General features: G+C 40.9%; 51 protein-coding genes and 8 tRNA genes (1 of these 59 running past the window's edge). 11 read left to right on the plus strand and 48 right to left on the minus strand.

What is annotated here, in order from left to right; translation table 11 throughout:
* Positions 1 to 1,067: 1,067 nt before the first annotated feature.
* Entirely contained in the window at positions 1,068 to 2,633 is a 1,566-nt protein-coding gene (hcp, locus tag EO113_RS06285) for a hydroxylamine reductase (protein WP_009352798.1), read from the minus strand.
* A 254-nt stretch (positions 2,634 to 2,887) separates the two neighbouring features.
* On the opposite strand from hcp, the gene EO113_RS06290 reads away from it, so the two are divergent.
* Positions 2,888 to 3,598 carry a Crp/Fnr family transcriptional regulator gene (locus EO113_RS06290; RefSeq protein WP_009352800.1) on the plus strand — a complete coding sequence of 237 codons (711 nt, stop codon included), beginning with the start codon at positions 2,888 to 2,890 and terminating at the stop codon, positions 3,596 to 3,598.
* Between the two features lie 150 nt (positions 3,599 to 3,748).
* Here EO113_RS06290 and EO113_RS06295 read toward each other — a convergent pair whose 3' ends face one another.
* The 17 genes from EO113_RS06295 to fusA form a co-directional block, all read right to left on the minus strand.
* Positions 3,749 to 5,122: an LPO_1073/Vpar_1526 family protein gene (locus EO113_RS06295; protein WP_127135831.1), complete on the minus strand. Its 1,374-nt coding sequence runs from the start codon at positions 5,120 to 5,122 to the stop codon at positions 3,749 to 3,751.
* A 134-nt stretch (positions 5,123 to 5,256) separates the two neighbouring features.
* A tRNA-Val gene (locus EO113_RS06300) sits at positions 5,257 to 5,332 on the minus strand.
* 3 nt (positions 5,333 to 5,335) lie between these two features.
* Positions 5,336 to 5,410, minus strand: a tRNA-Glu gene (locus EO113_RS06305).
* 10 nt (positions 5,411 to 5,420) lie between these two features.
* A tRNA-Lys gene (locus tag EO113_RS06310) sits at positions 5,421 to 5,496 on the minus strand.
* Between the two features lie 27 nt (positions 5,497 to 5,523).
* Positions 5,524 to 5,599: transfer RNA gene (locus tag EO113_RS06315), tRNA-Asn, on the minus strand.
* A gap of 10 nt (positions 5,600 to 5,609) precedes the next feature.
* Positions 5,610 to 5,684 (minus strand) — tRNA-Gly (locus tag EO113_RS06320).
* A gap of 238 nt (positions 5,685 to 5,922) precedes the next feature.
* Positions 5,923 to 6,228 carry a DUF86 domain-containing protein gene (locus tag EO113_RS06325; protein ID WP_009352799.1) on the minus strand — a complete coding sequence of 102 codons (306 nt, stop codon included), beginning with the start codon at positions 6,226 to 6,228 and terminating at the stop codon, positions 5,923 to 5,925.
* Entirely contained in the window at positions 6,203 to 6,526 is a 324-nt protein-coding gene (locus EO113_RS06330; RefSeq protein ID WP_127135832.1) for a nucleotidyltransferase family protein, read from the minus strand. The genes EO113_RS06325 and EO113_RS06330 overlap by 26 nt, the downstream gene beginning before the upstream one ends.
* Before the next feature lie 44 nt (positions 6,527 to 6,570).
* On the minus strand, positions 6,571 to 7,635 hold the full coding sequence (locus EO113_RS06335; RefSeq protein WP_127061796.1) for a nicotinate-nucleotide--dimethylbenzimidazole phosphoribosyltransferase: 1,065 nt from the start codon (positions 7,633 to 7,635) through the stop codon (positions 6,571 to 6,573).
* Complete coding sequence (gene cobT, locus EO113_RS06340) at positions 7,628 to 8,674, minus strand: nicotinate-nucleotide--dimethylbenzimidazole phosphoribosyltransferase (RefSeq protein WP_127135833.1); 1,047 nt, start codon at positions 8,672 to 8,674, stop codon at positions 7,628 to 7,630. The genes EO113_RS06335 and cobT overlap by 8 nt, the downstream gene beginning before the upstream one ends.
* A 265-nt stretch (positions 8,675 to 8,939) precedes the next feature.
* A complete protein-coding gene (locus EO113_RS08180) occupies positions 8,940 to 9,101 on the minus strand; it encodes a hypothetical protein (RefSeq protein WP_164726343.1) in 162 nt (53 codons plus the stop codon).
* A gap of 331 nt (positions 9,102 to 9,432) precedes the next feature.
* Positions 9,433 to 10,776 (minus strand): MATE family efflux transporter, encoded by a 1,344-nt coding sequence (locus EO113_RS06345; protein WP_127135834.1) that lies wholly within the window; start codon positions 10,774 to 10,776, stop codon positions 9,433 to 9,435.
* A complete protein-coding gene (locus tag EO113_RS06350; protein ID WP_127135835.1) occupies positions 10,773 to 11,183 on the minus strand; it encodes a hypothetical protein in 411 nt (136 codons plus the stop codon). The genes EO113_RS06345 and EO113_RS06350 overlap by 4 nt, the downstream gene beginning before the upstream one ends.
* Before the next feature lie 312 nt (positions 11,184 to 11,495).
* On the minus strand, positions 11,496 to 12,377 hold the full coding sequence (locus tag EO113_RS06355) for a prephenate dehydrogenase/arogenate dehydrogenase family protein (protein WP_127135836.1): 882 nt from the start codon (positions 12,375 to 12,377) through the stop codon (positions 11,496 to 11,498).
* A gap of 153 nt (positions 12,378 to 12,530) precedes the next feature.
* The gene (locus tag EO113_RS06360; protein ID WP_127135837.1) at positions 12,531 to 13,439 is read right to left on the minus strand and encodes a DMT family transporter; all 909 of its coding nucleotides are present in this window, start codon (positions 13,437 to 13,439) and stop codon (positions 12,531 to 12,533) included.
* Between the two features lie 128 nt (positions 13,440 to 13,567).
* Positions 13,568 to 14,041 carry a YhcH/YjgK/YiaL family protein gene (locus EO113_RS06365; protein WP_127135838.1) on the minus strand — a complete coding sequence of 158 codons (474 nt, stop codon included), beginning with the start codon at positions 14,039 to 14,041 and terminating at the stop codon, positions 13,568 to 13,570.
* 650 nt (positions 14,042 to 14,691) lie between these two features.
* Positions 14,692 to 16,761, minus strand: coding sequence for an elongation factor G (gene fusA / locus EO113_RS06370; RefSeq protein WP_127135839.1), 2,070 nt, complete (start codon positions 16,759 to 16,761; stop codon positions 14,692 to 14,694).
* A gap of 268 nt (positions 16,762 to 17,029) precedes the next feature.
* Between fusA and EO113_RS06375 the strand changes: the two genes are divergently transcribed.
* Together EO113_RS06375 and prmA are read left to right on the plus strand one after the other, a co-directional pair.
* Complete coding sequence (locus EO113_RS06375) at positions 17,030 to 18,391, plus strand: amino acid permease (RefSeq protein ID WP_127135840.1); 1,362 nt, start codon at positions 17,030 to 17,032, stop codon at positions 18,389 to 18,391.
* A 487-nt stretch (positions 18,392 to 18,878) separates the two neighbouring features.
* Positions 18,879 to 19,814 (plus strand): 50S ribosomal protein L11 methyltransferase, encoded by a 936-nt coding sequence (prmA, locus tag EO113_RS06380; RefSeq protein ID WP_164726344.1) that lies wholly within the window; start codon positions 18,879 to 18,881, stop codon positions 19,812 to 19,814.
* Positions 19,815 to 20,024: 210 nt separating this feature from the next.
* Here the strand turns inward: prmA and EO113_RS06385 are convergent, their stop codons facing one another.
* From EO113_RS06385 to EO113_RS06425, 10 genes are all read right to left on the minus strand, one after another.
* Positions 20,025 to 20,966: an RluA family pseudouridine synthase gene (locus EO113_RS06385; RefSeq protein ID WP_127135842.1), complete on the minus strand. Its 942-nt coding sequence runs from the start codon at positions 20,964 to 20,966 to the stop codon at positions 20,025 to 20,027.
* 341 nt (positions 20,967 to 21,307) lie between these two features.
* Complete coding sequence (locus EO113_RS08340) at positions 21,308 to 21,400, minus strand: putative holin-like toxin (protein ID WP_369688075.1); 93 nt, start codon at positions 21,398 to 21,400, stop codon at positions 21,308 to 21,310.
* Positions 21,401 to 22,221: 821 nt separating this feature from the next.
* Positions 22,222 to 22,297 (minus strand) — tRNA-Val (locus EO113_RS06390).
* A gap of 3 nt (positions 22,298 to 22,300) precedes the next feature.
* Positions 22,301 to 22,375: transfer RNA gene (locus EO113_RS06395), tRNA-Glu, on the minus strand.
* A gap of 5 nt (positions 22,376 to 22,380) precedes the next feature.
* Positions 22,381 to 22,456: transfer RNA gene (locus tag EO113_RS06400), tRNA-Asn, on the minus strand.
* 59 nt (positions 22,457 to 22,515) lie between these two features.
* Positions 22,516 to 23,619, minus strand: a complete 1,104-nt coding sequence (locus EO113_RS06405; protein WP_127135843.1) for a P1 family peptidase — start codon at positions 23,617 to 23,619, stop codon at positions 22,516 to 22,518.
* A gap of 166 nt (positions 23,620 to 23,785) precedes the next feature.
* On the minus strand, positions 23,786 to 24,859 hold the full coding sequence (locus EO113_RS06410; protein ID WP_127135844.1) for an iron-containing alcohol dehydrogenase family protein: 1,074 nt from the start codon (positions 24,857 to 24,859) through the stop codon (positions 23,786 to 23,788).
* A 151-nt stretch (positions 24,860 to 25,010) separates the two neighbouring features.
* Complete coding sequence (locus tag EO113_RS06415) at positions 25,011 to 25,967, minus strand: 2-hydroxyacid dehydrogenase (RefSeq protein ID WP_127135845.1); 957 nt, start codon at positions 25,965 to 25,967, stop codon at positions 25,011 to 25,013.
* A 35-nt stretch (positions 25,968 to 26,002) separates the two neighbouring features.
* Positions 26,003 to 27,361 carry a PFL family protein gene (locus EO113_RS06420; RefSeq protein WP_009353184.1) on the minus strand — a complete coding sequence of 453 codons (1,359 nt, stop codon included), beginning with the start codon at positions 27,359 to 27,361 and terminating at the stop codon, positions 26,003 to 26,005.
* A 12-nt stretch (positions 27,362 to 27,373) separates the two neighbouring features.
* Positions 27,374 to 27,643 (minus strand): ACT domain-containing protein, encoded by a 270-nt coding sequence (locus EO113_RS06425; protein ID WP_009353203.1) that lies wholly within the window; start codon positions 27,641 to 27,643, stop codon positions 27,374 to 27,376.
* Between the two features lie 143 nt (positions 27,644 to 27,786).
* Here EO113_RS06425 and pyrF point away from each other — a divergent pair, with 143 nt between their 5' ends.
* Positions 27,787 to 28,500 carry an orotidine-5'-phosphate decarboxylase gene (pyrF, locus tag EO113_RS06430; protein ID WP_127135846.1) on the plus strand — a complete coding sequence of 238 codons (714 nt, stop codon included), beginning with the start codon at positions 27,787 to 27,789 and terminating at the stop codon, positions 28,498 to 28,500.
* Between the two features lie 2 nt (positions 28,501 to 28,502).
* Positions 28,503 to 29,090 (plus strand): orotate phosphoribosyltransferase, encoded by a 588-nt coding sequence (gene pyrE / locus EO113_RS06435; RefSeq protein WP_127135847.1) that lies wholly within the window; start codon positions 28,503 to 28,505, stop codon positions 29,088 to 29,090.
* 244 nt (positions 29,091 to 29,334) lie between these two features.
* Here the strand turns inward: pyrE and EO113_RS06440 are convergent, their stop codons facing one another.
* From EO113_RS06440 to EO113_RS06455, 4 genes are all read right to left on the minus strand, one after another.
* Positions 29,335 to 30,591, minus strand: coding sequence for a Glu/Leu/Phe/Val dehydrogenase (locus tag EO113_RS06440; protein WP_127135848.1), 1,257 nt, complete (start codon positions 30,589 to 30,591; stop codon positions 29,335 to 29,337).
* A gap of 152 nt (positions 30,592 to 30,743) precedes the next feature.
* Entirely contained in the window at positions 30,744 to 31,517 is a 774-nt protein-coding gene (gene fetB, locus EO113_RS06445) for an iron export ABC transporter permease subunit FetB (RefSeq protein WP_127135849.1), read from the minus strand.
* Positions 31,504 to 32,169: an ATP-binding cassette domain-containing protein gene (locus tag EO113_RS06450; RefSeq protein ID WP_127135850.1), complete on the minus strand. Its 666-nt coding sequence runs from the start codon at positions 32,167 to 32,169 to the stop codon at positions 31,504 to 31,506. The genes fetB and EO113_RS06450 overlap by 14 nt, the downstream gene beginning before the upstream one ends.
* Positions 32,170 to 32,201: 32 nt before the next feature.
* Positions 32,202 to 32,957 carry an exodeoxyribonuclease III gene (locus EO113_RS06455; RefSeq protein ID WP_127135851.1) on the minus strand — a complete coding sequence of 252 codons (756 nt, stop codon included), beginning with the start codon at positions 32,955 to 32,957 and terminating at the stop codon, positions 32,202 to 32,204.
* Positions 32,958 to 33,286: 329 nt separating this feature from the next.
* Between EO113_RS06455 and EO113_RS06460 the strand changes: the two genes are divergently transcribed.
* Positions 33,287 to 34,345, plus strand: coding sequence for a TIGR00341 family protein (locus tag EO113_RS06460; protein WP_127135852.1), 1,059 nt, complete (start codon positions 33,287 to 33,289; stop codon positions 34,343 to 34,345).
* A gap of 156 nt (positions 34,346 to 34,501) precedes the next feature.
* Here EO113_RS06460 and argH read toward each other — a convergent pair whose 3' ends face one another.
* Together argH and EO113_RS06470 are read right to left on the minus strand one after the other, a co-directional pair.
* Positions 34,502 to 35,923: an argininosuccinate lyase gene (gene argH, locus EO113_RS06465; RefSeq protein WP_127135853.1), complete on the minus strand. Its 1,422-nt coding sequence runs from the start codon at positions 35,921 to 35,923 to the stop codon at positions 34,502 to 34,504.
* The gene (locus EO113_RS06470; protein ID WP_127135854.1) at positions 35,923 to 37,137 is read right to left on the minus strand and encodes an argininosuccinate synthase; all 1,215 of its coding nucleotides are present in this window, start codon (positions 37,135 to 37,137) and stop codon (positions 35,923 to 35,925) included. Before EO113_RS06470 ends, argH begins: the two co-directional genes overlap by 1 nt.
* A gap of 366 nt (positions 37,138 to 37,503) precedes the next feature.
* Between EO113_RS06470 and EO113_RS06475 the strand changes: the two genes are divergently transcribed.
* A complete protein-coding gene (locus EO113_RS06475; protein ID WP_009353221.1) occupies positions 37,504 to 38,316 on the plus strand; it encodes a transglycosylase domain-containing protein in 813 nt (270 codons plus the stop codon).
* Between the two features lie 156 nt (positions 38,317 to 38,472).
* On the opposite strand, the gene EO113_RS06480 is transcribed toward EO113_RS06475, so the two are convergent.
* Positions 38,473 to 39,252: a PdaC/SigV domain-containing protein gene (locus EO113_RS06480; protein ID WP_127135855.1), complete on the minus strand. Its 780-nt coding sequence runs from the start codon at positions 39,250 to 39,252 to the stop codon at positions 38,473 to 38,475.
* Between the two features lie 194 nt (positions 39,253 to 39,446).
* On the opposite strand from EO113_RS06480, the gene EO113_RS06485 reads away from it, so the two are divergent.
* Positions 39,447 to 41,531: an OPT family oligopeptide transporter gene (locus EO113_RS06485; protein WP_009353181.1), complete on the plus strand. Its 2,085-nt coding sequence runs from the start codon at positions 39,447 to 39,449 to the stop codon at positions 41,529 to 41,531.
* 195 nt (positions 41,532 to 41,726) lie between these two features.
* Here EO113_RS06485 and EO113_RS06490 read toward each other — a convergent pair whose 3' ends face one another.
* From EO113_RS06490 to EO113_RS06520, 7 genes are all read right to left on the minus strand, one after another.
* On the minus strand, positions 41,727 to 42,572 hold the full coding sequence (locus EO113_RS06490; RefSeq protein WP_126940813.1) for a metal ABC transporter permease: 846 nt from the start codon (positions 42,570 to 42,572) through the stop codon (positions 41,727 to 41,729).
* Positions 42,569 to 43,417: a metal ABC transporter permease gene (locus EO113_RS06495; RefSeq protein WP_127135856.1), complete on the minus strand. Its 849-nt coding sequence runs from the start codon at positions 43,415 to 43,417 to the stop codon at positions 42,569 to 42,571. Before EO113_RS06495 ends, EO113_RS06490 begins: the two co-directional genes overlap by 4 nt.
* 8 nt (positions 43,418 to 43,425) lie before the next feature.
* Positions 43,426 to 44,175 (minus strand): metal ABC transporter ATP-binding protein, encoded by a 750-nt coding sequence (locus EO113_RS06500; protein ID WP_127135857.1) that lies wholly within the window; start codon positions 44,173 to 44,175, stop codon positions 43,426 to 43,428.
* Positions 44,172 to 45,113: a metal ABC transporter solute-binding protein, Zn/Mn family gene (locus EO113_RS06505; protein ID WP_127135858.1), complete on the minus strand. Its 942-nt coding sequence runs from the start codon at positions 45,111 to 45,113 to the stop codon at positions 44,172 to 44,174. Before EO113_RS06505 ends, EO113_RS06500 begins: the two co-directional genes overlap by 4 nt.
* Before the next feature lie 359 nt (positions 45,114 to 45,472).
* Positions 45,473 to 46,648: a metallophosphoesterase gene (locus tag EO113_RS06510; protein ID WP_127135859.1), complete on the minus strand. Its 1,176-nt coding sequence runs from the start codon at positions 46,646 to 46,648 to the stop codon at positions 45,473 to 45,475.
* A gap of 22 nt (positions 46,649 to 46,670) precedes the next feature.
* Positions 46,671 to 47,813 carry an A/G-specific adenine glycosylase gene (gene mutY / locus EO113_RS06515; protein WP_127135860.1) on the minus strand — a complete coding sequence of 381 codons (1,143 nt, stop codon included), beginning with the start codon at positions 47,811 to 47,813 and terminating at the stop codon, positions 46,671 to 46,673.
* Positions 47,810 to 48,337 (minus strand): 8-oxo-dGTP diphosphatase, encoded by a 528-nt coding sequence (locus EO113_RS06520; protein ID WP_127135861.1) that lies wholly within the window; start codon positions 48,335 to 48,337, stop codon positions 47,810 to 47,812. Before EO113_RS06520 ends, mutY begins: the two co-directional genes overlap by 4 nt.
* Before the next feature lie 89 nt (positions 48,338 to 48,426).
* Here EO113_RS06520 and EO113_RS06525 point away from each other — a divergent pair, with 89 nt between their 5' ends.
* The 3 genes from EO113_RS06525 to EO113_RS06535 are packed head-to-tail and all read left to right on the plus strand — an operon-like array spanning position 48,427 to position 50,152.
* Positions 48,427 to 49,209 (plus strand): DUF4931 domain-containing protein, encoded by a 783-nt coding sequence (locus EO113_RS06525; protein WP_127135862.1) that lies wholly within the window; start codon positions 48,427 to 48,429, stop codon positions 49,207 to 49,209.
* Positions 49,209 to 49,925 carry a metallophosphoesterase gene (locus tag EO113_RS06530; protein WP_127135863.1) on the plus strand — a complete coding sequence of 239 codons (717 nt, stop codon included), beginning with the start codon at positions 49,209 to 49,211 and terminating at the stop codon, positions 49,923 to 49,925. Before EO113_RS06525 ends, EO113_RS06530 begins: the two co-directional genes overlap by 1 nt.
* Entirely contained in the window at positions 49,922 to 50,152 is a 231-nt protein-coding gene (locus EO113_RS06535; RefSeq protein ID WP_038144502.1) for a hypothetical protein, read from the plus strand. Before EO113_RS06530 ends, EO113_RS06535 begins: the two co-directional genes overlap by 4 nt.
* 239 nt (positions 50,153 to 50,391) lie before the next feature.
* Here EO113_RS06535 and EO113_RS08345 read toward each other — a convergent pair whose 3' ends face one another.
* The 6 genes from EO113_RS08345 to dnaB form a co-directional block, all read right to left on the minus strand.
* The gene (locus EO113_RS08345; RefSeq protein ID WP_369688074.1) at positions 50,392 to 50,496 is read right to left on the minus strand and encodes a putative holin-like toxin; all 105 of its coding nucleotides are present in this window, start codon (positions 50,494 to 50,496) and stop codon (positions 50,392 to 50,394) included.
* A 399-nt stretch (positions 50,497 to 50,895) separates the two neighbouring features.
* Positions 50,896 to 51,759, minus strand: a complete 864-nt coding sequence (locus tag EO113_RS06540; protein WP_127135864.1) for a PepSY domain-containing protein — start codon at positions 51,757 to 51,759, stop codon at positions 50,896 to 50,898.
* Positions 51,760 to 52,070: 311 nt separating this feature from the next.
* Entirely contained in the window at positions 52,071 to 53,705 is a 1,635-nt protein-coding gene (locus tag EO113_RS06545) for an L-lactate permease (protein ID WP_062403562.1), read from the minus strand.
* Between the two features lie 217 nt (positions 53,706 to 53,922).
* On the minus strand, positions 53,923 to 55,044 hold the full coding sequence (locus EO113_RS06550; RefSeq protein ID WP_127011035.1) for an Ldh family oxidoreductase: 1,122 nt from the start codon (positions 55,042 to 55,044) through the stop codon (positions 53,923 to 53,925).
* A gap of 405 nt (positions 55,045 to 55,449) precedes the next feature.
* Positions 55,450 to 56,574 carry a M48 family metalloprotease gene (locus EO113_RS06555; protein ID WP_127135865.1) on the minus strand — a complete coding sequence of 375 codons (1,125 nt, stop codon included), beginning with the start codon at positions 56,572 to 56,574 and terminating at the stop codon, positions 55,450 to 55,452.
* A gap of 18 nt (positions 56,575 to 56,592) precedes the next feature.
* On the minus strand, positions 56,593 to 57,671 hold the 3' portion of the coding sequence (gene dnaB / locus EO113_RS06560) for a replicative DNA helicase (RefSeq protein ID WP_127135866.1). Its footprint extends 274 nt past the window's final position; only the last 1,079 of its 1,353 coding nucleotides appear in the window; the start codon falls outside the window, past its right edge — the gene reads right to left on this strand; it ends in the stop codon at positions 56,593 to 56,595.

Consider the following 57,671-nt stretch of genomic DNA (forward strand, 5'->3'; position numbering starts at 1 on the left):
AATTTATATATTATCCGAATATTTATAAATGACTTTATACAGATTTGAAAATCATATTATATATTAGTTTCTGTCATTTTATCTTAAATATACCTAAAATGCATAGGATTTACTACTTCATCCTTTTATTGTATCATGTATTCATATAACATTACACAAAATGCTCATTCTATGCACAGAATTTACTTACTATACTACATTAAAATTATGCTAAGATAACTTTTTTCACTCTTTATCCTTTTTTACTGTATTCACAGACAGAAAAACGATGCATTTACAGCCCCCCTCTACTCCTAAAGAGCGTAGTTACGAGTAGCAGCCTTTGTGGCGCCTCTTACTGACCAAATTACGAAAATGCAAGAAGAGTACGACATGTTCCGGAGCAAAGCTAACCACTGTATCAGTTCGGATCGGAATATGTCGTACTCTTCCCTTCATCTTATTTAGTTAACACTCCCACAAGGTTGCATAGCGTCACAAGAAACGATTGTATTGTACCTATAACCTGTGCTATAATTAAGACAACAAAAGAAGAGCCATCAACGTGCAGCTGGCGTTAGGCTCATCTCAAGACAATAATAAAGATGAAATTAGCCTAACGTGTGAGGTAGTCAGACCTCTTTACGTTAGGCTTTTTCATTGTCTACCTAAGTAGATCAATGAGCTGAATTACTAAACCAGCAATAGAAATCATCAAAGAGATTTTCTCATACTTAGTCATAGCAACCACCTCCTCCCATAATAGGAAGAAATGAGCCTAACAACACGTTAATGACTCTTGTAATTTTATTATAACATAATCTATTCGTACTGTTTATATTGACTTAACGCCATTACTAACAGCAAACTAAGCAAAGCGCAAGTTTGCAAATGATAGAGGAACGCCATTACGAGTAGCAGCCTTTGTGGCGTTCCTTACTACCTAAATCAAACAAATACAAGAAGAGCACGGTGTGCCCCCGAACAAACATTATGAAATACCGTTTGTGAGGGGGTATGCCGTGCTCTTCCCTTCATCTTATTTAGTTAACACCACCACAAGGCTGCATAGCGTCACAAAAGACGTCTTAGCCTAAGATCGCTTTCATATCTTCTTCTGGTGTTGTAATCGGATGTAAGTTGAATTTTTCAACTAAGATGCCAAGTACTGTGCCGGACAAGAATTTTGGCAAGGATGGTCCGATGTAGATGTTGCGGATACCTAAGGACAATAATGTTAATAGGATACATACCGCTTTTTGTTCGTACCAAGACAATACTAATGTCAATGGCAATTCGTTTACGTCACATTCAAAAGCGCCTGCTAATGCTACCGCTACTTGGATCGCAGAGTATGCATCGTTACATTGACCCATATCTAGGATACGAGGCAAGCCACCGATTTCACCGATGTTAAGGTCGTTGAAACGATATTTACCACATGCAAGAGTCAATACCATAGTATCTTCTGGAGTTTGTTTTACGAACTCAGTGTAGTAGTTACGGCCTACTTTAGCACCGTCGCAACCGCCTACCAAGAAGAAATGTTTAATAGCGCCAGCTTTTACTGCATCAATTACTTTGTCAGCTACGCCAAGTACTGTACCATGACCGAAACCAGTTGTTACTTCTGTACCGCCGTTGATACCAGTGAATTGTTGTGGCTCTTTGTAACCGCCTAATTCAATAGCACGCTCGATAACTGCAGAGAAATCTTTTGTACCATCTTCGTTGTGTTCCACATGACCACAGCCATCGAAACCAACCATGTCAGTTGTGAAGATGTTTTTAATGTATGTTTGTTTTGGTGGCATAATGCAGTTTGTTGTGAACAAGAATGCACCTGGAACGCCATCAAATTCTTTTTGTTGGTTTTGCCATGCAGTACCAAAGTTACCTTTCAATTGAGGATGTTTTTTCAGTTCAGGGTACGCATGACATGGAAGCATTTCACCATGTGTATAGATGTTAACGCCTTTGCCATCAGTTTGTTCCAATAACATTTTAAGGTCATGTAAATCATGGCCTGTTACTACGATGAAAGGACCTGGTTCTACTGTTAAAGGTACAGTTGTTGGAACTGGAGTACCGTATGTAGTTGTATTTGCTTTGTCTAACAACGCCATGCAAGCAAGGTTGATGCCACCGAATTCCATCAATAGGCCTAACCATTCTTCTGCGCTGTGGTCTTTCGCCATTTCTACAAGGCCTTTTACGAACCAAGCGTCAACTTCTGGATCATTGTAGCCCAATACTGCTGCATGCCATGCGTACGCAGCCATACCACGCATACCTAATAATAATGTGGAACGTAAGGATACGATGTCTTCATGACCTTTCCACAATTCTTCCCAATCAAAGTTAGGAATATTAGCATCTAATTTGTTGTGCGCATTGTTGATCACATCGATAAACTCTTGTACACGATCTTCGGAGAAGTTTACGTTTGTTACGCACATGAATAAACCACGTTTTAACAATTGTACGTTTTCTAACGTTACTTCTGTAGCTTGCATTGCACGAGCTAAACCGATCAACGCCGCTGTTAATTCGTCTTGTAAATTTGCAACCGGTGCTGTTTTACCACATACACCTTGTACTGTACAACCATTTGGTTGCGCTGTTTGTTCACATTGGAAACAGAACATACTCATAATAACCTCCTTGGGAACTTTGCCCATAAACATGTTTCCTACAACATACTTTGTTTTAGATATCGTTTCTATACACAACCATCCTATAAAAGGAGTGCATAGCATTATCTTGTTATCTATGTTTTTAGTATAGTATACTGAAAGCAGAAAAAACGTATCCTTGGCTACATTTTATATAGTTTTCCCTATACTTTTATTCATGCTATAATGAAAGTACAGAAATAAAGTATACTCTCTAATTTAACGGAGGTCCTATGTCGACATTACATCCTACATTAGAAACATACATGAATACGATTCAACAATCCCCCTTATGTGCACATATTACACCAGAAAATTTGTCACTTTTTTTATCCCATGCAAATGTGAAAGTGCAAAGTTTCAAAAAAAACTCCTTCATCGCCATCGCCGGTGATCCTATGGAAGGCATTGGTATCTTATTAGAAGGTCGTGCTTTGTTAACGCGAGAGAACATGTTAGGACAACGAACTATCGTAACGGAGCTAGAGCCGTCCTCAATGTTCGGGGAAGCTTTACTTTTTAGTAACCATCCTCTGTGGCCTGCTACGATTGAAGCCACAAAAGATGCGATCGTTTTGTTTTTACCGATTGAAACTTTCACCAAAGCATTTCCGGACTGTCAAACTTGTCAAATCCAATTGCTCACGAATCTCATGCATGACCTATCCGAAAAGGCTATGCAACTGACCCGTAAAGTACATTATTTATCCCTCAAAGGAATGCGCGAGAAAATTTTTGCCTATTTTATGGACCTTCACCGAGTGCAAAAAAAGAACATCCTCACCTTACCACATAATCGGCAAGAAATGGCAGACGTCCTCAACGTAAGCCGCACCGCACTCAGTCGTGAACTGGGACGTTTACAAGACGAACGGATTATCCAATTCCACGGCAAAGAAGTAGAGTTAGTGGATATTGAAACCATCGAAGATTTTTCATTTTAATATAAAAGGATACTGCCTTAGCAGTGTCCTTTTTTCCTTCTAAACTGACACTTCTCCTACGTAAATTCTGCATCTATTAACATGAAATCCCCTACTGCATCCGATTCTTTCGTCCGGAAGTGTAGGGGATTATTGTATTCAATTTTATTCCTAGTGTCGTCCAGAAGTATCAAACCAAGGAGATACATCAAATTGTTCGTGAATAGTAGCACGTACCATAGCACTGCCCAAATAAATGCCTAGCAAAGTGAGATGCAAACGACTAAGCGGTGCTCGATCATAAATATGACTAAAATCCACTAATAATGGAGAGATACGTTCCAATACTTCATCAAACGATGTACTATCCCAATCAACGGCCTTACCAAAAGCAAGACGAGTTAACCCATTTTGGATACTAATATCTGTGAGTCCAGCTCGTTTGAATAAGCTAGGTAACATATATTCATCCACAGCCATCAATTTCAATAATGAAGAGTTAATACTTTCTACGACAATAGGCATCTTAACTGGCGTATCTTGTACTATAAAAGCTAACTCTTCATGACTAAATCCACGGTAATCAAATACAAGAGGATAGGAATTTCTCATAATTTGTTGAAATGATAAAGTGTCCCCAAAAGAAATACAACGCAAATATTCTAATTGTTGATACATATCTTCTTTTCGTGGCAAATCACTCATGAATGGTTCAATATACTTTTCCAAATAATGGCGGAAATTTTCTACCGAATAGTTATTAGAATTTTTAGAATACTGTACGATCAATGAGATAGCTAATGCTTGCAAATGTCCCACTTGTAAATGTACTAAACTCTTCAATGCATCAACAGCTACCAAATATAATGTGCTAGATTGAGGTTGTTCCACCACATCTTTGAAAGTTTCTAAGAGGATTTCTTTCATCCACTCAGTAGAATTCGCTACATACGCCTTTTGTACATGTAATAAACTTTCTTGTAACGCTATATTTTCAAATAAATGCGTAGTTTCTTCCTCTGATTCAGTATCTAATTGCGCCAATATGGCTTCTGTAATCTCAGTAACCTTTTCTTCAGATTCAGGATTTAAAATACCGAATGCAGATTTATATTGAGCTACCGCTTTATCTAGTAATGTTTGCTCTTTTACAGCTAGTTTAATAGACGCCTCTGGTTGAGCCTCTATCGTCTCGGTAATCATACGTTCCGTTACTTTTGGCATAATTCTAGTCGCATCTTCTGCTTCTTCCGGCGGTTGTTCTTTCACAGCACGGACTAATTCTTCTGAGACTATACCTTCTACAAAATCATCTTCCACAGGATCTACGGATAGTTCTTCGTCTCGAAGAGCATAGGGATTTTGAAATGTCCTTCTTTGGTGTTCATAAGGATCATCATATGATAGCGAATCCACTATTTTGTTGCTAGTACTTCCTTTCTTATCCCGAAATAAGAAGTAGCAACATAAAAGAAATAGACAAATCACTCCTAAAATAACCACATATGGTCCATATCGCAATGAAAGTTCTATTAATCCATCCATAGAAAATCCTCCTAGTTATACTGCAATGTTATCTGTCTTTACTATCCTTATTATACCGATTTATGTGTATCTTTAAAAGTACTATTCATACTTTTACCTATAAAAAAGGAACTACCCTTAGGTAGTTCCTAGCGTGGTGGACGATGACAGGATCGAACTGCCGACATCCTGCTTGTAAGGCAGGCGCTCTCCCAGCTGAGCTAATCGTCCATATGGTGACCCGTGGGGGAATCGAACCCCCGATACCGCCGTGAAAGGGCGGTGTCTTAACCGCTTGACCAACGGGCCATGTTGTAAGTGGTGACCCACCCGCGACTCGAACGCGGGACACCCTGATTAAAAGTCAGGTGCTCTGCCAACTGAGCTAGTGGGTCATGATAGTATACTAACCGAAAGTAAGTTGGCTCCTCGAGTAGGACTCGAACCTACGACCGATCGGTTAACAGCCGATTGCTCTACCTGCTGAGCTATCGAGGAATGAACAAACTGGAGCGGAAAACGAGATTCGAACTCGCGACCCCCGCCTTGGCAAGGCGGTGCTCTACCGCTGAGCTATTTCCGCATGTATGCAATCCTGGTTTTCTTTCTTGCGACTGCTCATTTATAATACCAAAAAATTTGGATGGTTGTCAACATATTTTTAACAAATATTTTTTTGTTAAACAGCATATGATAACTTCATCCTATCAACATATAATATTGTTATATTTTCAATATATTAGACAACCTTGATAGACAAGATACAAAAAAGATTGTAGCACACTATCAGGGATATAGCTTGCTACAATCTTTACTATTTTTTAAAACATCTCATTTTCAAAACCATATTCGTCGTCCAATATGGCCACCAATTGTTCTCTCAATTCTGGTAACTTTTCTTTATACGTGCTCCAAATAAGTCTATAGTTATTTTGTCCATAATTATGAGACAACTGATTTCGCATGCCTTTAATATTTTTCCAAGGAATTTCAGTATGGCTATCCTTAAAATCTTGAGAAACCTTTCCTAATGTCTCTGCAATTACTTGAATTTTATATAGCTTAACAGACGCATCTAACCTATCTATTAAATCCAATACATCAACTAATATATCTTTGTTCTCCATAGATATCACCATATATATGAATCATATCTCTATATAAATTTTCTTGAAATCGTTTAGTCAATTTATTTCCATCAGTAAGCAAATCTACATCCATTTGCAACACTTCTTTTAAAGTTTCTAAAAGGCCGCCCACTTCAAACAAACTAATACTATCATTATCAAAAACTACAAACAAATCTACATCACTAGTTTCTGTAGCCTCACCACGAGCATAAGAGCCAAAAAGATAGGCTGATTTCATGTGATATAGCTCTAGAACCGGAGCAATTAAGTTACGAATCTCATCAAGTGTTTTCATACTACTTCCTCCTTTTCTATATTATACCACATAATTAGTAACTATTACCGTCCATCCTGACGCTTAGATCCTGGTCCATCGACGGCTACATTTACGCTAGCTTCGCCGAATGTTTTCATATCATTTAACATATGCATACCCGCATCAAGGACGGATAGCCCCATGGTGGATCCTAAGGCTTCATCCATTTCAAAGCCATAGAACAGATGCGGCTTGATTCCCAAGTATTTCATTTGTGCTGCTTGCACTGGTTCCCCTGTATGGACAGATGGGAACACGTAATCCATGACTGCTTCGTTGATACATTTTGCAGCTAGTACGGCTGCTCCTGTTTCCGCCGTGTCGAAGACCACTGCCATACGATGGCTAGCCGCCCCCAGGATAAGTCCTGTTAAGACCACCACGTCTGGAGAGCCTACGGTGGCTAATACATGCACGCCGTCTTGGCTCGGCAAATCGTGTTCTGCCAAACTGGCGGTCAACTGTTTTGCCTTTTCTTGAATGCTCAAAGTGCAATTATTCTCTGCCAACAACTCTGCCATCGGATATCCTGTGATTCCTGCTGTGACTGCCAACGCTGAAAGTAAACTTCTTTCACCGACAGTACCGATAGCTATCGTTTGGTACCCCTTGTGGCTCAATTCATCTGCCAAGGCAAAGCCTACTTCTAAACCTTGTTCTACGATGTCAGGTGTCAACGCCGCATGCATGCGGAAAAATTTAGATCCTTTGGCTAATTTATGTTGACGCACACCTTCGATGTGACTTGTATCTAATTCTAAGCCTGCATCCACTAAGAACACAGGAGCGCCAATTTTCTTCGCTGCTCCGTGGGTAGCAGAATGTCCAGAGGCTAACCGTTCCATAGCTTTCAAGCTTTCCACGCCATGTGTTTGGTTTTGTGGTCCATCTACAGCGATATCAGCTCCTACGATAACAACAGCATGGCGAAGATTATTAGGTTTTTCCTCTTTCAGAATCCCTGCCATACGCTCTGTAATCCCCTCTAGACGTGCCAAGGAATACAATGGTTTTGTTAGGTTGTCGATGCGCAAACGGCATTCCTCCATGGACGGTTTGTGCAATGGTTCGATGACAAAATTACGCATGGTGCTCACCTCCTGCAACTTCGCGGAACATGTCCACGGCTAAGTTCAACATTTGCATTTGCATGGATCCGCCTGTGGCCTCACCCAAGCAGAATCCAAGGTCCACATAGGCCTCTAAGCCCAATGTTTTCAGCGCATCTTTATGAGCTTTTTCAGCGGACAAATGAGATGCCATCACGTAATCCATGGTGTGCGGGTTCATAGCATGCGCAATGAGGGCGCAGGCTGTGGTGTTGAATCCATCGATGACCACCAACGCATGGTTTGCCGCCGCTCCTAGGATAACACCTACTAGGCAAGCAAACTCCAAGCCCCCTACGGCAGATAAAACACCCAATCCATCTGTAGGTGGAATATCTGCATATTTTACTAGTGCATCGTAGACGACTTTTTGTTTCACTTTCAACCGTTCGTCCGAAATATTCGTACCTCGTCCCGTTGCTTCGTTCGCTGAAAGTCCGGAGAACTTCGCTGTAATGACTGCACTGGACGTAGTGTTACCAATGCCCATTTCACCCACTAGGAAAGTATTGAATCCTTCTTTCACCTTCTCTTCTACGAAAGCAATGCCCACCTCAACGGCCTCAATAGCTTTATCCATAGGCATAGCTGGTTCTTCTAACATGTTGTTCGTACCATTCGGCATTACCTTGTGATGGTGTAAGCCTGGCACAGCGGACATATCTGCCGCTACCCCTACGTCGATGACTTCAATTTGAGCACCACAATAATTCGCTAGCGCATTGGCTGCGGCCCCTTTTGGAATCAAGTAGTTCATAGTCATGTGCACTGTTACCTCTTGCGGGTAGGCACTGACACCGATTTTTGCCACACCATGGTCACCAGAGGCGATGATCATACAAGGCTTAGGAGCTGCTGGATTTACTTGATTCGTAGCTGCCGCATAATGCTCTACCATCGTCGCTAACTTACCATATGAACCGTATGGAGTCCCCTTATTCCACTGTTCCCCAATTGCTCGTTCAATCTCTTTATTCCGTGGCACAATCTGTGCCAATGTACTTTCATATAAACTCATACGTCCTCCTATGTGAAACCCATCATAAGAATACAAAAAAGCATAGCCCTAGACTATGCCAAGTTGATTCCATTATAAAGTATTTTTCGGTCAGTTTCAATTTTTATATTCATTTCGTTGTTAGAGTGGAGTCGCCCACATACATGTTGTAAAAACTGCCCTACGCGAAAGTTTTGACAACATACATGTGGGCTTCCTATACAGTAGCAAAGATGAAACTATAAAAATTGAAACAGACTGGGGGAAAATAAGCGGGAGGGAGTGGTTAGATTCCGAGTTCTTCCCAGACCACTTCATGATCGTATGTCAGCTCTCGGTGTAGTGCATGTCTAGCCTGAAGAATCCGTTCTTCATCTATCATCAACTCTTCTTCTAAATCATATAGTATTTCATTAACTATCTCACAATAATTAATATCTTTAAACATAAAAACACCTCCATATCTCTTTTTCACATCTACAGTATATCATACTTTTATACAACACTAATCCCTTTTAACAACTCACATCACCCTCTCTCGATAAATGCAAAGGAGCCCCCATGTGTTCTGTCAAAAACTTTCGCGTAGGGCAGTTTTTACGGAACACATGGGAGCGACCCTCACACTCTTCCCCCTAGGTAGCCACCCCGCTCAGAACGGTTTAAATTCCTCCTCGATAAACGCAAAGGAGCCCCCGTGTATTCTGTCAAAAACTTTCGCGTAGGGCAGTTTTTGCGGAATACATGGGGGCTTCCCCTTCGCTTTCACGATATGGAATTTAAACCGATATGAGCGAACGACCTCTCCATTTGTTTGACTGCCACCGCCACACAAATATAATCGCTCGTATAATCTCATCGATAGCCATGGCAATCCACACCCCTACAAGTCCCCAACCAAGGACGATACCAAAGTAGTAGGACAAAGTCACCGCAAAGGCCCACATGCCAAAAACACCGACAAACATAGGGATTCGAATATCTCCTGCCGCTTGTAAACATTGCACCAATACGATATTAGCACCACGTCCAATTTCTAGGAAAATTTCAATAAACAGCACAGCTTTCGCCAGATCTATAATCTCCTGATTATCTGTCACAAGTCGCATCACTGGTTCACAGGCAAAATAAAAGAAGGTACTCAATCCGACACCAATGGAAACGCCTGCTGCCGTTGTGAGCCACACACGGCGGGACACTTCTTCTTCTCGTTTAGCCCCCATAAGGAATCCTACCACGATTTGCGCTGCATTGGCCAAAGCAATTGTATACATATAGCAGAAAGTAGCGATGATATATACATACACTTTCGTTGTAATCACCACGAGCCCCATGAGGTTCACCATTTTCATGATAACTGTCTGTGACAGTTGGTATGACAAGGTTTCCCCTCCGGATGGTACGGAAATAAACAGCAATTGTCGTAGCGTTTCCCAACGGAATGGGCGAAGATACTCTACTTTCATACGGGCTGTCAACAAAGACTGATGGCACCAGATAATAATACCTAGTCCCAAAGCCTTACTAATGACCGTCGACAAGGATACCCCTAATACCCCCAGGCTTGGAATTGGTCCCCAGCCGTAGATGAGTACATAGTTCAAGATAATATGAACCACGTTCATGACAAGGGCAATCCACATAGCAATACGAGGCATGGAGTGCCCCCTAAATACAGCTACATAGGTTGTGTAGATACCTGTAATAGGAATACTAGCCGCCACGATATTCAAATAGAGTGTGGTTTCTTCCATAATCTCCGGAGGTACGCCAAGCCATTCACAGAGAGTCTGATGAAAGATAATGACTACCGCCCCTGCGATAACGCTAAACACCGTATGAAAGACAACGCTAATGGTGTATACTTCGTCGATTTTATCCGGGCGCTTAGCTCCCAAATATTGAGCAATCAAAATGGTAGTCGCCGTACTCATCACAATAAGCAAAAACAAGATGACATTAATAATCTGATTCGCATTGGCTACGGCTGCCACCGCCGTTTCTGCATACTGGCTGAGCATAAATTGGTCCACATTACCCAATAACATTTGTAAAAATAATTCTATAAAGATAGGGACACTCAGTGCCCCCACAGATAAAGATACGCTCTTTGTTACTTTCATTCTAATTCAACCTTCTCTAATGCGCCATTCTCCACTAAAGATTCCCAAGCAGCCACTAGACGATACCGTGCCTCCACTTCAGCTTCTTTCCAATGTTCTCCCTCGGGAAACCATTCACTAGGTACCTGACTGCATTTCGTAAAATTCAAGGTATATCCCATGGAGCGCACTTCTTTAGACACCCACCATGCACCTATACGGTCACGACTGTCTAAATAGACTGTATCTAAACCCGTTTCGGATACCCAAGATACAATCTCAGGCCAATACTCCTCAGGGATGACACTCGCTCCCAATGTGTCTTGCAACGCTTGATTCGCCACTTCCAAGGGATTGTCTACCCCTACACCTGGTGTATTTTGTACTTCCTCTAGCACTTGATCCACTATACTTTGTGCTGTGTCCATCTTACTATCGCTCCTTTCTATGCTTGTCTTTTATATCTATCTCTTACTATTCCACATTTATAAGACCATGCTGAAAGTTCTCCCATAGACATGCCCTGTTTCATTCAAACATCTATTGCTATTATATCACAGGCTATGCGTATAGCCTATATTGAAAGCCTTCCCTCGTATTACATTGCAATGCATGCATCGTTCACGCTATTTCACTACTAAGCAAAGATATGGATAGGTACCTGGGTTGTACTATCAAGCACATTAGCTCTTATCTATGGGCAGGCATGGATAAAGAGCGAGGTTGCACTTTCAAATATATTAGTTCTTATCGATTGTCAGACTCGGCAAACGATCTCGTATCTGTTTCGCTCGCTCTAAGTACTGCCCTAAACTATCTCCATTGTCATCCGCATGGAGCAATTGTTTTACAGCAGCTAATTCTTGCTCTACTTGTTCAATGGCTTTCAACACATTCGTACGATTTCCGTAGATAATTTCTTGCCACATACTCGGCAAACCACTGGCGGTACGAGTGCTGTCTCGTAGGCCTCCCGCCGACAAGCTCATGCGCTTATCTCCCAGTTCATCATTACCTACGGCGGTAATCATGACGGATGCCAACATATGCGGCATATGGCTCACCATAGCCAAACACCCATCGTGGCGTTTCATGTCCACGTATTCGATACGAGACCCTACGGCACGCCCCATATCGGCTAGTTCCTGTGCCACTGTGGCATCGTATGCTGGTTGTTCCTCATCTTCTAGGACAATCCAGCCCATTTTCTGAAAGAGGTCTTTATGGCCTTCTTCATAGCCACCTTTTTCAGAACCCGCCATAGGATGCACGGACACGAAGTGAACGCCCTCTGGGATATGAGCGTACACGGCATGAGCAAATTCATCTTTCGCACTGGACACATCGGTCACCACTTGCCCCGCCTGAAACAGATGGGCTACTTTCACAAAAAGTTCACTATTTGTTTGTGGCGGCAAGGCAAACACGACCATGTCTGCGCCGGTGATAACAGGTTCTACCGCTGTGAAAGCCTGTGACACACAACCATCAGCCAAGGCGAGGTCGCAAATTTCCTGACGCCGCGCGTAACCGATGACATCATATGTCGTATATGCTCGTAATGCTTTTGCTAGAGAGGCCCCTAGCAATCCTAATCCAATAATACCAACCGTTCGTGCCATCTATTCCTCCTACACGCAACCTCAAGAAACGTATCTATCTACCCTATACAGGCTTTAAGATGCCCCCACTTACTAATAAGGTACAGCTACTTTTACAAGCATCTGTACCCTTCATTCTGTATTTATTAGTTCTACCACGAATTATAGATTCGGTCAACTTTTATTTGTAGCGCGACCTTTATCCCATGCCAAGATAAATATTGTAACAATGATAAGGGTCATACCTATGATATCCCACTGTGTGAACTCATTGCCCAACAACAACCATGCCAGTACCGCTGCCGAAATAGGTTCTATGGATGAAAGTATCGATCCCGTCACAGCACCTACTCGTCGCACCCCTTCTAGGTATGCATTAAAAGAGACTACTGTGCCAAAAATGATGATACTCCAAAACCCACCATAGGTCCACCAATCCCACACAATCCCTTCAGAACTTGGTTGTGTAGCAATCCACGCAAAGGCCCCTCCGATAAGCATGCCAAAGCCCACGATAGGTGCCGTACCATACTTTTTCAATAGTGGCACTGGTTGCAGCGTATAAATACCAACTGCTACAGCAGATAGCATCCCCCAGGTTAGAAGTGTATCATCTAACGCTGATATATCCCACACACCTTGTAAAGCAATAATCGCGGTCCCCACCGTAGCTAGTACTACACTGACTACTTCTGCCACCCTTGGTAACGTTAAGCGTGTAATAGATATGTATAAAATAATCAATGCAGGACCTACATATTGTAAGACCGTCGCAATCCCTGCCCCTGCATAGGCAATCGCTTTAAAATAGGTATATTGGCACATCCACATACCAAGGACACCAAATATAACCAACCGCAATGTATCTTTCCAGTCAGAAAAAACCTTAAAAATAGAAGCTCTTCCTTGGTAAAAGGCCGCTACTACCGTAATCACACCAGCAATGACAAGGCGCATAGCTACTACCCATTCTGCCGACATCATCCGCTGTTGTTGCACAAATTGTGAGCACATTCCAGAAAAGCCCCATAGAACGGCGCCTAATGCAATTAGTAACATACCTTTCATTACATATGCGTTCATAGTCCCTCCTTTTACAACCCTTACAAATTATTAACAATTCACGGAATATCTAATTACCATCATCGCTACATCATGTCTGTGTCTGTGTAAGATTATATAGCATCATAATGTGCAGTCAACGCCTAATCTTATTCGGCTAATAGACTTTTATGAATCTTTACCACGACCTTGCGAATTTCTTGTACCTCATTCGGTGCAATCAAGGTGCGATGCAATTCTCCAGGATAAAAAATACAATAATCCCCTGGGCGTACATCAATTTTTACCATGCCACTTTCTGTAGGATCGTAAAAGTAACAATCCTTGTCATCAAAAGCCTCAACCACGTCCGGAAAAGTTTGACGAATGAGAATCTCCATTTGCTCTTCTCCAGCTACTAGAAATTGCACATCCATGTAATCCTTGTGCCCTTCAATCTTCGTCTCCTCATAGACCCTTGTGTTTACAATATCCACATTGGCATACATCAAGTCACCCTCTATGGGGTAGCGACCACCTGCAAATGTCGTGAAATCATGCGCTTTCAAAAACTCAAGAGCTCGCTCTACCGCTTTCGGATACCGAAACTGTGTATAATCAATCGCAATATTTTGATATATCATGACTTACTCCTTTATCTCCGTATATAAAAGGCACCCCACAGCGCCCTATGAATCGTATCTATCTCTATCTACTATACTAGCAACACCATATAAGGTCAAACACAAATTCTGAGAATCCTAGTAATACAAAGCCACCCTACAGCATTCCATTATTCCCTAAATTATGCCACACAAGAAACTCTACTTTTATTCTCTCACAAACTATGCTATACTAAAAACAACAAAGGAAGAGCCACCAACGTGCAGCTAGCGTTAGGCTCATCTCAAGAACTATAGAAGCAGAAATTGCCTAACGTGTTAAGGTATGATAGACCTTATACGTTAGGCTTTTTCATTGTCTATTTTACTAGATCAATGAGTTGAATTATTGAGAAACGCCGTTACGAGTAGTAGCCTTGTGGCGTCTCTTTACTAACTAAATTACACATACGCAAGAAGAGCACGGCATGTTCCGGAGCAAACCTAACCACTGTATCAGTTTGCGGAGGAATGTGTCGTGCTCTTCCCTTTGCCCTATTCAGTTAAGAACGCCATAGGCTGCATAACCTAACAAGAGACGATACATTATGAAATACCGTTTGTGAGGGGTATACCGTGCTCTTCCCTTTTGCATTAAGTTAAGAACACCACAGGCTACATAGCATCACAAGTTACGACTCTTCGTGACCCGCAAATCCTGCAATGATTGTTTCTGCTTGTTTATGTGGCACTTCTTCGTATCCATTGAACTCCATATTAAACACACCTTGTCCTTGTGTCATGGAGCGCAATACTGTTACATAATCTAGCATTTCCACCAATGGAACTTGGGCTTTCACCACAGTGATTCCTTCACGTACACCTTGGTCCATACCGAGTACGCGACCACGGCGGCTATTCAAATCACCCATGATATCGCCCATAAATTCTTCTGGTCCGATGACATTCACATTGTAGACTGGCTCTAACAAGATAGGTTTCGCATCAGGCACACCTTTTTTCAAAGCTTGAGCTGCTGCCATTTTGAATGCCAACTCCGAGGAGTCCACTGTATGATAGGAACCGTCTAATAATGTCACTTGGATACCAATCATTGGATACCCTGCCAAAAGACCTTTTTCCAACGTTTCACGAACACCTTTTTCTACAGCTGGAATGTATTGACGTGGCACAGCACCGCCAAAGATTTTGTCGATAAACTCGAACTCACCTTCATATAATGGGGCAATACCAAGTTTCACATGACCATATTGACCATGACCACCACTTTGCTTTTTATGTTTACCTTCTACTTCCACTGTGCCACGAATGGTTTCACGATATGGAATATACGGTGTTTCTAATTTAGCACGCACTCCATATTTGCGTTCCATTTTTTGTAAAATATGTTCTAAATGGACATCGCCCATACAACGCACTTGCATTTGACGACCTTCCACATCTTTCACCACTTCACAAGTTGGATCTTCTTCAGAAATACGTCCCAAAGCATTCGCTAATTTTTCCTCTTCCCCTTTTTTCTCTGGTACCATAGCGATGCGGTAAAGTGGTTGTGGGAAACGAATTGGTGCATATTGTACTTTAAATTCCGCTGTACCAAAGGTATCTCCTGTTTTCGTTTCTGCTAATTTAGGAATGACTACGATATCCCCAGCTTTTGCTACCTCTACTGGCACTTGTTGTTTACCAATTAAGGTTACCATTTTACCCCATTTTTCTTCTACATCACGGGTCACATTATAGAGTTTATCTCCTACTTTCAATTCCCCAGAGAATACACGGACAAAACTTTGTTTTCCTGCAAATGGATCAAGGATTGTTTTAAATACGAAACCAGTAAACGGTTTATCTGCCACCACGATATGTTCCTCTTGAGAGTCCACACCGATAGCGGTCATCACTTTTTTCGTTGCATCTGGCATATAGCGGATCATACGATCTAAGACTTGGTCCATACCTATACGGCTCAAGACAGTACCACACATGACAGGACATACACGGCCCGTCAACATGCCTTCACGCAAACCTTGACGAATTTCTTCTAAGGTCAATTCTTGTCCATCTAAATATTTTTCTAATAATGTATCATTACCCTCTGCAGCCGCTTCCACAGTCATTTCACGAATTTCTTCTACTTTATCAGATAGCTCTGCCGGCACTTCTACTTCGGTCATCTTACCATTTTCATAGACATAGGCAGTGCGTTTTGCTACGTCTACGACACCTTTGAAAGTAGGCCCTCCACCGATTGGAATTTGCAGTGGCATAATCGCTTTACCAAATAATTCCCGCATCTTTTCCAAGGTGCCAAAGAAGTCTGCTTTTTCAACGTCCATTTTATTGATGAAAGCCATACGAGGCATTTGTAATTCTACGCCATACTCCCAAGCACGAATGGTATCGATTTCTACGCCTGTACCAGCAGATAATACCATAAGCATGCCGTCTGCTGCACGCAAAGCAGACCGCACTTCCCCATGAAACTCAGAATAACCTGGAGTATCGATGAAGTTAATTTTATGACCTTTCCATTCACAAGGCGCCATGCCTAATTGGATAGTGACATTCCGTTTAATTTCTTCTGGCTCAAAGTCCATAATATGTTTATTATCTTGACCTTTACCAACAAAGTCTACAGCACCACAAGACAATAATAATGCCTCTACTAATGCTGTTTTACCCGCCCCGTCATGGGAGACCACCGCCACGTTTCTGATCAAATCACTAGTATATTCTTTCATGAACATCGTCCTCCTTTACAGCCGAAAACAGTCTATTGTTTAAGTAATTCTACATACTTTTATAAACTCCTTTGAATATACTGGATTTTATATATGCAAATTACGCATAGTATAGAGTCATGTATGAAAAAAACTAGTATCACTTATAGTTACCTATATATCCGTTACTTCTCTACTAAACTAAAATTTTACTAGGTTAATTCTATAGTTTATGGTATTCTATTAGATATATCATTTCAGAACATACATGGGAAGGGAGTTATATAGTATGAAAGATAATGAATCAAAGACGTCATTGCATCGTGGACTGAAAAGTCGACACATGCAAATGATCGCCTTAGGCGCCTCTGTGGGGACCGGCCTTTTCTACGGATCCGCACCAACAATCCAATTAGTAGGACCAGGTGTTATTTTCTCCTATTTATTAACTGGTATCTTTATTTTCTTTTTAATGCGTATGCTAGGAGAAATGTCAGTTCGTGAACCTGTGTCTGGCTCTTTTACTTATTTTGCAAGTAAATATTGGTCTTCCTTTGCTGGCTATTTATCTGGCTGGAATTACTGGATTGTGTACATGCTTGCCAGTATGGCGGAACTTGCTGCTATTTCAGTATACTTAGATTTCTGGTTACCTGGCATTCCCCATTGGATCACTACACTAGCTTGTATTACATTAGTGACGGCGATTAATCTCATCAATGTACGTGCCTATGGAGAAGTGGAATTTTTTGCATCACTCATTAAAGTGGTTGCTATCATTGCTATGATTGGCTTCGGTATCTTCCTCATCTTCTTCGGAGATATGGGTACATTCCCGCAAAACTTCTCTAACCTTTGGGTTCATGGCGGGTTGTTCCCGAATGGTGCGTATGGTTTTATCGCTTCTATCGCTGTGGTGATGTTCTCCTTTGGTGGGGTGGAACTCATTGGTATCACTGCTGGGGAAGCTGAAAATCCTGAAAAAACGTTACCAAAAGCGATTAACGAGTTGTTAGCTCGTATCCTGATTTTCTATGTAGGTACGATGACTATCATCATGGCACTATCTCCATGGAATGAATTAGGTACTCATGCGAGTCCATTTGTCCAAATCTTTACGAACATCGGCATTCCTGCAGCAGCACATATCTTGAACTTCGTTGTTGTAGTGGCCGCCTTATCTGTGTACAATAGCTTACTATACAGTAACTCTCGTATTTTGCACAGCATGGCATTATCTGGTGATGCGCCTAAAATCTTCAAGCACTTAACTGCTACAGGGGTGCCATTGATTGCAACCTTATTCTGTGCAGCCCTAGCCTTGATCGTTGTATTCTTAACATACATCTTCCCAAGTGCTAGTGATGTGTTCCTACAATTATTGGCTATCATCGTAGCTGGTCTCATCATTGCATGGTTCATCATTCCAGTGACGCACCTTAAATTCCGCAAACGCTTTGCTCGTGAGGGTCGCCTTGATGAATTGAAATTCAAATCCATCTTGTATCCGTTTACAAATTACTTCTGCTTTGCCTTCATCGCTATGGCAGTAGGCGTTATGTTAACAATGGATTCCATGCGCACATCCATCTACATCATTCCCGTGTGGATTGGTGCTCTGTACATTGCGTACAAACTTAAGAAAAAATAATATGTAACGCAAAAAGGATAACTGAGGTTGACTCGGCTATCCTTTTCTTTTGTCACTACTAGTATGAATTTATAAGTCTTTAGCACGACTTGAGTATACCCACATTTAATTTAAAATGCAGCACTTTTCCCACCTTGGTAACAAGACAAACTTTCAACGGAAATTTTCGTGCTTTTTGCAAATGAATTTTTCTTCAATGAAAAAAATCGCAGTTTTTGCAAATGAAAGTGCTCCCTATGTATTAGATAGTACTATATTTAGAATTTCCTACAAGAAGCGGTTTCGCTAAGTATGACAGATATGATAGTATACTAGTGATAACTAACGTCGTCATTAGTAACGGTGAACACGACTTCGAACTACAGATACGTTAGTATACATGATAATATAACCGCTTATGATTACGTTATGCTTTTGTTATGTTATACATACACTATATTTACGTTGTATTTGTGTTTTATTTGCATTTTATTTACGAGGTACCACTATGGCATGGCTAGAAATTACACTGACCACGACGCATGAAGCATCCGAACTTATGACAGATACATTGCTCGCACTAGGTGCAGAAGGGGTCTATACGGAAGATCCCTATGAATTTGATCAACTCACAGATGATGGATTTGGTATTATCAAACCAGACCGTGAGGAGCTGTATGATTCCTCTGATGTGACTGTGAAAGCTTATATCGATCCCGACCTATATGCTGTCGATGACTTAGAAGCTCTCATCAACAGTGAGATTCAGCAGTTACAAAGTACTTTCACCATGGATTTCGGCCCCCTCAATCTATCTATTACTATGGCTGATGAGTCTGGTTGGGATGATTGGAAAACACAATATCCTCCGATTTCAATGACGGAACATTTGACGATTATTCCCGATTGGGCGGAGTATAGTCCTCGCGATGATGAACGTGTGATCCGCATCGAACCAGGCATTGCCTTTGGTACTGGCGACCATCCTACTACACGATTGGCGATCCAAGCGATGTCTCAGCATTTAACCCCTAAAAGTACGGTCTTCGACGTGGGCACAGGGTCTGGCATTATCGCCTTATCCGCAGGAGCCCTTGAAGCTCAGTCTGTCACAGCCTTTGACCTAGATGAAACAGCCACAGCCAACGCTCGTAACCATGTGGCAATGAATCAATTGGAATCCGTGGTGACTGTACAAACAAATAATTTATTAGAAGGCGTGGTGGAAACAGCCTCTCTCATCGTGGCTAATATTATTACCCCTATCTTGTTACGTTTATTAGACGATGCCTACCGTTGTCTAGAACCAAAGGGAGTCTTCATCATGAGTGGCATTCAAGAGGGAGAGGAACAAACACTTATCGATGCAGCCTCAGCGGCTGGATTTATCAATTTATCTACCACCACAGAAAACAACTGGGTGTGCATTACCTGCCATAAATAGTGGAGAGTGCCATGGTCATCCCTACAACATAATAGCGATAGATTCTTATATCACACATAGAAACTAAATATGGAACAAAAAAGCACGATTCTAAGATTTTCACACACAAAAACCGCGATTTCGCGCACGATTTTAGTTTTCGTATTTTTTTGCGTTTTTTATAGCATTGGTAAGAATTAGGTTAGTAACTACAGCTATAACAATATACGGCTATTGTACTTCTATTACGATTTGCTCACCTGTTCGCATCTGATAGCACACTAAACGATAAGCCCTGAGAGCAAACGTCTTGCCTATGTCTTTTATCTGTCCTTTCGCTGTATTCGTTACCTCTTGTTGTAAGCCTTTATGACATTGTGCCTCATCTATCCCCCATGCACTCTGTCTGGATTCCAACACTCCCTCATCAGCATACAACGGATCATATACCAAGGGATATCCTATATGTGCCATAGTCACTCGAATTTGATGGGTCTTGCCCGTCCACAAGCGAATACGCACATCTGTTGTATCTTGTGCCGCATCATAGTGTAGTACTTCATATTCCGTTTTTGTCATCACACCCTCTGGGTGTACCTCTTGATGGATGCCATCTGCACTTTTGCGGATAGGTAATTCTAGTACCTCATGAGCTTGTGCCAATCGCCCTTGTACCGTCGCTCGGTACCATTTTTCCAACCGATTGTCATCCATCTGCATTTGGTAAAAGTGCTGTGCCAAACCATGCTTGGCTACTACTACCAATCCAGACGTGTCTCGATCCAAACGATTTAAAAATCGTACTTTTCCGTAAATCTTATGTATTTTAAAATAGTGGGCTACTCCATTCGCTAAGGATACTTGTTCTTTCGAATTCATCGTGATTCCTGATGCTTTATCTACAATAAGAATATCTTCATCTTCATAGACTATTGTTAAGGGTATTTCTATTGAATCGTGGTCAAGGCTCTCTTTTAAAGGGATAATTTCTAATACCATCCCCTGTGAAAGTTCAGATTTCGCCGTACACAGTTGTCCATCTAATCGAACAGCCTTGGCCCCGAAGAGTTCTTTCATCGTTTTCCGAGGAAATTGATGAATATCTAGCCATTCCCCTAACGTCGGTGCTATCGTATTTTCAATTGTATATGTTAACGTTCGTTTGTCTTTCATAGATTTTCCATTTCATCTTAGTTATTGGTGCCTAAGTCATCTTCCAATACGTATCTTTTAGACCTTATTGGGTCTATCCATAATTTGGTCAAAATATAGCAAAAAACCTTTTCACGGTTTCCCACTTTATACTATCTTTTCCTCTGCTATTCTACCTATATTTTACCATATTTGACCTTATATAAAGACGATTGCATTTACCTTTTTTGCAAAATATGCTATCCTATATATAAAGAAGAGCAAAACGTGTGGCGCGTTAGGCTCATCAAAAAATTGATTTTTGTGCCTAACGTGATGAGATACTTCTCTTTACATTAGGCACGGTTTCTTTTATAGAAACACTACTTACGTTGTAGTATTACATATAAGGTGATAATCGCTACTATGAGCATTAAGAAATTAATCCCTAGGGAAAGTATTTCAAATACTGACATAGCATCACCCCCTTTCGGAGATGAACCTAAACCACGTTTTACTCTTCATTAACAGTATAACATATGTTCGTCATAATGTGTATTATTTTCGAACGAATAAATATAAAAGCTGTGACCCAATAGTACATTGTGTTACAGCTTTTTATTATAACGATGCTAGCATCAATAGAATACTATCCTTCACCATCTTCCGAAATGCTTTTTCTGCCTCTTTATCTGGCTGCACAAATCCGCTCATAGCTATCCCTCCTAGATTTTTTCTCTAATTATATTACCTAAAGTATACACCAACTCCCCAACTTGTAAGCATACACAGCCTTGTAATACTCTCATAGAAACAGTACCATAATATAGTTACACCTTATGGCATTCATACCAATATCCTACACACAGAAAATCACAACGTAGTCCAAAACAACCTCCCCCTGAGGAACGCCGTTACGAGTAGTAGCCTTGTGGCGTTCCTTTTTACCTAAATCATACAAGCACAAGAAGAGCACGGTGTGCCCCGAACAAACATCATGAAATGCCGTTTGAGAGGAGTATACTGTGCTCTTCCCTTTTACTATTTAGTAACCTTCCCCTGAGGAACGCAGTTAGGCGTAGTAACCTTGTGGCGTTCCCTTACTACCTAACTCTCACAAACGCAAGAAGAGCACGGTGTGCCCCAAACAAACATCATGAAATGCCGTTTGAGAGGGGTATACCGTGCTCTTCCCTTTTGCCATTAAGTTAAGAACGCCACAGGCTACATAGCATCATAAGTGACGACACAAATGCCGACATAAAAAAGAACCATCCATTCGGATGGTTCTTAGCTATGGTGGACGATGACAGGATCGAACTGCCGACATCCTGCTTGTAAGGCAGGCGCTCTCCCAGCTGAGCTAATCGTCCATATGGTGACCCGTGGGGGAATCGAACCCCCGATACCGCCGTGAAAGGGCGGTGTCTTAACCGCTTGACCAACGGGCCTTGTATGGCTCCTCGAGTAGGACTCGAACCTACGACCGATCGGTTAACAGCCGATTGCTCTACCTGCTGAGCTATCGAGGAATAATACAATAGTTATTATATAGTACTTTCATATAAAATGCAAGTATTTTTTATATACTTTAAATTTTCACTTCGTGTAAATCAATTATATTTGCTAAAAACTCGGAATTATCTATCTTGCTAGATCGCATAGCATCTTCAATAGCTTCGCACATTAACTCCGCAGCCAAAGTACCTACCACATTCACATCGCCTACTATAGGCTTACTTATCTCACACAGATTTTTAGACTCTGCAGTTACAGAAAAGGCGTAAATTGTATCTCCATCGGACAGGGTCCCCACCGGTCGAATAGACCGTGCATAGCCATTAGTAGCCATCATGGCAATCTTAGTTAATTCGCCTTTATGAAAGGTAGCATTCGTCACGATAGCGCCGATGGTAGTGTTTCCTTTTTCCATACCTAGGACTGCTTCACATTGGAAATGACCATCCTGTAACGAATCATTCCCCTCGCTAGATTTCACAGATGTACCTAACATAGGTTTACTTTCACTAATTCCTTCATATTGGTCAAACATCAGCTGACAAGCATCCAATATGTGCTGGCGCCCTTCATCCATGACACCCCCTAGGGCACGACCCTGTTGATCGTACACATTGCCACAGGCATTTACTACCACGACGGCGCCCACTATGAGGTCCCCTAGTTTCGCCGCCGCATAACCGATACCGCCTTTCATAGCCCGTTCCATACCACACACTTTTCCTACTGTTGCCCCTGTGCCAGCACCTACATTGCCAGACATAGGTTCTGTGCTTATGAAAGTCCTTTCACAGGCATCATATGCCATCTCTACCGTAGGACGTGCTTTTGGATTGCCATAAGACAAGTCATATATATCGCTTTGGCATACAATGGGAACTACGCCATAAGCTGTAGGAAATCCAATATTCCGTGCTTCTAAGGATTGCATGATACCATCGCCGGCACATAGCCCAAAGGCGGATCCTCCACCTAAGACCAAGGCATTCACCGGCGTTGGCGCTGTCGTCGGATCTAGGACACCGCTTTCACGGGCCGCAGGACCACCGCCACTGATGTGCAGCCCCCCTTGAGCCGCCTGAGGAAAGCGCAATACGGTCAAACCCGTTTTACCTACAGCATCTGTAGCATTTCCTACCTTTACAAAGTCTATGTCATTCCACGTAATTCGTTCCATCGTCGTCTATTACTCCTGTCTTCTCATTGTTAGCACTTATCGTCCTAATCATGTACCAACTGTTTATCTCATGTTCCTAGAATACGCCATTCTAATGTATAGTGTAAGCATACCCTCATCATAGCACAAACAGGTACCTCTTTCTACTAGAGATACCTGTTGATAATTAGTTATGCGCTTCTACTTTCAAAATGGCTTCTGTAAGCAATTCTTCTGTTACTACATAAGGACTGATGACCACGTCACGAACGGAGGCTGCTTTTTTCACAATCATCGGGATATGCTCTGTGGTTAATCCCATATCTGAAAGCTTCGTAGGCCATCCAATTTGACGATACACTGGCAACCAGCGACGTAACTCATCATCTTGCTTGTCTGCTGCAAATAACACCAATAAACCATAGGCTACCATTTCACCGTGAAGGTGGTGTTCTTCCGTATGAGGATCTTCGGCACAGCCGTAGCAAACAGCATGCGCAATAGTGCTATTAAAGTCTCCCGGCATGCATCCAGAAACGATACCAGTGGTCAGTACAACGGCCATCACCAATTCATCAAAAAGGCGGTTACGTTCTCCCTTTTCATTAGCAGTAAGAGCTTCACGACCATGAGCGAAGATAGGCTCTGCACACATCTTAGACAAAGATAAGCCCACTTGTACATTGTAAGACAAATCGCGACCACGTGTAGCCATATGCGTTTCATAATGCTTCGCTATGGTATCACCCATACCTGCCCAGAAATATTGACTTGGGGCTTTCACTAAAATGTCTGCATCAATAAATGTATGAACGGCAGGACGTTTTAGGAAGGCTACGCTGTCAAAGGTATGGTCCAAGGTATAGATGGCAATCGCCTCCGATGTGGCTGCACAAGTAGCAGCAATGGTAGGCACTGTAATCACCGGAATATCCCCTAATTCAATACTAGTCAATTTTGTGGTATCTAAGGCTTTACCACCACCCACACCGATAAGGAAGTCAGCTGCTCGCAAGGATTCCTTTTTCGCTAATTCATTCGTTACTGCATAGGCACATTCACCGCCAAAATATACCACCTCTAGCACTTCAACCCCTGCATTTTCTAAGGCTGGTTGCAAGAAGGGTAATGCCACAGATAACGATGTATCTCCACCGATAATAACAGTTTTCTTGCCTAACTGTTTCGTATACTCTCCTATGGTGTCAAAAATTTCGTGTCCTCCAAAGCTATAGCTTGGTAATGTATGTACAGGTCTCATCCAATCATCCTTTCTATGAGTCCATTTAGGGCGTACCATTGTATGTTAAAACGTAATACAAAGTATTATAGGACGATTGAAAGGAAATTGCAATCACTATAGGAGATGTGTATATATAGTGCTATGGTTATATGTGATTTCTATGAATATCTTAGCACACCCGATTCATAGGTTCCCCATTTAGGAATGCCACAATATTATCCATCACGATATGAGCCCGTGTAACAAATGCTTCTTGGCTCGCAAAGGCAATGTGCGGTGTTAATACTGTACGAGGTGCATCGCATAATGGATGGTCTGTTGGGATTGGCGGTTCTACTTCAAATACATCGATGCCTGCGCCACGTAATTTACCGGCATGCAAGGCTTTCGCCAAAGCTTCGTTATCCACCACAGGTCCACGCGCCGTATTGATTAACACGGCTGTATCTTTCATCATATCAATGCGTGTTGCATCAATTACATGGCGTGTCTCTTCTGTTAATGGTACATGTAAGGATAGAATATCTGCTTCTTGTACCACTGTGTCTAGGTCTGTAAAAGTAATCCCTTCTGCCACTAACTCAGGTTTTTCTGAACGGTTATAGGCGATAACCTTACAGCCAAAAGCTTTCGCAATGCGAGCCACAGCACTACCAATCGCACCCGTTCCTACGACGCCAAAAGTTTTACCGTGTAGCTCAAATCCAGGTAATCCATCTTTTGTACCACCTGTCCGTGTGCGACCATCGCAAGGCAATACATGACGAAGTACGGAAATAGCTAATCCAAACACCAATTCTGTAACGGCTTGTGTGGAATAGCCTGCCGCATTGCTCACGACGATACCTTTTTCACGACATGCCGCCAAATCAATATGGTCTACTCCTGTGAAAGCCACAGATATGAATTCTAAGTTTGGACATTGGCGAATGATCTCACCTGACAAAGGTTGATTCGCCAAGATAATGATAGACGCCTGACGAACACGGTCCAATAATTTTATTTGATTGGTTTCCTTTGTGCCGTATACGACTAGTTCATAGCCTTCTGCCTTGAAAGGCTCCGCTAGGGATTGTAACAATGTTTCGGATACTCCTAATGGTTCCATCACAACAATTTGTTTCATGAGATAACCTCACTTTCATACTTAGTATACAGGTATTAGTTAGTCAAACTACGTACCGGCGCCGGAATACGACCACCACGGCGAATGAACTCTTCCGAACTAAATGGATGCACTTTTATAATCGGTGCATATCCCAAGAGTCCACCAAACTCTACAATATCTCCTACGGTCTTATTTGGTACAGGAATGAGTCGTACCGCGGTAGTTTTATTATTAATCATACCGATAGCTGCCTCGTCTGCAATGATAGCGGAGATAGTGGCTGCCGACGTATCCCCAGGGACAGCAATCATATCTAGTCCCACAGAGCAAACACAAGTCATAGCTTCTAATTTATCTAAGGACAAACTGCCTAATGTAACCGCATCAATCATGCCCTTATCTTCACTGACAGGAATGAAAGCACCACTTAATCCACCTACGTGAGAAGATGCCATAAGGCCACCTTTTTTCACAGCATCGTTCAACAAGGCCAAAGCTGCCGTAGTACCATGGGTACCGCACGCTTCTAACCCCATTTCTTCTAGCACATGTGCTACAGAGTCCCCTACGGCAGGTGTGGGTGCTAAAGAAATATCGATAATACCAAATTGTTTATTCAATCTACGTGATGCCTCTTGTGCTACTAATTGTCCCACACGAGTAATTTTGAAAGCTGTCCGTTTAATCGTTTCCGCTACTACATCAAATGGTTCACCTTTTACAGATTCCAAAGCATGTTTTACTACTCCGGGACCACTGACGCCAACACTAATTGTTGTCTGACCTTCTGTGACCCCATGGAAAGCCCCTGCCATGAACGGATTATCTTCTACAGGATTGCAGAAAATCACTAGCTTCGCACAACCCAAAGCATCTCTATCGGCTGTGAGACGGGCTGTTTCTTTCACAATGTGCCCCATGTCAGCCACTGCATCCATATTGATGCCTGCCTTTGTAGAACCGATACCTACGGAGCTACACACGATATCTGTTGTCGCTAACGCTTCAGGAATGGAAGCTATGAGCTTGCGATCTCCCTCTGTATACCCTTTCGATACTAAGGCAGAGAACCCGCCAATGAAATTTACACCTACTGCTTTTGCTGCTTGATCTAAGGCACGAGCGATGGACACATAGTTGGGTAAGTTGGAGGCACCACCAATTAAAGAAATTGGTGTCACAGAAATACGTTTATTAATGATAGGTACTCCTAGTTCACGCTCTAAATCTTCCCCTGTTTTCACTAAATATTCTGCTTCCTTCGTAATATGGTCGTAAATACGAGTGCACATGCGCTCCCCATCTTCCGAGATACATCCTAATAGGCTAATCCCCATCGTGATGGTCCGCACATCTAACTTATTATCTTGAATCATCCGATTCGTTTCTAAAATATTTTCAATACTTAACATAGGTACCCTCGCTTATCCCACACGATGCATGCTTAAAAAGATGGCTGCATTTTGCGCTAAAATTTGAACCCCTAATCGTTCTCCTTCTGCGGCTAACGCTTTTTGGATACCACTTAAATCAGCGGAGTCACTGACCTCACACATCATGATCATATTAAAGATACCATCCAAAATAGTTTGGTTAATGGATACTACATTTACTTCATTGTCCGCTAACACACGAGTCACTCCCGCAATAATACCTACTCTGTCTTGCCCTACCACTGTCACAACTAATTTCATAGTTTCATCTCCTATCAAATACGTATCCAATTGTAGTTTCATTATAAATTATAGTCATTTAAATTTCAACGAATATATAAAGTTCTTGACTTTCACTATAAACTATGAAATAATAGTACGATTTGTGAAACAAGGAGGTTCCTATGGCAGATGATCGTTTAATTGTAGCCTTAGATGTGTCCTCACTAGAGGAGATGAAATCCATCGTAACATCCTTAGGCGATTCCGTCAGCTATTATAAAGTTGGTATGGAATTATTTTATGCAGCAGGTGAACAAACTATAGCATTTTTACGGGACCACAATAAATCCGTATTTCTTGACTTGAAGTTACATGATATTCCAAATACGGTAGCCCATGGTATTAAATCATTAACTCGTTTGGGGGCCAAGTTAATCACCATCCACAGTCAAGGTGGCAAAGTGATGATGGAAGCGGCTATGAACGCTGCCAAAGAACAAGCTGCTGAACTAGGCATTGAGCGTCCTAAACTATTGGCGATTACAGCGCTAACTAGCTTTGATGATGAAAACTGGTCCGCTATTGGTGGGTCTTTACCAATTTCAGACCATGTAGTAAAACTAGCTAAACTAGCTAAAGAGGCTGGTGTAGATGGTGTTGTGGCTTCCCCATTAGAAGCGAAACTTATTCGTGAAGCCTGCGGAGAAGATTTCTTAATCGTCACACCAGGTATCCGTCCATCGTTTGCGGCTACTAACGACCAAAAACGTATTGCTACCCCTAGTAGCGCTTTACAAGATGGGGCCTCTCGCATTGTGGTAGGACGACCAATTACACAAGCAGAAAATCCACAAGAAGCAGTTCGTTTAATTGTTGAGGAAATGGAGACAGTTTAAAAATGATGACAGAAGAGAATGTAAAACAATTATTGATCGACACACAAGCTATTTTAGAAGGACATTTCTTGCTAACATCTGGCCTTCACAGCCCTATGTATGTAGAAAAATTTAACGTCTTATCCCATCCAAAATATACAGAACAATTATGCCAAGAGTTAGCTCGTCGTTTTGAAGATCAAAATGTAGAGCTTGTGATCGGACCTATGACTGGTGGCATCTTATTGGCTCACGAAGTAGGTAAAGCCTTAGGCACTCGTGCTATCTTTACAGAACGAGAAAAAGGTAAAATGACATTACGTCGTGGTTTCCGCATTGAAAAAGGACAACGTGTTCTTATCGTAGAAGACATCGTAACCACAGGCGGATCCGTTCGTGAAGTAGTAGATGTTGTAAACGAAGCTAGCGGTGAAATCGTTGGCGTAGGCCTTCTTGTAAACCGCAGCGGTGGTAAAGCAGACTTTGGCGTACCAAAAGAAAAAGTACAAGCCTTGTTGAACTTAACAGTACCAACATTTGAAGCTGATGCATGCCCACTTTGCCAAAATGGCACACCGATGACAGAACGTGGCAGTAAACATATTAAATAAAACTCTGATATATACCTAAATAGGTCCCCGTCTATTATAAAATAGACGGAGGACCTTTCTTCTTTAGTAAAACCTATACAATGCACAAAAAAGGAACTATGCAAAAATCATTCGATCTTGTATAGTTCCTTTTCTCATATACCGTTACAATCTATGTTTCCATCTGACTATCTAGTTATGATAACAACATCTAGCTCTCTAGTAAATATTACATCATCTAAGATGAGCAGATAGGGCAGATATATTAACCGTTATATCCTTTAATTTTTAATGCTTCTACTAAACGACGCAATGCCACCATGTACGCAGCCAATCTTGGGTATACTTTAAACTCTTCTTGCATAGCCCATACTTCTTCAAAGCTTTTTTTCATGTTCTTCGCTAATTTTTCGTTTACTTCTTCTTCAGACCAGTAGAAGCCAGCTTTGTTTTGTACCCATTCATAATAGGATACCACCACGCCTCCGCCATTCGCTAATACGTCTGGCAATACAGGAATACCTTTTTCAAAGAAGTATAAGTCTGCATCTTTGGTTAATGGTCCGTTAGCACCTTCCAAGATTAATTTTGCTTTTACTTCTTTCATATTGGCTTCGTTCACTTGGTTTTCTAAGGCCGCTAAGTATAGCACGTCTACGTCCAATAACAATAAATCTGGATTAGGGATTCTTGTCATACCTGGCTCTTCGTAGCCTTCTAAAGAACGGCCATGAGAGTTTGCATATTCGTAAGCTTTTTCTACATCGATGCCGTTTGCATTGTACAGAGATCCATGTACATCACCGATGGCAACGATTTTAGCACCTTCACGATGCATCAATAAAGCACCAACAGATCCTACATTACCAAAACCTTGTACAGCAATCGTCAAATCTTTAATAGATTTACCTTGTTTTTCCAAGTAGGAAAGTAATGTAAACATACAGCCACGGCCTGTTGCTTCATTACGACCTAAAGAACCACCAATTGCTAATGGTTTACCTGTTACGATCCCTGGTGTCCATTGACCAGTTGACGCACTGTACTCATCGACAATCCAAGACATGATTTGCGGATTTGTGTTCACATCAGGAGCTGGCACATCTCGTTCTACTCCAATGATAGGAGCAATTTTACGAACGAAACCACGTGTTAAACGTTCCAACTCTCTTTCACTTAGTTTTTTCGGATCTACCTTGATACCGCCTTTGCCACCACCATATGGTAAATGAGCAATGGCATTTTTGATGGTCATCCAAGCACCTAATGCACGCACTTCATTTTCATCTGCATCTGGGTGAAAGCGCAATCCACCTTTAGATGCGCCAAGAACGGAGCTATGTTGGCATCGGTAGCCAGTAAATACTTCCACATGTCCATCATCCATTTGTACTGGAATAGCCACGTTCATTTCACGTTCAGGGTGACGCAACACTTCATAGTCATTGCGTGGAATGCCCAATGTGTCCGCTGCTAAGTCTAATGTTTGCAGCATATTTTCATAAGGGTTGTAATTTGCCATAATACCACCTCGTTTTACATATAAATAGAATGTGTATATCCTAATAGTAACACAACTCATTCCTTATGACTATATATTTTCAAAAAATCCTACTTATTTTATAGGTAAATTAAAACTTTAAAAACACTTTTGTAAAAAAGAAGCTGATTCTATCACGAATCAGATAGAATCAGCTGTTCTTTGGTATTAAAAAATTGTCGACAACTCAAGTATCCTGCTATGGCAATGGCAATGGATACGGTTGAAAAAGTCATGAAAATGACGATAATTTGGTATTTGATGGCCTCCATAGGACTCATGCCTGCCAAAATTAGGCCTGTCATCATCCCTGGCAAGGCCACAATGCCCAATGTTTTCGCACTATCGATGGTCGGTTCTAAGCTAAATATCAGAGCTTCTCGCAAGATGGCTTTACAGGACTGCATAGGCGTAGCTCCCAAGGCTAACTTAATCTGAATCTCTTGTTGGCGTCGCTTAAAGCTCGTTATAATTTGGCGGAAACACAATCCTACTGCCACCATAGACCCCGACATAACCATGCCTCCTACAGGAATCATTTGATAGGGCGTAAAGGATAAGACCTTAGCACTTAATAATACTGCTAACGTAAGGACAGCACCAATACCGATGCTGACACCTGCAATCCATGAAGCATGTTTGATGCCAGCTCCTCGTTTACCTCCATTGATAGCAGCACTAATCAGCATCACAAGCAATACGCCACCCGTAAAGAGCGGATGGTCGGCACCAAAGATGAAATGGAGTACATAGCCTACCACCACTAGTTGCACTACCGCTCGCAAAGCGCTGTGCAATATTTCTAGTTCCAATCGCAACCGCTGTTGATAGGACACGATGACAGCCATGACGATAAGCACTGTTGCCATCATTAAGGATTCATTAGATAAGGCATTAAAGCTCCCCATGTAGCACCTCACAATCTGCAATATGTCCATCTTTCACAGTGATACGACGTTGCCCCATACGAACACTTTGGTCTAGATTATGGGTCACCTGTAACAAGGTTAATCCTTCTTTATGCAACTGCATAAGACCTTGTTCTACCCACTCCGTATTTTCTGTGTCCAAAGCAGACGTCACCTCATCTAATAGCAACACTTCAGGGGCAAACAGCAAACTACGAATCAAGCAAATTCGTTGCATTTCGCCACCGGATAACTCCGTATTCGACTTCTCTAACAACTGTAGATCCATATGAAACAAATCGAATAGGTCTTTGATTCTTGTTTCGTCAACAGAACGACCTCTCATAGTAAAAGGAAAGGATAAATTCCCTCGCACCGTTTGTCCGAATAAATAAGGTTGCTGAAAACAATAGGCTACTCGTTGGCGATACTCCGTCGGTGCATAGCTTTCTACAGGTCTACCATGAAAGAAAATCGTACCTCCCGTAGGAGATACCAAGGAACTTGCCAATTTTAATATCGTACTCTTACCGCTCCCAGAAGGACCTACAATGGTAATACTTTCACCTTGTTGAACCTCAAAAGAAATATCTTGTAAAATCGGACGACCATGAATCTCTAAAGAGGTATGTTCAAAACGTAATATTGACATAGTGCACGCTCATTATACGCTCATTATAGAAATTATAAATCAATAACTAGTTCCACCGGGCAATGGTCAGAACCAAAGATATCCGCATGAATCTTCGCCTCTTGGATTTTATCAGCAATGCTATTCGATACAAGGAAGTAGTCAATTCTCCATCCTACGTTCCGTTCACGAGCTTTGCCCATATAGGACCACCAGCTGTACGCATCTACCGCATCAGGGTATAAATAGCGGAATGTATCTGTAAATCCAGCTGCTAACAGTTCTGTCATTTTTTCACGTTCTTCATCACTGAAACCAGCGTTCTTACGGTTAGTTTTCGGGTTTTTCAAGTCGATTTCTTGGTGCGCTACGTTAAGGTCACCACAAAGGATGACTGGCTTTTTCGCATCTAATGCTAGTAAATACTCACGGAATGCCACTTCCCATTCCATGCGGTACTCCAAGCGAGCCAATTCACGTTGGCTATTCGGTGTATAGCACGTAACTAAGTAGAACTTTTCATATTCCGCCGTGATCACACGTCCTTCTTGGTCATGTTCCTCAATGCCAATACCATTCACTACGGAAATTGGCTTTTCTTTTGTGAAAATAGCCGTACCGCTATAGCCCTTTTTCACTGCACTATTCCAATATTGTTCATGGTTCGGCAAGACCATTTCAATTTGGTCTGGTTGCAATTTTGTTTCTTGTAAGCAGAACATATCTGCATCTAATGCATCGAATGCATCCATAAATCCTTTAGTCATGGCTGCACGCAAGCCATTCACATTCCAAGAGATTAATTTCATTGTTAGTACCTCATAGTATTTAGTAACAAAAATATATATTGATTATATCACGTTTTTTCGATATGCGCTTTCCAAATATATCAGATGAGGGCAGCAAGTTTTTGTTAGAAAAATAAAAATTTCTTACTTTTTCTATCTGTTAAATTAATGGATTTCTTTAGAGAAATACCGAAAATTTTGATATAATGTTAAGGCTGACCTAAGAGATACGTAAAGGATAATTTTTAAAAGAATAATCGGTATGAATTAAAACCATGGAAGATTAGACAGAAATCTCTCTACCACCATCCATGTGGAAACAAGATTATATGAAATAAAAGGAGTACCCCATGACAGGAAACTATTCAGCACGTGAATACCGTGATAAATTATATGATGATCTTCATGTTCGATTAAGCGATACAGTAATTTTGATGTGTGCGATTTTTATTGCCTCTATAGGTTTAAATATGAATTCAACAGCTGTTATTATTGGAGCCATGCTGATTTCCCCTCTTATGACACCGATTGTTGGACTGGGATTCGGGTTAGCTATTTTTGATACCCGTTTGATCAAACAATCTCTAAATGTTTTATTGACTCAAGTAGTGGTCAGTTTGCTTGTCTCAGCTCTGTATTTCTGGATTTCTCCCATATCTTATGCAAGTAGCGAGTTGATTGCACGAACCTCTCCAACCATTTGGGATGTTCTCATTGCTATTGCAGGTGGAATAGCAGGTGTAATTGGTTCAAGAAAAAAAGAAGCAAACAATATCGTGCCAGGAGTAGCCATTGCAACAGCTCTGATGCCACCTATCTGTACTGCCGGCTATGGATTAGCTAATGGAAATGTACAATTTATATATGGCGCTCTCTATCTTTTTTTAATTAACTGTGTCTTTATCATGCTAACCAATATTGTTGGAACAAGAATTTTGATGAGAAAATCTCCCTTACGCTCTTTTAAAGAGCTAAACATTAAAATGAGAATTGGGTTGATATCCTTGATTGTATTATTAATTCTTCCAGCCACCTATTCAGCAGTCACGCTAACGATGGATCAGGCACGAAAAGAAGGAATCAAACAATTTGTAGGAAAAGAGTTCACCAATCATACGGTCATTAGTCAAGTCTACAAGTCAAGCAAAAATGAATTGGTCTTGACGATTGTTGGCAATCCGCTTTCAGAAGAACAATTAGAAACGCTCCGCCAAAAACAAGCCTCTTACGGTATTCAATCTGTTCATTTGAAAGTCAACCAAGTTAATCAAATTCATAATTCGACAAAATTGGATAGTGAGACAACCAAAGAATTTTATGAAAATATTAATAAGTATATCGATCAAAAACTCTCTGAAAAAAATTCACAAAAAAATATTGTAAAAGAAAATGAAGAAGACAAGGATTGAGGATATTGAACTTATCTCAAAAAAGCAACGGATTTGCCGTTGCTTTTTTGCATAGTTGCGATAGTCTTGCTAAACCAGAATCGCCCCATATACCATTTACAGATGCCACTTTTATACGAATGAGAGAAGACAATATGAATATTGCTACAAACCTATTTATTGTAAATGAATTTTTTCTTTCCATTGTTGGATTTGTGCCACTTCTTCTGCCACGATTGTTTGTCCAATCTGCATTTGACGTGCTACGCACTCTGGCGCTGTACCACTGTAGTTACTGCGACCTGCTACGCAAGCTTCGATGGTAATGGCATCCAAAATATCCGCCTCAAAGTGATGTGAAATAGCTTTGAAATCTTCTACTGAAAGATCCAACAACACACATCCTTTTTCAATGCAATGTTGTACCGCTGCCCCTACAATGGCATGGGCTTCCCGGAATGGTACACCTTTTTTCGCCAAATAGTCCGCCATATCCGTAGCATTGGAGAAATCATCGTCCAACACTGCTTTTGTATGGTCTCCATTGACTTTCATGTGGCGTAACATATCCGCCGTAATCGAGATAGCGAAATGCAAAGTATCTATCGTATCGAAGACGCCTTCTTTATCTTCTTGCATATCCTTGTTGTACGTCATTGGCAGACCTTTCATGGTTGTAAGAAGCCCCATCAAATGACCGTAAATTCGACCTGTTTTACCACGTACGAGTTCACATACATCTGGATTTTTCTTTTGTGGCATAATGCTGGAACCAGTGCAATGAGCATCGTCCAGTTCGATGAACCCAAACTCTGTGCTAGACCAAAGGATTAATTCTTCGCTTAAACGGCTTAAATGCATCATCACTTTTGCCCCAAAGCTAAGGAACTCTAGTACATAGTCACGGTCGCTGACAGCATCCATACTATTTTCATAGATGGCATCGAAATGCAACAATTCCTTCGTGATATTTTGATCGATAGGATACGTCGTACCCGCCAAAGCGCCTGCCCCTAATGGCATCACATTGGCATGTTTAAAAATCAAAGGCAAATTATCAAAGTCACGACTCATCATGGAAAAGTAGGCCATCATGTGGTGGCTAAATAACACCGGTTGCGCCCGTTGTAAATGGGTGTAACCAGGGATAATCACATCTTTGTATTTCTCTGCCACTTCTAAGAAAGCTTGTTGCAAGTTCACAAGCTCTTCCCCCATGTGGACTACGGCCTTACGGATATACATGTGCAAGTCCACCGCTACTTGGTCATTACGGCTACGACCTGTATGGAGACGTCCGCCTGCCTCACCGATGGCATCGGTTAAACGCTTTTCGATGTTCATATGGATATCTTCTAATGCTACAGAAAACTCGAAATCTCCTGCATCAATCTGTTGTTCAATAGCCTGTAAGCCTGCTACGATAGCATTTTTATCTTCCTTAGAAATGATGTGTTGCTCTGCTAGCATTGTGGCATGGGCAATACTGCCTGCTATATCTTCTTTATACATGCGGGAGTCAAAGGAAATAGAGGACGTGAAGTCCTCTACTGCCTTATCCGTCCCTTTGGTAAAGCGTCCGCCCCAAAGTTTCGCCATTATTTTAAACCTGCTTTCTCTTTCATTAATGCATTGATTGTTAAAGGCAATCCGAATAAGTTGATGAAACCTTCTGCATCAGCTTGGTTATATACATCATCTTCTTCAAATGTTACAAATTCTTGGTTGTACAAGGAATATGGAGACGTAGAGCCTGCACTCATGATATTACCTTTGTACAATTTCAATGTAACTTGACCGGTTACTGTTTGTTGTGTGCTATCCACGAAAGCTTGTAAAGCGCTCATCAATGGGGCAAACCACATGCCATCATACACAAGTTCCCCGTATTTATTCGCCACCAATTCTTTATAATGGTATGTGGCTCTGTCTAGGCAAAGATATTCTAATTCTCTGTGCGCATACATGATGATAGCTCCACCAGGATTTTCATAGACACCACGAGATTTCATGCCTACTAACCGATTTTCTACAATATCCACGATACCGATACCATTAGCTGCGCCGATTTTATTTAAAGTTTGTAAGATGGTAAGTGGAGACATGGCTTGACCATTCACTGCTACTGGCACACCTTCTTTGAAGTCAATGGTCACCATAGTTGGTACATCTGGAGCTTCTTCTGGAGATTTGCTAACTAAATATACATCATTTTTAGGTGCATTCTTAGGATCTTCTAAGTCGCCACCTTCATGAGATAAATGCCATACATTTTGGTCCATGGAGTATGGGTGTTTTTTAGTAGCCACCACTGGAATGTCGTGTTTTGCTGCATATTCCATGCAATCTTCCCGGGATTTCAATTCCCACTCACGCCATGGAGCAATGATTTTTGTATTCGGTGAAAGTGCTTTAATAGTCAATTCAAAACGAACTTGGTCATTCCCTTTACCTGTCGCACCATGAGCAATGGCATCAGCACCTTCCTGTGCGGCAATTTCTACTAATTTTTTAGCAATCAATGGTCTTGCAAAAGAAGTACCTAATAGGTATTTGCCTTCGTATACAGCACCTGCTTTGACCACTGGCCAAATGTAGTCAGATACAAATTCTTCTTGCGCATCAATAATGTATGCTTTTGTAGCACCAGATTTGATGGCTTTTTTCTCTACTGCCTCATAATCTTCTGGTTGACCTAAGTTTACGCATACTGCAATGACTTCTGCGCCATAGTTTTCTTTTAACCAAGGAATAATAACAGATGTGTCTAAACCGCCGGAGTAGGCTAATACTACTTTGTTAATGTTGCTCATAATAAACCTCTTTCTTTGTGTAAATGACTGCTATGCAGTACCTGTTTCTATCTTATGAACGTATTATACAACCACTTGCATAATAATGCAAGTATTTTTTATAAAAATTCTTTTGTATACATTTTTAATCTATATGTTGCTATTCCATAGCCATTTCCTATAACCTATCATTTCATAATTGCTAAGGGCTAAATCATAATGTCTATTGTTTTTTACTAAAAATACTATAACTCTAACAATCTCAACGTTATCACTACTCTGTTACATTACAAATATCTTACGTGTATATAACAAGGACAAACCACTTTATTATAAGATTCTATAAGTCCTATTGTTGATACACCCTAGATGTGATATGATGAACCCATGAAAACACTTTTTAAACTCATTCTTGTGCTTGCCATTGCTGCTGGTGGTTTATATTGGTTCGCTGGGTATACCCCAGAGGATGCTAAAACGACTACGCAACATGTAGCGCATACGATAAAAGAACAAACCATTGAACAAGGGGAAGATCAACTTTCCAGAATCGACCGCATCAAACGTCTCTTTCATTTTAAAGAAGCTGTAGAGGAGGCCATGGATAAACGGGTGCCACTAGAGCATCGCGTTCGCAGCGAAGACATTAGCCCTATAGTAAAACAAGCTTTAGTGGCTACGGAAGATAAACGTTTTTATGAGCATGGAGCGGTAGATTTCTTTAGCATTGGTCGCGCCTTATATACGAATACCATAGCTGGGCAAACCGTAGAAGGTGGCAGTACCATTACCCAACAATTAGTAAAAAATTTATTCTTATCCTCCAAGCGTATCATGTCTCGTAAGGTGGAAGAAGTATTTCTTGCCTATTTGATGGAGCATTATTACAGCAAAGATGAAATCATCACTATGTATCTTAACACCATTTATTATGGTACCGATTACTATGGTATTAAAGCAGCCTCTGAAGGATACTTTAAGACAGAACCAAAGGACCTTAACTTAAGTCAAGCTGCTGTGCTCGCAGGCATTCCACAAGCGCCGTCCTACTTTAACCCAGTAAGCAACATAGATGCTACAAAACAACGACAACGGACAGTATTAACCTTAATGGCACAACAAGGGATTATCTCCTATGCAGATATCGATAAAGCCTATTATAAGAGACTTGATGCTCCGAAGAAACAAGAGAATCACTAAATAAAAATAGAGGAAAGTTGAACAAAACCTATCAACTTTCCTCTATTTCATTTCCTAGTTATTTTTTACAATCTCTAGCTGTACATATACTTTCTATATTTGATACCACTAGGCATGACTACTTAACAGTTGCAGCGTGGTCTTATGATTTTTAACTTATTTCCCTAAGTTTCCTACTGGCACATAAATGCTACCACTAGACATAGGGGCAATAGTCCCTTGGTCATAAATCAATACAATCTCATGATTTTCACGGGCAAAGAAACTATTTGGCTTGCCTACTGTGGCATCTGCATAGATAGCTTTTTTACCATCTTTCGGTAATTGTTGTATTCCTGCTGTAATCTTCTCTTGTGGAAGCCCACCAAAGTCATTTAAGGACAGCGTACGGCCTGTGGTGGTATTAAAAGTAAATCCCTTTTCCACGTTTACCCCATGAGACGCATTGTCTTCTATTGTATAGGATGTGATAGTGACAGAAAAAATACCATTCCCATCTGCTTTAACATCATAACTCATATACAGATTTTGTTTTTCTCCATCTACTGCTTTTTCATTCATCTTTTGGACTTGCTTACGAAGCTTTTCTACATACTCTGTAATCGTCTTATTTATTGCTTTCGTCACGTAAGGACTTACAGATTGCACTCGTGGGTATGTCAAATCCATATGATTTTCTCTCACTGTCTCTGGTTTGACTGTTACTTGCAAACGATCTGTAAACGCTTTTGCCGCTGGTGCTACGATTTGTTTTTTATCTTGTCTAGCTTTCATCGTTTCCTCACGGATGATGCGATTGGTTTCTGGCGATGCTGTTATAGAGATACGTTCACCTACAGCAATCGGTGTTTCTTTCACCACCGTAACATCTGCTGCCTGTAACGCCATCGGTAAACAAGCGGCCATGAATAGAGCGCCAAATATCTTTCTTTTCATAGTCTGTCTCCTTATGATATAGGAATAATTATTTCTTTATATATACACTAACTAGATGAACCTTATATGAATATTTTAACTATATTCTCTCAAAAAGACGTATGTATACAATATTTACTATATTTTTTATTGAAAGTCTATGAGAATACTGATACAATGGATGAGATAGTAGTGTATTTTAAGGAGGTATAACTATGAAGCATGATTTTATGAGTCATGATATTAGCTTACCGGAATTAACAGTCAGAGGTATGTTACTAGGTGCGATTATTACATTAATCTTTACTGCATCTAACGTATACTTAGGGCTAAAAGTAGGTTTGACGTTCTCATCCTCCATTCCGGCTGCCGTAATATCTATGGCAATCTTACGCTTCTTCAAGGATTCCAATGTTCTTGAAAACAACATGGTACAAACACAAGCATCTGCTGCTGGTACCTTATCTGCAGTCATTTTCGTATTGCCAGGTCTATTGATGATTGGTTATTGGCAAAACTTTGACTTATTGGAAACATTGTTATTATCCGCCTGCGGTGGCTGTCTTGGGGTATTATTTACCATTCCATTACGCCGCGCTATGGTTATGAACAGCGACTTACCATATCCAGAAGGTCGTGCCGCTGCCGAAATCTTGAAAGTAGGCTCCAGTGTTCCTGGTGAAACAGTAAAACAATCTGGTGGTATGAAAGAAATCGTATCTGGTGGCGCATTGGCTGGTATCATCAGCTTTGTTACACAAGGTTTACGTGTCTTAGGCGAATCTAAATCATTCTGGTTCCCTGTAGGTGCTGGTGCTACACAAATTCCTTTCGGTTTCTCCTCTGCTTTATTAGGCGCAGGTTTCCTAATTGGTATTGCTAGTGGTATCGCTATCTTAATCGGTATGATTATTGCTTGGGGTGGTTTCGTACCATACTTAACAAATCATCTACCAAACCCAGATAATTTGGAAGCTATCAAATTCTCTAGCACAGTTTGGAAAACAAAAGTCCGCTTTATCGGTGCTGGTACTATCGGTGTGGCAGCGATTTGGACATTGCTAACATTGATCAAACCAATTATTGAAGGTATTAAATTATCTATTAAGTCCATGACGGCAAGCGCTGAATATCGCGACACACACCGTATGGATACAGATATGAAACCATCTACTATTGGCGTTGTATTTGCATTAATTATTATTGGCTTAATCATTTGCTTCTACTCTTTCGTGTCTGCGCTTCCAATGTCTGCAGGTCTTGCTTGGACATTAGTGATTGCAGGTATCGTAGTGGCATTGTTAATCGGCTTCTTCGTAGCTGCTGCTTGTGGTTACATGGCTGGTTTGATTGGTACTTCTGCAAGTCCAATCTCTGGTATCGGTATCATCGGTATCATCGTATCTTCTCTAGTAGTATTTGCCATCGGTTCTGCCAATGACTTATTATCTACTCCAGAAGGCGTAAAATTCTCCACTGCCTTGGCGATCTTCATGACATCCGTGGTTATCTCCATTGCAGCAATTTCCAACGATAACTTACAAGACTTGAAAACTGGTCAATTAGTAGGTGCTACACCTTGGAAACAACAGGTAGCTCTATTAATCGGTTCCTTAGCTGGTGCCGTAGCGATTGCTCCAGTACTTGACTTGTTATACCATGCCTACGGTTTCACAGGCGCTATGCCTCGTGAAGGAATGGATCCTGCTCAAGCATTATCCGCTCCACAAGCTACTTTGATGCGTCAAATCGCAGAAGGTATCTTCAATGCTAATATGGATTGGACATACATTTTCTACGGCATCGTAGTAGGTATCGTAGCTATCGTTGTAAACTTAATTTTAAAATCTACAACAAAATCCTTAACATTACCACCACTTGCAATTGGTATGGGTATCTACTTACCTCCAACTTTGGAAATGCCTCTTGTAATGGGTGCCATCATCGGTTACTTCGTAAATCGTTACATTACAAAACGTGCGAAAGAACGTGCTGGTGCTTATGCAGATGCTGACGTAGAACAATCTAACCGCCGTGGCGTATTGTTCGCTTCTGGCTTGATCGTTGGTGAAAGTATCATCGGCGTTATCATCGCTGGTATCATCGCCTTCTCCGTAAGTACAGGTGGTAGCGAAGCTCCACTTCAATTGGCTTTCACTGAAGCAAAATCCTATGGTGATACAGCTGAATGGCTAGGCTTTGCAGCATACATCTTCGTTGCACTTTGCTTAATTCGCATCGTAATCGCTTCTAAATTCAACAAAGCAGAAGCAGAAGCAATCGAAAACATGAATAAATAAAACACTACACATATCACAAAAGAGGCTGTAACCATTTGGTTGCAGCCTTTTTATTCCGCTAAAGAAATACACAAATAACAAAGGACTGAAGTAAATTCTAATGCATCATTTTACTTCAGTCCTTTTATATTTGTATTATGCTAGCATATACAATGCTACCATTATGTATTCTTTCTAGCATATACAATGCTACTATTATCCATTGTTTCTACCATATTTATAGATCCACACCAGTCCATAGATACATCCGATGACTGTGGCAATCATACCACCAATGGATACATCCCAAAGAAAGGCTAATGCTACACCGATAGTAGTAGCTACGGTAGATACTATCATACTAATGAATAGCATGGCTTTCACAGAACGAGCTAGCATAAATGCAGTTGCTGGTGGACCAATCATACAACCCGTTACCAAGATAGCCCCTACAGTTTGAAAGGAGGCTACTGTCGTCAAGGACGTCAATGTCATAAGTCCATAGGACACTGCCATAGGCATCGCTTGATATACCTTAGCACACACAGGATCAAAGGTGGTAAGGATTAATTCTTTCTTAAAGAGTGCAATACATACCGCATTGATAAGGCATACCAACATGGCAATCCATAACAACATAGGTCCTAGGTCATAGGCATCTACGGTGAAGCGTTGAAATGTGGCAAAGGCTAAATCGCCTAAAATCGCCGTATCTACATCGAGATGTATGTGTTTACCAAATAAGGTAACTAACACAATAGCTAAGGCAAATAAGAAGGGAAACACAATACCGATAGCTGCATCTGGTCGAATATACCGACGCCGTTGCATCCATTCCACTGCATACACCGTCCCTACTCCCATAGCAGTAGCACCAATGATGAGCCAAGGGGAGTTCAAATCTTTTGTCACCAAAAAAGCTAATACAATACCTAAAAAAACAGTATGCGTAATGGCATCCACCATCATAGATAAACGGCGCAACACCAAGAATGTACCTATGAGGCTACAGCTGATGCCTGTCACTGTGGCGATACCCCATATTTCTAAGATATGGCTCATCCTAAACACCTCCTCATGAGGCGTTTACCATTAGCCAATACTAAACTTAATAAAATCATACCAGTCATAACAATGATAATAATAGGGCCAGTAGGAAGATTGCCCCATAGAGCACTCACAAAAGTTCCCATAAAGGCGACTACACTACCACAGATGGCAGCAATAATTACCAAGATCCGCAAAGAATGAGTCCATTGACGACCAATCATGGCTGGACCAATCAGCAAGGAGCTAATTAAAATCACGCCCACCGTCCGTATGCCAATCACAATAGTCACTACGAGAGCCGCTCGATAAAAAAATCGTACCTTTGACACGGGGATACCCATCAACTGGGCTTCGATAGGGTCAAATACGGTAAGACTCAACTCTTTCCAAAGTATAATAACCCCACCTACAATGCAAGTTCCACAAATGGCCATCACCCAAATATCACTTTGCATCATGGTTACAGCTTGTCCAAAGATAAACGTATTCAGACCTGCCTGTCCAGCATTTTCCATAGACTGTACTCGCGTTAATAGCACTGTACCAAATCCAAAGAAAGCCGCTAAAATCGTGGCTAAGGCTGCATCAAAACGAACTCCTTTTTGGGATGTTTTATACATAATCCATTCTGATAAACAGGCCGTGCAAATCGCACCTAGTAATAGCACTGTGGTGTCTTTCACTCCTGTTAGAAGAAATCCTGCCACTACCCCAGGTAGTGTGGAATGGGCTACACCATCGCCTAGTAAGCTTTCTTGACGCAATACTGCAAAGGTTCCTATGACGCCACATACCAAGCCTAGCATCACCGTCCCCAGTGCTACGATTTGAAATGTATATTGTTGTAATAATTCCATGGTGCCTCCTAGTATGAATATGTCTCATCTAGGATAGGGGATCCCACTATGTCTCGAACCGGTCCCATGCCCACCAATCTGCGATTGATGCAGAGAACTTGATCAAAATAAGCTTCCAAAGTTTGCAAATTATGATGTACGATCAGCAATGTTTTTCCTGCTGCTTGCATGTCTTTCATAATCTTTACGAGTACCGCCTCTGTCGTCTTATCGATACCCTTGAAAGGCTCATCTAGTATATACACATCTTGATTTTCCACCAAGGCACGAGCTAGAAATACACGCTGTTGCTGTCCTCCTGACAATTGTGAGATAGACCGCTGTGCATAGTCTAACATGCCTACCGTTTGCAAGGCTTTTGTCGCCTCATCTCGTTCACGTTTCCCTGGGCGTGTAAACCAACCTAGTCTGCGGTAGGTGCCCATCAATACCACCTCAAATACCGTAATGGGATAATCCCAATCTACCGCTGAGGTTTGTGGTACGTAGGCAATATGGTTATAAATACTATTTGTTTTCGCGCCTCCATACGCAGAAACTGTTTTAGTATCTAATGTTAACTCAATCGTTCCTTCTACTAATGGCACAAGCCCTAACATGGCTTTCACCAAGGTTGATTTGCCGGCACCGTTAGGACCAACTATGGCCGTCATCGTTCCTTGTTCAATCTGAAAGGATACATCTTTCAGCACCACCGTATCATCATAGGCTACTGAAAGATGATTCACTTTCAAAATACACTTGCTGTCACTCATCATTTAAGAGCGCCTACAATGGTATCGATGTTGGCTTTGACCATGCCAATGTAAGTGCCGCCTTCTGTGTTAGGAGAACCTAAGGAGTCGGAGTATAATTCACCACCGATAGCTACGTCCCAACCTTTAGCTTTACATGCTTCTTGTACAGCTTCGATCGTTTTATGAGGAACAGAAGATTCTACGAAGATAGCTTTGATTTTATGGTCTACAATAAATTGTACTAAGTCGTTCATATCTTTTGTGCCCGCTTCTGTAGCTGTGCTCACACCTTGCAAGCCTTTTACTTCAAAGCCATAAGCACGAGCAAAGTAATGGAATGCATCATGCGCTGTAACTAATACACGAGATTGTTCAGGAATTTCTTTCGTTCTATCTTTAATATATTGATCTGCTGCATCTAATTCTTTCATGTATGCTTCGTAATTAGCCACATAATCTTTTTCATGTTTAGGGTCTTTCGCTACCAATGTGTCTTTTACCACTTTTGCAGCTAATTTCCAGTTTTGTACATCGAACCAAATATGAGGGTCTTTTGCATCTGGACCTTCTTCTTCAAAGGCTAACAATGTGGATGGATCCATATCTTTAGACACTTCCACTACTGTTTTGTTGGATTTTTTTAATTCTTGGAATACTTGGCCCATTTTACCTTCTAAATGGATACCATTCAAGAAGATTATATCGCCTTTTTGTAAAGTAGATACATCACCTGCACTAGCTTGGTATAAATGTGGGTCTACCCCAGCCCCCATCAATCCTTGTACTGTTACATGGTCACCACCAATTTTTTGTACTAAATCTGTAATCATTGTTGTAGTAGTTACCACTTGTAATGGCTTACCATCTTGTACCGTATCCGCTTGCTTTCCACAGCCTGCAATAGCCATAATACAAACGGCAAACACAATGAACAGCCGCCATAATTTAAATTCTTTCATGGTCTTTCCTCCCTTACTAAACATGTGGGATGTCCTGTACTATCCCTAAATTAAAAATTCCATGAGTCTTACTTATGTATACTATATCACAACTGATAGTATTTCTCAATATATATTTTTAATTATGTCTTTCAAAGAATGAAAGAATTAGCTATTACCTTTATTATCATTTATATTTATGATAATGGATATTGTTTACTCTATAATATATCATTAAACATGTCCTATGTGTGCCCAAAAAAGTCCACTTTGAGATGACAATATATTTTTTTGTGATATACTACAGGTACAAAAGTTAATCAAATCCATTGAAACAAAGAACCCCCACAGTTGCCGCTGTGGGGGTTCTGCTTTTTCACTTACAAAATCGTAAACACCGTCACTTCTCTAGCACAGTTCAACCGCACTGGGAACCAATGTCCCGACCCTCGGCTTACATAGGCAAATAATCCTTGTTCTTCGTAGAGTCCTTTCCAATACGGCTTATACACCGGCACTAGGTTCACGTCCCATAGATTAATCTGTCCTCCATGGGTATGTCCAGATAAGGTTAATGGGATATGTCTACGGAATGCTTCAGGGATATAGTTCGGATGGTGCGCCAACAAGATAGGATATGCATTGTCGGGCATACCTTTCATGGCTTTGTTCAACAAGCGTACGTTTTCCTCTTGCACATCATCTTCAAAGTGGTAATCCATGCCCACTAAATACACAGGGCGAGGTCCACCTAATATCTGTTGATGGCTATTGCGATACATATGCATCTTGGTTTGGCTCAACCGCTTCCACACATGCTCTACATCAACGCGATATTCGTGATTCCCTAAAATATAATCAATGCCATCAGGAAAATCTTGTACACGGCTATCTAGATAATCTGCCACTTCATCAAGATACCCCAAATCATCGATTAAATCTCCAGTGATAACCAGTCGATTCGGGTGTTCACTAGCAATGGCATCTACCATTTCTTTCAGTTTGTCCATGCCGATGAAAGGGCCTATATGAACATCGCTAAGTTGTCCAATTTTATATCCTTTCAACACCTCTGGTCTATCTTTCAAAGCCAACTGTATCTTGCGTAGTTGCAGTTCACCATTCCCTTGAAAGGCCGCTACTGATCCTGTGATACCTACTACAGTAGGTACCACCACAGCAGTACGTTTAAAGAAATTCCGCCGTGATTCGTCGATAGGACTATCCCCGCTGTCAGAGCGAGCCCCTAAACGCATAAGTCCATAGAATACACCGAAGATCGTCAATACTGCAAAGGTGCCGAACAGTGCTACGACTAATCCATTCAGTTCGATTAGGACCGGGCGCACTAGATCCAGCACCATGCCACCATGGATGCTGTACATAAGGCGTTGTAGGACAATCGTTCCTACTGCAAGGGCTAACCCCAGTACACCACCATAGATTAGGCCCTTTCGTTTCGAACTATTTCTAAATAAGGTTACCCAGTATCCTGTCATAGTTCCAAAAAGAGCCATTCCAAGTACTAAGATTCCCATCAATATATATATTCTCATCTATATCACTCCTCGGTATAGATTAATAAAGATCAATGAACTTGCCATGAGGCCCTGCCCAAGGTAAGACGTGAAAGGCCTCTTTACGGCAGAGAATCCAATCCTCCTTCAGAGGAATAATCTGACCTTCTGCTACAGCTTGTTGCACCGCTTCATCACCTTCTAGCATAATTGTAGTCGACGAATCTATTGCCACCTCTGTAGCGACACCTCGGTAGCCTTTCATCGTCCATTTGCGATGGCTAAAAATATGGGTTACTTCCTTTGCCATAGGTCGTTCCATAGTGACGGTAACCCCAATGGATTGTAACCCCTCAATTAATTCTACTTTGCGACTCTCTGCTGTGCCACCTTCTACACTAGGAAACTCCCACATATTTTGCAGCAATCCTTCTTTGGGTCTTCGATGCAATAGGTAGTACCCATCTACTGTAGAAATAATCCCTACGTATAATTGGACAGATTGTACCTTTGTTTTCTTAATCCGTATAGGTAACACTTGTTCCGTGCCTTCTGCTTTTGCCTTACAATCCTGTACTAATGGACAGGACTCACAGCGAGGTGTTTTAGGAATGCAAATGGATGCACCAAAGTCCATAAGGGCTTCGTTGAAGTCGCCTGGTCGATCGTAGGGCATGGTCTCTTCTACCAATATAGTAATCGTTTTTTTCCCTACCGTGCCAAGAATATCTTCATGGATATTGTATAGGCGAGCATAGACACGAAGTACATTCCCATCGACAGCAGGTTCACGAAGGTTATACGCAATGGAGAGTACTGCCCCTGCTGTATAGGAACCTACACCTTTTAAAGATTCCATTTCTTTCCGTGTCCGTGGTACCTGTCCACCATAGGTTTCCACCACTTCTTTCACACCTTGATGCAAATTACGAGCCCTAGAATAATACCCCAAACCTTGCCATGCCCGAACCACCGTATCTTCTTCGGCACTAGCTAAACTTTCAAGTGTTGGAAATTGTATTACCCAGTTTTCAAAATAGGGGCGCATAGCCTCAATCCGTGTTTGTTGAGACATCACTTCCGACACCCAAATACGATAGGGGTCTTTACTTTCACGCCAAGGCAAATCACGCTTATACACATCATACCAATCTAATAAATGTCTCGTCCATGCCACTTGGCTTTGCTGTTCTACTTGTTTCACTTCATGCCCTCATATATCCAAGCCGTCACACGGCCTATATCGTCGCTTTCTAGCACCTCTTCCACAGTTACAAATTGCATGGATTCTATCGTACTATTATCTTCTTTAAAAGTAATGATACCTTTTAACTTCTCGCCACGCCAAATCCGTGGAATCCACTCTTCATCACCAGCCCACATATGGTCAAAGGGAGTGTTCTCCAACGTAAACCAATGAGGCTCCATCTCTTCTGATTCCAAAGGAATACCTTGAAATTGTTCTACCATATATACATAACTAATATGACTCAACTCCGGTGAGTAAGGGAACTGAAAGTCCAATAGCGCCACTGCCTGTAGGTCCTCTTCTTTCACCAGTAAGGATACTTCTTCGAAGACTTCTCGCACGGCGCAAGCACGGAAACTTTCACCATCCTCAATTTTACCACCAAATCCATTATAATAGCCGGCTCCAAAGCCGCGTTTTTTACGTCCTAATAAAAATAAATTCTCCCGTTTTGGAAAACATAATGTTGTAGGTCTCATAGTTCCTCCTATTCTTTTTTTATTATATCATGTTTCACACTTTCATAAACCTCGCCCCCTATGATACTATAGTAATAGTGAGGTGAACTATGAAAGAACCATTAATTTTTGATATTGCTCTGGGACAAACAAAGCCCAACAGCATGCACAATCGCGACGGGCACTGCCCATTTTGCGAACCCTCGCAATTAACCGATATACTAGATACATCTGGGTCCATCATTTGGCTCATGAATAAATACCCTGTATTAAAACACACATGGCCTACAGTTATCATCGAAACTCCGCCTCATGTGCATACAGAATATTCTAAATTACCCTTGTTAGATGCGGTCCATATTTTAGAGTTTGGGCGAATGAAATGGGAGGAAGTAAAATCCGACCCTCGTTTTACCTCCGTCTTATTCTTTAAAAATTACGGCCCCATGTCTGGAGGCTCTATTTATCACCCTCACAGCCAAATCATTGGCCTAGAGGACTATGATTACCGTGAAGATATTCACAGAGAACATTTTGAAGGATGGCTCATCTATGAAAAGGATGGTCTTCGCATAACCTTATCCAATCGACCTATCCATGGATTCTTTGAATTTAATATGCGGTTTGATCCCCAATTAGATACATCCATATTAGCCAAATATTTACAACGTATCTTACGCTATGTATTAGAAGGATTTTCTAAATATGTAAAATCTTATAATCTATTTTTCTACGATATAAATGACGGTTATCACTATCTAAAAATTGTACCACGCTATATAACATCACCGCTTTTCATCGGTTATGGAATTTCACAAGTGTGTCATGAAACACGCGCCTTAGAGGTTATCCGTCATATACAACCATATTTACACAATTCTTTGGAGGTTTAATGAAAGTTTTTGCCATTGGCGATTTACACCTATCTGGGCAACCACCAACAAAACCTATGACCATCTTCGGTCCACACTGGGATAACCACTGGGAACGTATCCAAGCACACTGGCGAGAACATATTGATCCTAATGACCTAGTCTTTCTAGTAGGTGATATGTCTTGGGCTATGCGCCTTAGTGATGCAAAGGTAGATCTAGATACCATTGCGACCCTGCCTGGGAAAAAGTTTATGATTCGTGGCAATCACGATTATTGGTGGACAAGTCTACAAAAAATGAATACTCTTATGGAAGGACGTATCACATTCTTACAAGGTAGAGGTTTGTACCATAATGGCATCGCCTTCGGTGGCACGAAAGGCTATATCTATCCACAAGACCCTTTCTTTAAAGAAGCTGATGACCGCCACATCTATGAGCGGGAATTAATCCGTACTAAAGCAGCTCTAGACGCTATGGAAACTGTTATTACTGAAAGTGGTGATGACCCTTCTCAGATAACACGCATACTGTTACTGCACTATCCACCCACCTTAGAAAATCATGCCAATGGATTTACGGACCTACTAGAACAGTACCATGTAGATCACTGTGTATTCGGTCATTTACATGACAAAGCATCCTTCCAAAAAGTACCTTCTCATTGGGGGCATACACAATTACACTTAGTCTCAGCAGATGCTGCTAATTTTATGATGAAGGAGATACCATGAGCCGTATCCACAAAGAACACTTACAAGCAGGGTACATCTTTGGTGACCCTCATAACTCAGAATACCTATACCTACCAGCCGGAGAAGTTGGCTCCAGCGACCCTCGATGCATATTTGAACAAGGGCCTACAAAAGAAGACCTAACCCTAGACGAAGCGTGCCGTATCATCGATCGATATACATTAAAACCGTGTAAGCACCCAAAACTAGGCAAACGGTCATTTTAAGGTACCATCTACCTATATTGGTTGCACTATATTTTGACAAATTCATTCATGTATATACTATGGCAATATTATATGTCATTCATAATAGAGTACCACCTATAATAAAATAAGTAGCCTTACGCAACAAACTATGTTACACTAAACATAATAAAAGAAGAGCCATCAACGTGTCTTAGGCGTTAGGCTCATCTCAAATACTAGAAATTTGATTTGCCTAACGTGTTAAGTACTTGCAATACTTATCTTGACGTTAGGCTTTTCACTGACATATTTAAGTAAGTTAAAAATGCTATAACCAACATTCCAAATTGTATTAGTAAACTAAAAAACTCGAATGGTGTCATAGTATCACCTCCTCCCAATGATTAGGAAGAGATGAGCCCAACTCACGTTGATAGATCTTCTATATTTATAGTATAGCGCATTTTTACATTTCGTTGATATAGATTAAAATAATTATCAATTCCCTAAGAAACGCCGTTGCGTGTAGAACACCAGTGGCGTTCCTTTTTTGTCTAAATAAAGTAATACTAGAAGAGCAGGACATGTTCCGGAGCAAACCTAACCACTGTATCAGTTTGTGGAGGAATATGTCGTGCTCTTCCTTTTGCTAGTAAAAGAAACGCCACTGGTTTCATAACGAAACCAGTGACGTCTTAAAAAAGGGAGTATTTATATTGTTTATGTTGTTTGTGTTATTTGTATTTATATAGTAAGGGAGTTTAAGGAGAATAATACTAAGATTAGTATTTGCTAGTTTTCATTTTTACATTGATAACTTCACCAGTCATTGCATCTACTTTGACTTCAGCTTCTTTACCACTGCCATCGATCATATCCATTTCATACATTAAACGACCATGCTCTTTCTCCACAGTCCACTCTATCGCTTGATACATGCCACCCACTTTTTCTTGAGCTTTTGTTTCTGCCACTTCTGGCATGATAATATCATTTACATTGAAAGCTTTTGCCATCATATGACCTTCCATGCTTGGCATACCTTGTCCATGCATCATAGAGTTATCTTTCATCATCTTCCCATGTTTCATATCCATAGACTTCATCATGTTATCTTTTTTCATATGCATAGATTTCATATCATGCTTCATGGATGTTACTTCTGTACCCATCACTTCACCAGCTTCAGTCATATGCATTTCCATTTTTTGACTATTACTAAATCCTTCCACTTCATACATAGGATGATGTTTTCCATCATAGGAAATAGATGTGACTTGTGCATTAGGATACATGGACATAAATGTTGTTACTGCCCCTTTATAGTCTACTTGTTTCATATCCATCATGCTCGGCATAACACTGCCTACACCATTCCAGGTACCCATCTTAGCCATTTGTTTTTGACTCATCATAGCATTGTTATTCATCATACTCATAGAATCTTTAGATATGCCAGTCATCATAGCCATAGGCATTTTGTCCATACTATTCATAGGCATAACAATCATCATTTCATTAGGATTTGCTTTCACAGACATAGTATTCATCATAGTGGTATCTGCTGCATTCGCTACCCCACTCGCCATCATAAGTCCTGCACCTAGAGCCATCACAGCAGCTCCTAAACGAAACATTTTTTTCATAATCTCCTCCTTCACGTGCCCGATGCATCGTGTCTTGTTTTTCTATTAAGGAATATTCGTTATTTCTAACTTGCTTATATCTTACCTTTTATATATGAAAAAAGCATGAAAAAAATATGAGCCAACCATGAAGTTATGATGAATATTAGATGAAGTTTTAATCCCTGCTACATACATATATTTCCTCATTTATATACAAATATTAATACATCATAGTGAAAGCTATTTCAAACTATATAAACTCAACAAATACAAAAAGAGACAACACCGAAATGTTGTCTCTTTATCTGTTTTAGTATGCTAGATAGTAATTAGTGCTTAACCATTGTTAAGATACCTTCCAATTGTGGGAAGAATTCTTGACCGAAGTAAGCAAAAATACCAGAAATAACTAAGTATAACAAGAAGTATTTAGCTACATGAACCATGATGGAACTTGCATCGATGGAATGACGTAATTGGTCAGCTTTTTGTGCATCGATTTTGTGTTCTTCGATGAATGTGTTAAGAGCAGGACCTACGGCACCGATGGCAATCGCAATACTTTGTGGGGAGAACATTTTACCAACACCAGCGGAACCAGAGTTAGTTGCTGCCAACCACAATGCTAATGTATCATGACCAGGAGTTAATTGATGAGCCGCTGCTGTTTGCAATGGTCCGAACAATACGTTCGCATTTGTACCAGAACCTGTCAAGAAGGCACCCAATGCACCTATTACAGGAGCAAATGCAGGGTACATACTACCGGTAGCCGCTACTAATGCATTCGCAATCATGCCAGTCATACCGGAGTATGTCATCAATTTTGCAGTTACTACTACAGAAATGATTGTTACATACGTTAATTTCAAAGTTTTGAAAGTATTAGTTAATACTTGTTTTTGAGTTCCAAGACCTGCTTTTTGGATAAAACCACCAATTAAAGCGGAAATGAAAATCATGATACCAGGAGTCGCAATCCAAACGAATGTGTAAGGTTTTGCATTTACACCAGCATGGATAGGTACAGATGTTTTAAATACCATCAAAGCATTATATACAGCTGGCACCAATTTAGATGTACCAATTAACAAGATGAAAATCAAAATGAATGGAGATGCTGCAATTAAACCTTCTTTAGCAGATACTGTACGTGCAGCGCCAGTTTCAACTTTGTATTCTGGATCATTAACAGGCATTAATTTTGCGATAGCAATAATCACACCCATGATTACAATAGAAGAACCCATAACGGCTAACTCAGGACCACCTGCATACATGCTAATCAATAATTCAGGAATCGCCAATGCTAAACCAGCTAATAAAGTTTGTACAAATACACCTTTAATTGCTTTCACACCGCCCGCAATGATGCCTACGATGAAGAATGGAGTAATTACGTTTAAGAAGAATAATTGCACTGCAATGAATGTACCCAATTCAGCTGGTTGTAGACCAGTCAAAGATGCCAATGTTGTTGTTGGAATCGCAATAGAGCCAAATGTAGTTGGTACGGAGTTTGCTACTAAACAAGCCAAGATGGATTTCAATGGATCAAATCCTACTGCTACCATCATCGCTGCTGGAATCGCAACGGCTGTACCAAAACCTGCCATACCTTCCATGAAAGCACCAAAGCCCCATGCTAACAATACGGCTAAGATACGCATATCACTAGTTACGGAAGATAACATAACTTTAATAGTTTCCATAGCTTTTGTATGAACTACTAATTGATATGTAAAAATTGCTGCTGTAATAACCAAAAGAATTGGCCAAACTGCAAGAGCTACACCTTCCATAGCTCCTGTGTACATAATATATGCATTTTCTCCATAGTAGAATACAGCTAAAATATATGTACCAATTGCTGCTGCCAAACATGCTTTCCATGCAGGCATTTTTAATACTGCCAATGCTACGATAAGCCATAGGATCGGCAAGACTGCTAAAAATATATCCATATTAACAATCCCTTTCTATAGTGTGAATCACTGTAATTCAATTCTAGCATACGCCACAGTGTGGTATAAACAAAAAGAGAGGAAATCCACAGATTCCCTCTCTCATATGTTCAAAGATGTTGACTGTTACCAGTCTCTAAGAAGTATTCCTTAGGGATACAAAACTACTGATTCTGCATCGATAAAGATTTGTAATTGTCAGCTATTGAACTGCAAATTAGTAGTTGGAAGCAACTGCTTTAGGTGGTTCATAGTCGCCGAAGTATTTTTTAGGATCCAATTTCAACAAGTTACATACGTCGAACAATTCTGCCACAGTTTTGTCGATAACTGGCACACCTTCTTTACGGCAAACTTCGATAGCTTCTGCTTCTTTTTCACCATGAGTGTAGATGCGTTCAGCACCTTCAGCTTTAGGAGCTTCACGAAGTTCTTGTAAGAATGTGGAGAAGTGTTTTTTAACATCTTCTGGGTTACCGAAGATAGCTGGGTTAATAGCCATGAAACCATGACAAATATTGGAACGGCCACCAGTCATACATTTATTGGATGTACCACCTTGAGAGAAGATAGATGCGAAGATTTCGCAAAGCATACCGTAACCATAACCTTTATGGGAACCTAATTGTTCAGTATTGCCACCTAAAGGCATGATACCACCACCAACGTGGTCGGAGATGTTGCCCAATACTTCGCCAGCATCTTGAGATGCTTTACCGTCTTTATTTAATGCCCAACCGTTAGGTAATTCTTTACCCAATTTGTTGTACATTTCTAATTTACCACGAGTTACTACTGTAGTAGATGCGTCGAAGAAGAAGTTGTATGGTTCAGCTGGCATTGTGAAAGCGATTGGGTTGGAACCAAGCATTGCTTTACGAGCAAATGTAGGAACCATGATTGCTTCGGAGTTAGTGCAAGAGAAACCAATTAAGCCTTCTTTTAAAGCAAGATCAGCATAGTAACCAGCGATACCATAGTGGTTAGAGTTACGAGCAGATACGATACCGATACCGGATTCTTTAGCTTTTTTAATTGCTAATTCCATAGCGAAATGACCAACTAATTGACCCATTGCGTCATGGCCTTCGATAACTGCAGATACTGGAGTTTCGAATACTACTTCTGGTTTTGCTTTAATATCGATAAGACCTTTTTCAATACCTTTATGATAACGAACTACACGTTGCATACCATGGGATTGAATACCGTACATGTCGGACATCATCAATACGTCTTTAATGATGCTAGCTTCTTCAGGGCTGAAGCCAAATCCTTCAAATGCATCTTGACAGAATGCGTTAAGTTTTTCTTCTTGGATGTAAACAAAATTTCCCATCTTTAAAACCTCTTTCCCTAACCATAAAATAAATTGTGACATCTTGTAGTACTCCTCAACAGATTGTCACTACTCTTGATACGTAAATTATAGCACACATGTACACCACATGGAATAGAAATCCCCTTGTTATAGGCATTTTACTCTTATCATATATGCATAGTTAAGAGACAATTTAATTAATTCCTTTAAAAAATAACCTAAAAACAGCTATTTTATAAGGTTAAAGCAATCATTACTTTTAGTTATGCTTCACTTATGTTCTTCCTCATAAGTTCATATATATTCACATCTATATCGAATTCCATAAAAGAAAATCTAGATTTATCGTTTTTCTCTATCGATATCTATCGATAATAATGACCTATTGTATAGTCTACTATAACGGTTAGTTTTATGTACTCTTTATTTCTTATCTTTTTTATCTTTTTTGTCCTTTTTGTCTTTTTTATTATTATCTGCTACTACACCAGACTCATCACTAATAGCTGCATTCATTTGTTTTGCTATATGAAAGGCTGCCTCATAGGTTGGCATAGTCACAATATTAGTAGAACCAATAGCCACTGTAGAGCCATCTACACGAGCACCACCAATAGTATTATCGTGATATAGTCTAGCTAGTTTACCAGCTACTAAATAAGCTCGCATAGGCGCCGTATAATTACCTTTGGGAGTACCTTCATACACAGGTTTTCCATTGATCATTACGGATTGTTGTTCTACGTTTACATGATTTCCAGAGTATGCATATAAGCGTTGTAAATTGTCCAATACTCGTTGCGATGTTTTGGGATGGTCATTAGGATTTAAAATTTTACCAAATCCCTCACGATAGGTATCACCGTATTTATTTTTAATCACTTCCATGGCAAGAGCTGCACCACCTACATTATATGAAGAATCTGCTAAGATGCTAAAACCTAGATCATCAGCATTTTTCTCTTGAGACATCGTAAATACTTGGCTATCTAAATATTTTCCAGTAAGTCCCGCCGCAATTTGACCTAAATCTCCTGAATTAAAGGTAGCCGCTCCAATAACGGTAGATAAAATACTACTTTTCTTGGCTCCATTTACTAAATCTTTATGCTCACCGTGGCTTAACTCGTGACCAATTACTGCCGCTAAAGCATCATCATCTAGTAAATCCATAGTGCCTTTGTTAATAGACATAACTCGACCAAAGGTCATAAATGCATTGAAATCTTCATCTGGATTCACATACACCACATAGCTACGTTTTACATGAGGGGATTTAGAAAGCTCATCCACAATACGCTTCGCCCGCATTTGATAGGCGTAATTATCATAAACGCCTGTACGGTCTTTTGTTTTTTCCAACATTTCTTGTTGACCTTTTTCTGTATTGTCTAGATCACTCAAATGTTGATGCACAGAAATGCCTCCTAATACACTTTTACCAAGAGCCTCCCACAATCCATGAGCTTCTACTGTAAGTATTCCTGTAGATGTAATACCCATAGTCAACACTGCTGCACACAGCATATGTTTCCAAGTCTCTTTCATTAGTTCTCCCTCCTTCTTCTATATACCAGGGTCATCTTCACGATACGCCAGATCTCTAAATCGTGTATATGCCCCTTCAAACCATAATTTTACAATCCCTAACTCACCATTACGATGCTTACGGATGATAACTTGTGTTTCTACACCATCACTAGTATCTTCTGTATCTTGATAGTTTTCACGATTCAAAAAAGCTACTATATCAGCGTCTTGTTCCAAGGACCCAGATTCACGCAAATCACTTAGCATCGGAGTTTTATCTGCCCGGCTTTCAACGCCACGACTTAACTGTGACAAGGCAATCAATGGCACATTAAATTCTCGCGCCATAATTTTTAATTGTCGAGAAATGGCAGATACTTCTTGTTGGCGATTATCTGCCATTTTTTTACCGCCATTTTCCATAAGCTGAATATAGTCCACTACCACAAGGCCTAGTTCACCATGTTCTTGAATTAAACGGCGCAACTTTTTCTTCATTAACTGTGGCGTCAAACCTGAAGTATCATCAATATATAAGGGAGCTTCTGCTAAATCATTCAAAGCACTAATCGCTTTTCCCCAGTCTTCCTGACTCAATTGACCATTCCGGATTCGTCCAGAGTTAATGCCTGCCACTGCTGCTAGCACACGAGCTACAAGCTGTGTCTTAGACATTTCTAGAGAGAAAAAAGCTACATTTTTCTTCGATTTCATAGCTACATTTTGAGCAATATTCAATGTGAATGCCGTTTTCCCCATAGAAGGACGGGCTGCGACTAATATTAAATCCGATTTTTGCAAGCCACTAGTTAGGTTATCTAAGTCTTTAAATCCCGTAGATACGCCAGTCAGTATCCCCTTATGCCGTTGTAACTCATTGATGCGATCAATCGTTTCATACACCACATCTCGCATAGAACTAAACGATGACTCCCCTTTGGTTGTACCGCTTACATCTAATACCATTTGTTCTGCTCGATTGACGATATCTTCCGTCTCTTCTTCTTCACGATAAGCCATAGATTCCACTGCATTCGCTACATGAATAAGTTTACGCAAATGGGCTTTATCTCTCACAATTTTTGCATGATCTTCTACATTGTATACATCTACAA

This window comes from Veillonella sp. 3913, from assembly GCF_003992235.1.
Taxonomy (GTDB): domain Bacteria; phylum Bacillota; class Negativicutes; order Veillonellales; family Veillonellaceae; genus F0422.

Excerpts from the sequence above, each read along its gene's own strand:
- hcp (WP_009352798.1), bottom strand. The coding sequence starts at position 2,633 with ATGAGTATGTTCTGTTTCCAATGTGAACAAACAGCGCAACCAAATGGT.
- EO113_RS06290 (WP_009352800.1), top strand. The coding sequence starts at position 2,888 with ATGTCGACATTACATCCTACATTAGAAACATACATGAATACGATTCAA.
- EO113_RS06295 (WP_127135831.1), bottom strand. The coding sequence starts at position 5,122 with ATGGATGGATTAATAGAACTTTCATTGCGATATGGACCATATGTGGTT.
- EO113_RS06325 (WP_009352799.1), bottom strand. The coding sequence starts at position 6,228 with ATGGAGAACAAAGATATATTAGTTGATGTATTGGATTTAATAGATAGG.
- EO113_RS06330 (WP_127135832.1), bottom strand. The coding sequence starts at position 6,526 with ATGAAAACACTTGATGAGATTCGTAACTTAATTGCTCCGGTTCTAGAG.
- EO113_RS06335 (WP_127061796.1), bottom strand. The coding sequence starts at position 7,635 with ATGCGTAATTTTGTCATCGAACCATTGCACAAACCGTCCATGGAGGAA.
- cobT (WP_127135833.1), bottom strand. The coding sequence starts at position 8,674 with ATGAGTTTATATGAAAGTACATTGGCACAGATTGTGCCACGGAATAAA.
- EO113_RS08180 (WP_164726343.1), bottom strand. The coding sequence starts at position 9,101 with ATGTTTAAAGATATTAATTATTGTGAGATAGTTAATGAAATACTATAT.
- EO113_RS06345 (WP_127135834.1), bottom strand. The coding sequence starts at position 10,776 with ATGAAAGTAACAAAGAGCGTATCTTTATCTGTGGGGGCACTGAGTGTC.
- EO113_RS06350 (WP_127135835.1), bottom strand. The coding sequence starts at position 11,183 with ATGGACACAGCACAAAGTATAGTGGATCAAGTGCTAGAGGAAGTACAA.
- EO113_RS06355 (WP_127135836.1), bottom strand. The coding sequence starts at position 12,377 with ATGGCACGAACGGTTGGTATTATTGGATTAGGATTGCTAGGGGCCTCT.
- EO113_RS06360 (WP_127135837.1), bottom strand. The coding sequence starts at position 13,439 with ATGAACGCATATGTAATGAAAGGTATGTTACTAATTGCATTAGGCGCC.
- EO113_RS06365 (WP_127135838.1), bottom strand. The coding sequence starts at position 14,041 with ATGATATATCAAAATATTGCGATTGATTATACACAGTTTCGGTATCCG.
- fusA (WP_127135839.1), bottom strand. The coding sequence starts at position 16,761 with ATGAAAGAATATACTAGTGATTTGATCAGAAACGTGGCGGTGGTCTCC.
- EO113_RS06375 (WP_127135840.1), top strand. The coding sequence starts at position 17,030 with ATGAAAGATAATGAATCAAAGACGTCATTGCATCGTGGACTGAAAAGT.
- prmA (WP_164726344.1), top strand. The coding sequence starts at position 18,879 with ATGGCATGGCTAGAAATTACACTGACCACGACGCATGAAGCATCCGAA.
- EO113_RS06385 (WP_127135842.1), bottom strand. The coding sequence starts at position 20,966 with ATGAAAGACAAACGAACGTTAACATATACAATTGAAAATACGATAGCA.
- EO113_RS08340 (WP_369688075.1), bottom strand. The coding sequence starts at position 21,400 with ATGTCAGTATTTGAAATACTTTCCCTAGGGATTAATTTCTTAATGCTC.
- EO113_RS06405 (WP_127135843.1), bottom strand. The coding sequence starts at position 23,619 with ATGGAACGAATTACGTGGAATGACATAGACTTTGTAAAGGTAGGAAAT.
- EO113_RS06410 (WP_127135844.1), bottom strand. The coding sequence starts at position 24,859 with ATGAGACCTGTACATACATTACCAAGCTATAGCTTTGGAGGACACGAA.
- EO113_RS06415 (WP_127135845.1), bottom strand. The coding sequence starts at position 25,967 with ATGAAACAAATTGTTGTGATGGAACCATTAGGAGTATCCGAAACATTG.
- EO113_RS06420 (WP_009353184.1), bottom strand. The coding sequence starts at position 27,361 with ATGTTAAGTATTGAAAATATTTTAGAAACGAATCGGATGATTCAAGAT.
- EO113_RS06425 (WP_009353203.1), bottom strand. The coding sequence starts at position 27,643 with ATGAAATTAGTTGTGACAGTGGTAGGGCAAGACAGAGTAGGTATTATT.
- pyrF (WP_127135846.1), top strand. The coding sequence starts at position 27,787 with ATGGCAGATGATCGTTTAATTGTAGCCTTAGATGTGTCCTCACTAGAG.
- pyrE (WP_127135847.1), top strand. The coding sequence starts at position 28,503 with ATGATGACAGAAGAGAATGTAAAACAATTATTGATCGACACACAAGCT.
- EO113_RS06440 (WP_127135848.1), bottom strand. The coding sequence starts at position 30,591 with ATGGCAAATTACAACCCTTATGAAAATATGCTGCAAACATTAGACTTA.
- fetB (WP_127135849.1), bottom strand. The coding sequence starts at position 31,517 with ATGGGGAGCTTTAATGCCTTATCTAATGAATCCTTAATGATGGCAACA.
- EO113_RS06450 (WP_127135850.1), bottom strand. The coding sequence starts at position 32,169 with ATGTCAATATTACGTTTTGAACATACCTCTTTAGAGATTCATGGTCGT.
- EO113_RS06455 (WP_127135851.1), bottom strand. The coding sequence starts at position 32,957 with ATGAAATTAATCTCTTGGAATGTGAATGGCTTGCGTGCAGCCATGACT.
- EO113_RS06460 (WP_127135852.1), top strand. The coding sequence starts at position 33,287 with ATGACAGGAAACTATTCAGCACGTGAATACCGTGATAAATTATATGAT.
- argH (WP_127135853.1), bottom strand. The coding sequence starts at position 35,923 with ATGGCGAAACTTTGGGGCGGACGCTTTACCAAAGGGACGGATAAGGCA.
- EO113_RS06470 (WP_127135854.1), bottom strand. The coding sequence starts at position 37,137 with ATGAGCAACATTAACAAAGTAGTATTAGCCTACTCCGGCGGTTTAGAC.
- EO113_RS06475 (WP_009353221.1), top strand. The coding sequence starts at position 37,504 with ATGAAAACACTTTTTAAACTCATTCTTGTGCTTGCCATTGCTGCTGGT.
- EO113_RS06480 (WP_127135855.1), bottom strand. The coding sequence starts at position 39,252 with ATGAAAAGAAAGATATTTGGCGCTCTATTCATGGCCGCTTGTTTACCG.
- EO113_RS06485 (WP_009353181.1), top strand. The coding sequence starts at position 39,447 with ATGAAGCATGATTTTATGAGTCATGATATTAGCTTACCGGAATTAACA.
- EO113_RS06490 (WP_126940813.1), bottom strand. The coding sequence starts at position 42,572 with ATGAGCCATATCTTAGAAATATGGGGTATCGCCACAGTGACAGGCATC.
- EO113_RS06495 (WP_127135856.1), bottom strand. The coding sequence starts at position 43,417 with ATGGAATTATTACAACAATATACATTTCAAATCGTAGCACTGGGGACG.
- EO113_RS06500 (WP_127135857.1), bottom strand. The coding sequence starts at position 44,175 with ATGATGAGTGACAGCAAGTGTATTTTGAAAGTGAATCATCTTTCAGTA.
- EO113_RS06505 (WP_127135858.1), bottom strand. The coding sequence starts at position 45,113 with ATGAAAGAATTTAAATTATGGCGGCTGTTCATTGTGTTTGCCGTTTGT.
- EO113_RS06510 (WP_127135859.1), bottom strand. The coding sequence starts at position 46,648 with ATGAGAATATATATATTGATGGGAATCTTAGTACTTGGAATGGCTCTT.
- EO113_RS06520 (WP_127135861.1), bottom strand. The coding sequence starts at position 48,337 with ATGAGACCTACAACATTATGTTTTCCAAAACGGGAGAATTTATTTTTA.
- EO113_RS06525 (WP_127135862.1), top strand. The coding sequence starts at position 48,427 with ATGAAAGAACCATTAATTTTTGATATTGCTCTGGGACAAACAAAGCCC.
- EO113_RS06530 (WP_127135863.1), top strand. The coding sequence starts at position 49,209 with ATGAAAGTTTTTGCCATTGGCGATTTACACCTATCTGGGCAACCACCA.
- EO113_RS06535 (WP_038144502.1), top strand. The coding sequence starts at position 49,922 with ATGAGCCGTATCCACAAAGAACACTTACAAGCAGGGTACATCTTTGGT.
- EO113_RS08345 (WP_369688074.1), bottom strand. The coding sequence starts at position 50,496 with ATGACACCATTCGAGTTTTTTAGTTTACTAATACAATTTGGAATGTTG.
- EO113_RS06540 (WP_127135864.1), bottom strand. The coding sequence starts at position 51,759 with ATGAAAAAAATGTTTCGTTTAGGAGCTGCTGTGATGGCTCTAGGTGCA.
- EO113_RS06545 (WP_062403562.1), bottom strand. The coding sequence starts at position 53,705 with ATGGATATATTTTTAGCAGTCTTGCCGATCCTATGGCTTATCGTAGCA.
- EO113_RS06550 (WP_127011035.1), bottom strand. The coding sequence starts at position 55,044 with ATGGGAAATTTTGTTTACATCCAAGAAGAAAAACTTAACGCATTCTGT.
- EO113_RS06555 (WP_127135865.1), bottom strand. The coding sequence starts at position 56,574 with ATGAAAGAGACTTGGAAACATATGCTGTGTGCAGCAGTGTTGACTATG.